Annotated in this window: 44 protein-coding genes, 1 pseudogene and 1 riboswitch; of the genes and pseudogenes, 21 read left to right on the top strand and 24 right to left on the bottom strand. The window is 71.6% G+C overall.

What is annotated here, in order from left to right; translation table 11 throughout:
• The first annotated feature begins 251 nt into the window (after positions 1-251).
• From ACZ7BZ_RS15650 to ACZ7BZ_RS15640, 3 genes are all read left to right on the top strand, one after another.
• Positions 252-1118 (top strand): helix-turn-helix domain-containing protein, encoded by an 867-nt coding sequence (locus ACZ7BZ_RS15650; protein ID WP_470358812.1) that lies wholly within the window; start codon positions 252-254, stop codon positions 1116-1118.
• Positions 1111-1302 carry a DUF397 domain-containing protein gene (locus ACZ7BZ_RS15645; protein ID WP_470358811.1) on the top strand — a complete coding sequence of 64 codons (192 nt, stop codon included), beginning with the start codon at positions 1111-1113 and terminating at the stop codon, positions 1300-1302. Before ACZ7BZ_RS15650 ends, ACZ7BZ_RS15645 begins: the two co-directional genes overlap by 8 nt.
• A 356-nt stretch (positions 1303-1658) precedes the next feature.
• The gene (locus ACZ7BZ_RS15640; RefSeq protein WP_470358810.1) at positions 1659-2426 is read left to right on the top strand and encodes a glycoside hydrolase family 12 protein; all 768 of its coding nucleotides are present in this window, start codon (positions 1659-1661) and stop codon (positions 2424-2426) included.
• 103 nt (positions 2427-2529) lie between these two features.
• Here the strand turns inward: ACZ7BZ_RS15640 and ACZ7BZ_RS15635 are convergent, their stop codons facing one another.
• Positions 2530-4290, bottom strand: a complete 1761-nt coding sequence (locus ACZ7BZ_RS15635) for an RICIN domain-containing protein (RefSeq protein ID WP_470358809.1) — start codon at positions 4288-4290, stop codon at positions 2530-2532.
• A 337-nt stretch (positions 4291-4627) separates the two neighbouring features.
• Here ACZ7BZ_RS15635 and ACZ7BZ_RS15630 point away from each other — a divergent pair, with 337 nt between their 5' ends.
• The gene (locus tag ACZ7BZ_RS15630) at positions 4628-5335 is read left to right on the top strand and encodes a carbon-nitrogen hydrolase family protein (protein ID WP_470358808.1); all 708 of its coding nucleotides are present in this window, start codon (positions 4628-4630) and stop codon (positions 5333-5335) included.
• A gap of 24 nt (positions 5336-5359) precedes the next feature.
• On the opposite strand, the gene ACZ7BZ_RS15625 is transcribed toward ACZ7BZ_RS15630, so the two are convergent.
• On the bottom strand, positions 5360-5503 hold the full coding sequence (locus ACZ7BZ_RS15625; protein WP_470358807.1) for a hypothetical protein: 144 nt from the start codon (positions 5501-5503) through the stop codon (positions 5360-5362).
• 76 nt (positions 5504-5579) lie between these two features.
• On the opposite strand from ACZ7BZ_RS15625, the gene ACZ7BZ_RS15620 reads away from it, so the two are divergent.
• Positions 5580-6107 carry a GNAT family N-acetyltransferase gene (locus ACZ7BZ_RS15620; protein ID WP_470358806.1) on the top strand — a complete coding sequence of 176 codons (528 nt, stop codon included), beginning with the start codon at positions 5580-5582 and terminating at the stop codon, positions 6105-6107.
• Between the two features lie 76 nt (positions 6108-6183).
• Here the strand turns inward: ACZ7BZ_RS15620 and ACZ7BZ_RS15615 are convergent, their stop codons facing one another.
• Both ACZ7BZ_RS15615 and ACZ7BZ_RS15610 read right to left on the bottom strand, forming a co-directional pair.
• Entirely contained in the window at positions 6184-7029 is an 846-nt protein-coding gene (locus ACZ7BZ_RS15615) for a helix-turn-helix domain-containing protein (RefSeq protein WP_470358805.1), read from the bottom strand.
• Positions 7026-7781: a DUF6879 family protein gene (locus tag ACZ7BZ_RS15610; protein WP_470358804.1), complete on the bottom strand. Its 756-nt coding sequence runs from the start codon at positions 7779-7781 to the stop codon at positions 7026-7028. Before ACZ7BZ_RS15610 ends, ACZ7BZ_RS15615 begins: the two co-directional genes overlap by 4 nt.
• 262 nt (positions 7782-8043) lie before the next feature.
• On the opposite strand from ACZ7BZ_RS15610, the gene ACZ7BZ_RS15605 reads away from it, so the two are divergent.
• The 3 genes from ACZ7BZ_RS15605 to ACZ7BZ_RS15595 all read left to right on the top strand — a co-directional run bounded on the left by ACZ7BZ_RS15605 (position 8044) and on the right by ACZ7BZ_RS15595 (position 9969).
• Positions 8044-8202: a hypothetical protein gene (locus ACZ7BZ_RS15605; RefSeq protein WP_380460163.1), complete on the top strand. Its 159-nt coding sequence runs from the start codon at positions 8044-8046 to the stop codon at positions 8200-8202.
• Between the two features lie 3 nt (positions 8203-8205).
• Positions 8206-9369, top strand: a complete 1164-nt coding sequence (locus tag ACZ7BZ_RS15600; RefSeq protein ID WP_470358803.1) for a methyltransferase domain-containing protein — start codon at positions 8206-8208, stop codon at positions 9367-9369.
• 141 nt (positions 9370-9510) lie between these two features.
• Entirely contained in the window at positions 9511-9969 is a 459-nt protein-coding gene (locus ACZ7BZ_RS15595; protein ID WP_470358802.1) for a hypothetical protein, read from the top strand.
• A 72-nt stretch (positions 9970-10041) separates the two neighbouring features.
• Here the strand turns inward: ACZ7BZ_RS15595 and ACZ7BZ_RS15590 are convergent, their stop codons facing one another.
• Positions 10042-11109 carry a fatty acid desaturase family protein gene (locus ACZ7BZ_RS15590; RefSeq protein ID WP_470358801.1) on the bottom strand — a complete coding sequence of 356 codons (1068 nt, stop codon included), beginning with the start codon at positions 11107-11109 and terminating at the stop codon, positions 10042-10044.
• A 236-nt stretch (positions 11110-11345) separates the two neighbouring features.
• On the opposite strand from ACZ7BZ_RS15590, the gene ACZ7BZ_RS15585 reads away from it, so the two are divergent.
• Positions 11346-12881, top strand: a complete 1536-nt coding sequence (locus tag ACZ7BZ_RS15585) for a serine/threonine-protein kinase (protein ID WP_470358800.1) — start codon at positions 11346-11348, stop codon at positions 12879-12881.
• A 24-nt stretch (positions 12882-12905) separates the two neighbouring features.
• On the opposite strand, the gene ACZ7BZ_RS15580 is transcribed toward ACZ7BZ_RS15585, so the two are convergent.
• Positions 12906-13520: a TetR/AcrR family transcriptional regulator gene (locus ACZ7BZ_RS15580; protein ID WP_470358799.1), complete on the bottom strand. Its 615-nt coding sequence runs from the start codon at positions 13518-13520 to the stop codon at positions 12906-12908.
• 55 nt (positions 13521-13575) lie between these two features.
• On the opposite strand from ACZ7BZ_RS15580, the gene ACZ7BZ_RS15575 reads away from it, so the two are divergent.
• Positions 13576-14466 (top strand): alpha/beta fold hydrolase, encoded by an 891-nt coding sequence (locus ACZ7BZ_RS15575; RefSeq protein ID WP_470358798.1) that lies wholly within the window; start codon positions 13576-13578, stop codon positions 14464-14466.
• Here the strand turns inward: ACZ7BZ_RS15575 and ACZ7BZ_RS15570 are convergent.
• A complete protein-coding gene (locus ACZ7BZ_RS15570; protein WP_470358797.1) occupies positions 14459-14926 on the bottom strand; it encodes a hypothetical protein in 468 nt (155 codons plus the stop codon). The genes ACZ7BZ_RS15575 and ACZ7BZ_RS15570 overlap by 8 nt on opposite strands.
• A gap of 100 nt (positions 14927-15026) precedes the next feature.
• Positions 15027-15701, bottom strand: coding sequence for a hypothetical protein (locus ACZ7BZ_RS15565; protein ID WP_470358796.1), 675 nt, complete (start codon positions 15699-15701; stop codon positions 15027-15029).
• Between the two features lie 110 nt (positions 15702-15811).
• On the opposite strand from ACZ7BZ_RS15565, the gene ACZ7BZ_RS15560 reads away from it, so the two are divergent.
• On the top strand, positions 15812-16438 hold the full coding sequence (locus ACZ7BZ_RS15560; RefSeq protein ID WP_470358795.1) for a TetR/AcrR family transcriptional regulator: 627 nt from the start codon (positions 15812-15814) through the stop codon (positions 16436-16438).
• 94 nt (positions 16439-16532) lie between these two features.
• On the opposite strand, the gene ACZ7BZ_RS15555 is transcribed toward ACZ7BZ_RS15560, so the two are convergent.
• Complete coding sequence (locus ACZ7BZ_RS15555; protein ID WP_470358794.1) at positions 16533-17072, bottom strand: hypothetical protein; 540 nt, start codon at positions 17070-17072, stop codon at positions 16533-16535.
• A 433-nt stretch (positions 17073-17505) separates the two neighbouring features.
• Between ACZ7BZ_RS15555 and ACZ7BZ_RS15550 the strand changes: the two genes are divergently transcribed.
• The gene (locus ACZ7BZ_RS15550) at positions 17506-20007 is read left to right on the top strand and encodes a helicase-associated domain-containing protein (protein ID WP_470358793.1); all 2502 of its coding nucleotides are present in this window, start codon (positions 17506-17508) and stop codon (positions 20005-20007) included.
• A 21-nt stretch (positions 20008-20028) separates the two neighbouring features.
• On the opposite strand, the gene ACZ7BZ_RS15545 is transcribed toward ACZ7BZ_RS15550, so the two are convergent.
• Both ACZ7BZ_RS15545 and ACZ7BZ_RS15540 read right to left on the bottom strand, forming a co-directional pair.
• Positions 20029-20280: a hypothetical protein gene (locus tag ACZ7BZ_RS15545; RefSeq protein WP_380463641.1), complete on the bottom strand. Its 252-nt coding sequence runs from the start codon at positions 20278-20280 to the stop codon at positions 20029-20031.
• A gap of 218 nt (positions 20281-20498) precedes the next feature.
• Positions 20499-20867, bottom strand: a complete 369-nt coding sequence (locus ACZ7BZ_RS15540) for a hypothetical protein (RefSeq protein WP_470358792.1) — start codon at positions 20865-20867, stop codon at positions 20499-20501.
• 414 nt (positions 20868-21281) lie between these two features.
• Between ACZ7BZ_RS15540 and ACZ7BZ_RS15535 the strand changes: the two genes are divergently transcribed.
• Positions 21282-21938 carry a hypothetical protein gene (locus tag ACZ7BZ_RS15535; protein WP_470358791.1) on the top strand — a complete coding sequence of 219 codons (657 nt, stop codon included), beginning with the start codon at positions 21282-21284 and terminating at the stop codon, positions 21936-21938.
• Between the two features lie 91 nt (positions 21939-22029).
• Here ACZ7BZ_RS15535 and ACZ7BZ_RS15530 read toward each other — a convergent pair whose 3' ends face one another.
• Positions 22030-23670 carry a recombinase family protein gene (locus tag ACZ7BZ_RS15530; RefSeq protein WP_470358790.1) on the bottom strand — a complete coding sequence of 547 codons (1641 nt, stop codon included), beginning with the start codon at positions 23668-23670 and terminating at the stop codon, positions 22030-22032.
• Positions 23671-23682: 12 nt separating this feature from the next.
• Here ACZ7BZ_RS15530 and ACZ7BZ_RS15525 point away from each other — a divergent pair, with 12 nt between their 5' ends.
• The gene (locus ACZ7BZ_RS15525) at positions 23683-25329 is read left to right on the top strand and encodes a DNA repair helicase XPB (protein WP_470358789.1); all 1647 of its coding nucleotides are present in this window, start codon (positions 23683-23685) and stop codon (positions 25327-25329) included.
• A 12-nt stretch (positions 25330-25341) separates the two neighbouring features.
• Here the strand turns inward: ACZ7BZ_RS15525 and ACZ7BZ_RS15520 are convergent, their stop codons facing one another.
• A complete protein-coding gene (locus tag ACZ7BZ_RS15520; protein ID WP_380463637.1) occupies positions 25342-25503 on the bottom strand; it encodes a hypothetical protein in 162 nt (53 codons plus the stop codon).
• A 299-nt stretch (positions 25504-25802) separates the two neighbouring features.
• Here ACZ7BZ_RS15520 and ACZ7BZ_RS15515 point away from each other — a divergent pair, with 299 nt between their 5' ends.
• Positions 25803-27848 carry a HelD family protein gene (locus ACZ7BZ_RS15515; RefSeq protein ID WP_470358788.1) on the top strand — a complete coding sequence of 682 codons (2046 nt, stop codon included), beginning with the start codon at positions 25803-25805 and terminating at the stop codon, positions 27846-27848.
• A gap of 67 nt (positions 27849-27915) precedes the next feature.
• Here the strand turns inward: ACZ7BZ_RS15515 and ACZ7BZ_RS15510 are convergent, their stop codons facing one another.
• The 3 genes from ACZ7BZ_RS15510 to ACZ7BZ_RS15500 form a co-directional block, all read right to left on the bottom strand.
• Complete coding sequence (locus tag ACZ7BZ_RS15510; protein WP_470358787.1) at positions 27916-28602, bottom strand: copper homeostasis protein CutC; 687 nt, start codon at positions 28600-28602, stop codon at positions 27916-27918.
• Positions 28603-28711: 109 nt separating this feature from the next.
• Positions 28712-29671, bottom strand: a complete 960-nt coding sequence (locus ACZ7BZ_RS15505; RefSeq protein ID WP_470358786.1) for a hypothetical protein — start codon at positions 29669-29671, stop codon at positions 28712-28714.
• Positions 29668-30051 carry a PadR family transcriptional regulator gene (locus ACZ7BZ_RS15500; protein WP_380463128.1) on the bottom strand — a complete coding sequence of 128 codons (384 nt, stop codon included), beginning with the start codon at positions 30049-30051 and terminating at the stop codon, positions 29668-29670. Before ACZ7BZ_RS15500 ends, ACZ7BZ_RS15505 begins: the two co-directional genes overlap by 4 nt.
• Positions 30052-30122: 71 nt before the next feature.
• Here ACZ7BZ_RS15500 and ACZ7BZ_RS15495 point away from each other — a divergent pair, with 71 nt between their 5' ends.
• Complete coding sequence (locus ACZ7BZ_RS15495) at positions 30123-30758, top strand: HD domain-containing protein (RefSeq protein WP_470358785.1); 636 nt, start codon at positions 30123-30125, stop codon at positions 30756-30758.
• Here ACZ7BZ_RS15495 and ACZ7BZ_RS15490 read toward each other — a convergent pair.
• The 5 genes from ACZ7BZ_RS15490 to thrC form a co-directional block, all read right to left on the bottom strand.
• Positions 30755-31111, bottom strand: coding sequence for a hypothetical protein (locus tag ACZ7BZ_RS15490; RefSeq protein ID WP_380463123.1), 357 nt, complete (start codon positions 31109-31111; stop codon positions 30755-30757). The two genes, ACZ7BZ_RS15495 and ACZ7BZ_RS15490, sit on opposite strands and share 4 nt — an antisense overlap.
• Before the next feature lie 153 nt (positions 31112-31264).
• The gene (groL, locus tag ACZ7BZ_RS15485; protein WP_470358784.1) at positions 31265-32887 is read right to left on the bottom strand and encodes a chaperonin GroEL; all 1623 of its coding nucleotides are present in this window, start codon (positions 32885-32887) and stop codon (positions 31265-31267) included.
• Positions 32888-33211: 324 nt separating this feature from the next.
• Positions 33212-33415, bottom strand: coding sequence for a cold-shock protein (locus tag ACZ7BZ_RS15480; protein ID WP_030289665.1), 204 nt, complete (start codon positions 33413-33415; stop codon positions 33212-33214).
• 551 nt (positions 33416-33966) lie between these two features.
• On the bottom strand, positions 33967-34245 hold the full coding sequence (locus ACZ7BZ_RS15475; protein WP_188308228.1) for a MoaD/ThiS family protein: 279 nt from the start codon (positions 34243-34245) through the stop codon (positions 33967-33969).
• A gap of 27 nt (positions 34246-34272) precedes the next feature.
• Positions 34273-35553 carry a threonine synthase gene (thrC, locus tag ACZ7BZ_RS15470; RefSeq protein WP_470358783.1) on the bottom strand — a complete coding sequence of 427 codons (1281 nt, stop codon included), beginning with the start codon at positions 35551-35553 and terminating at the stop codon, positions 34273-34275.
• A 17-nt stretch (positions 35554-35570) separates the two neighbouring features.
• A riboswitch (SAM riboswitch) is annotated at positions 35571-35706 on the bottom strand.
• A 143-nt stretch (positions 35707-35849) separates the two neighbouring features.
• Here thrC and ACZ7BZ_RS15465 point away from each other — a divergent pair.
• Both ACZ7BZ_RS15465 and ACZ7BZ_RS15460 read left to right on the top strand, forming a co-directional pair.
• Complete coding sequence (locus tag ACZ7BZ_RS15465; protein WP_470358782.1) at positions 35850-36881, top strand: glucosyl-3-phosphoglycerate synthase; 1032 nt, start codon at positions 35850-35852, stop codon at positions 36879-36881.
• Between the two features lie 38 nt (positions 36882-36919).
• Positions 36920-38404, top strand: a complete 1485-nt coding sequence (locus tag ACZ7BZ_RS15460; RefSeq protein WP_470358781.1) for an alpha,alpha-trehalose-phosphate synthase (UDP-forming) — start codon at positions 36920-36922, stop codon at positions 38402-38404.
• 30 nt (positions 38405-38434) lie between these two features.
• Here the strand turns inward: ACZ7BZ_RS15460 and otsB are convergent, their stop codons facing one another.
• Together otsB and ACZ7BZ_RS15450 are read right to left on the bottom strand one after the other, a co-directional pair.
• Positions 38435-39274, bottom strand: a complete 840-nt coding sequence (gene otsB, locus ACZ7BZ_RS15455; protein ID WP_470358780.1) for a trehalose-phosphatase — start codon at positions 39272-39274, stop codon at positions 38435-38437.
• 37 nt (positions 39275-39311) lie between these two features.
• Positions 39312-39539 carry a DUF3263 domain-containing protein gene (locus tag ACZ7BZ_RS15450; RefSeq protein WP_380463108.1) on the bottom strand — a complete coding sequence of 76 codons (228 nt, stop codon included), beginning with the start codon at positions 39537-39539 and terminating at the stop codon, positions 39312-39314.
• A gap of 96 nt (positions 39540-39635) precedes the next feature.
• On the opposite strand from ACZ7BZ_RS15450, the gene ACZ7BZ_RS15445 reads away from it, so the two are divergent.
• Positions 39636-39986, top strand: coding sequence for a cupin domain-containing protein (locus ACZ7BZ_RS15445; RefSeq protein ID WP_470358779.1), 351 nt, complete (start codon positions 39636-39638; stop codon positions 39984-39986).
• An 18-nt stretch (positions 39987-40004) separates the two neighbouring features.
• Here the strand turns inward: ACZ7BZ_RS15445 and ACZ7BZ_RS15440 are convergent, their stop codons facing one another.
• Entirely contained in the window at positions 40005-41258 is a 1254-nt protein-coding gene (locus tag ACZ7BZ_RS15440) for an extracellular solute-binding protein (protein ID WP_470358778.1), read from the bottom strand.
• A gap of 334 nt (positions 41259-41592) precedes the next feature.
• On the opposite strand from ACZ7BZ_RS15440, the gene ACZ7BZ_RS15435 reads away from it, so the two are divergent.
• Both ACZ7BZ_RS15435 and ACZ7BZ_RS15430 read left to right on the top strand, forming a co-directional pair.
• The gene (locus ACZ7BZ_RS15435; RefSeq protein WP_470358777.1) at positions 41593-42552 is read left to right on the top strand and encodes an ROK family protein; all 960 of its coding nucleotides are present in this window, start codon (positions 41593-41595) and stop codon (positions 42550-42552) included.
• Positions 42549-42780: pseudogene (locus ACZ7BZ_RS15430) on the top strand (N-acetylglucosamine-6-phosphate deacetylase); the annotation flags it as partial. The gene ACZ7BZ_RS15435 and the pseudogene ACZ7BZ_RS15430, both read left to right, overlap by 4 nt.

Genomic DNA, 42780 nt, shown 5'->3' with positions numbered 1-42780 from the left:
GGCCATACAGATGGGCATGGCTGCTCTGCGGTGCTTGCTGGCAGGCATTACTGACGATCCGTCGGATCGACGTGACACCGACCATAGCGCAAGCTGGCAGGCATTACTGACGATCCGTCGGATCGACGTGACACCGACCATAGCGCAAGCTGTCAGAAATTTATGACGACTGTCGAGAAGTTCCCCCGAAGGTGGCTCCAGCTACATGGAACCCTGCGGCACACTGATCTCATCGCTGCAGAGAGGACGCCATGGCACTTCGACCGAACCCAACCCTTCGACAGCGACGGCTCGGTACCGAGCTCAAAAGGATGCGGGAGCAAGCTGGCCTCGGAGGCAGTCAGCTCGCCCGCGAACTCGGCATCTATCCGGCCCAGGTGACGCAGATGGAGAGCGCGAAGAACGGGATAAGTGTCGAACGGCTGCACACGATCGCCGCAGTGTGCATGTGCGCCAACCAGCAACTGATCGACGCCCTCGCCGACATCATCACGGACAGGGAGAAGGGCGGCTGGTGGGAGGAGTACCAGGGCACCGTGACCGCCGACTTCCTTGAGGTCGCAGAGCTCGAAGCCGGAGCGCATCGACTTTTCACCTATACAACTTCCTTCGTTCCTGGCCTTCTTCAGACCAGCTCTTATGCTCGCGCCCTGTTCGCGCAGACCTTCCCTCCCTTGCCCCGCCACGAGATCGACCTGAGAACAGCGTTCCGCATGCGGCGGCAGAGCATCGTTCGCTCCGGGCACACGCCATACACCGCCTACGTCCACGAGGCCGCTCTGCGAATGCAGTTCTGCGGGCCGGAGACCCACTCGGACCAGCTCAACTCTCTCATCACAGACTCTGAGCACCCCGACATCTCGGTCCGTGTAGTGCCGTTCGGCGCCAGCTTCGCTCCAAGTCCCAGCGAGAACTTCACTTACGCTCAGGGCTCGATCGCCGAGCTGGACACTGCCCAGATGGACACAGGTCATGGCATCCGGATGTTCGACGCACCAGCCCATCTGGCAAGGTTTCGAGCACTCATCGATCAGATGGACCACTCGGCCCTCTCTGAAGAGAATTCACGAGCCCTCATCCGATCAATCATGGAAGAAATAGGAAGTAAGGATGTCTAACTCCACCTGGCAGAAGTCCAGCTACTCCGGCGCAAGCGACAACTGCGTGGAGGTCCGTACAGCCAACGGGGCAGTCGAACTCCGTGAGTCCGACGAAGGCCACCTCATCCTCCAGACCACCCCCGGCGCCCTCTCCTCCCTCCTCCACGGCGTCAAGGCCGGCGAGTTCGACCACCACGCCTAACCCCCGCGCCGCCGGAGCGGGAAGTCGACCCTGTCGACTTCCCGCTCCGGCGGTTCGCGCGACCGAGGCCGTTCAAAGCGCTTCGACGGTCCTTCGAAAGAGGTTCGACAGTCCGCAGGTGAGAGAAGTGTGTCCCCCTGCACAGAGCCTTGCCGTGCAGAGTCTTCTCACCATTACTACTGTCCACAGGCACAAGCGCTTCGACACTTCGCATCTGTGTCTGACCACCGCTTCGCCCAGGGCTGAGCCGCGTCGTTCCGATCCCGGACCGCTGGCGAGCGCCACCTCGCTGACGCCAGATCCCCCACCAAACCGGGTCCGGAACCACCCCCACACCGCCGTCCTTGGAGGGACACATGAGATGGCACACCCGTAACTCCATCACCAGCAAGCCGGCCGCGCTCCGTCGCCTGGCCCTGACCGTCGCCGTGATCGCCGGGTTCCTGAGCTTCGCCTCTCCGGCGCAGGCCCAGGTGTCCGCCACCTGCGACAAGGGGGGCCAGTACACCCAGGGCAGCTGGACGGTCTACAACAACATCTGGGGCCAGAACGCCGGTTGGCAGTGCCAGACCGTCAACAGCATCAATTCCTGGTACGTCGACGCCGCCCACTCCGGCGGCGGGGTCAAGTCCTACCCGAACACCTCGGTCCGCCCCCAGACCCCGCTGTCGCAGTTGAACTCGGCGGGCTTCTGGTACAACACGTCGTCGGCGTCCGTCGCCGGCGGTGACTGGTGGGACTGGACGAGCGACTTCTGGTCGACCGGCAGCCAGGACGAGATCATGGTCTTCACCAGTTGGTCCGGGACGGCAGCCGGCGGCTGGGGACGGCAGATCGCGTCCAACGTGACCATCGGCGGCATCCTGTACGCGTCCGTCTGGCAGGCCGATCCCGGCTGGAACGTCCTGCAGCTCATCCCCGCCCAGCAGAGCGACACCGGCACCATCGACGCCTCGGCGGTCTGGCGATGGGCCGCGTCGCGGAACCTCCTGCGCAACACCACCTTCGACACGATGCAGTTCGGCATCGAGATCACCTCCACCAGCGGCGTGCAGAAGCGGTACTCGCTGAACGCCTACAGCGCCTGGTGGAACAACACCTCCGGCGGCGGATCGAGCATCTAGCCGCAAGACCAGCACCACGACGGCGCGCTCCGTCCACGGGCAGAGCCCCAGGCCGAGGCCTGGGGCTCTGCCTTCTGCGCGCCCGGTTTCCCGCTGCGGGCGGCTACTTGAGCGGCGTACCGCCCGAGTTGCGGTACGCGGTCGTCTTGTTGATCAGGTTGCCGCCGTCGGTCTCGGGCGAGGTCTGTTCCTGCTGTCCCGAGCCGAACATCAGGCCGGCGATGTGCGCGTTCGCCACCTGGTCCATGTGCGCGAAGAACCAGTCCACCTTGTCGTCCTTGTAGTGGTTGAGGGTGTTGTTCTGCGCCATGTTGCCCACGGGGATCTGCCACAGGACGACCGGCTTGCCCACCGACTCGGCCATCGTCTTGTAGAACGCCATCTGGGCGGCGGCCTTCTGGTCGGTCCAGAACTTGTCGAGGCCGCCGTGGGCGGGCTGCGCGTACCAGCCCGCGTCGCGGTCCGACACGTCGGTGACCAGGAAGTCGGCGTTCCGCGCCCCGAGGCTCGCGTAGTCCTTGACGCACTGCGGGGTGTTCTGCTCCCAGTCGAAGCAGGACAGGTGCATTCCGACGGCGGTGTTCGGCGCGTACTTGTGCCCCATCGAGATCAGGCACTGGGCCAGGCCGGCGGCGCTGTTCTCCTGCGATCCGCAGTCCGTCGGGTTCGCGGCGGTGACCTGCGCGGCGACCTTGCGCGGGTCGCCGAGCGACCGGACGTAGCCCCAGAAGTCGGGTTCGAGGTCGATCATGTCGTGCGAGGTGCCGATCTTCTGGAGGAAGAAGCGGTAGTCGTTCAGGTACCGGGTGAGCAGGTCGGCCCTGTTGATGGCCTTGACCTCGCCCGGACCGTCGCCCTCGCCCGCCGCGTCGCCGAGGTCGCGCAGCGAGTACCAGGTCCAGAGGAACTTCTGCGGGCGCGGCTTGCCCTGGTAGGTCTCCTGGGCCGCCTTGGCGTCCCGGTAGGTCACGTAGGTGCCGGGCGCCGTGGTGCTGCCGGTCCAGCAGCCCCACCAGCCGGACCACCCGTCCTGGCAGCGGGCCGCCGTGTAGTAGTCCGAGGAGGGCGCGGGCTGGCTGTGCACATAGGCGTACTGCACGTCGAACGGCGCGGCGCTCGCCGAGGCGTCGGACATCGAACCGCCGACGAGCACGGTGCTGCTGCCCATGAAACTCTTCGCCGAGTTGCCGCCACCGGCAGCCGGAGCCGGAGCGGCGGGGGACGCCGGAGCCGCCGACGTCGGCCGGGTGCCGCTCGGAGCCTGGCTGGTCGGAGCGCCGCCGCCCGGCTTGGCGGGCGTGGCGCCGCTGCCGGAGTTCACCGCCGGAGCGCCGCCGCCCGGCGTGGTGGGCGTGGCGCCGGTGCCGGAGCCCGCGGTGCCGGCGGCGCCACCGGCACTACCGACCGGGACGAGCTTCCACTGCTGCTGGGGCCCGTTCCAGTCGTGGAACTGGGCGAGGTGGCTCCCGTCGGCCTTGTCGCCGCCGGGGACCTCGACGGCCTTGCCGCTGAAGCGGTTGATCAGACGCACGTAGCCGTCCGGCGACTTCTCCAGGTGGAACTGCTGGTTGGCGCCGTTCAGGTCACGCCACTGCACCAGCTCGGAGCCTTCGCTCTTCGACCAGTTGTAGTCGTCCAGCACCTTGCCGGAGTTCCGGTTCTGCAGCCGGTAGTTCCCGTCGCCCGAGTCGATGAACTTCCACTGCTGATTGGTCCCGTCGTGACGGGCCCACTGCACCATCGGAGCACCGTCGGCGGCGGAGTAGCCGTAGGCGTCCAGCGCCTCGCCGGTGCTGCGGTTGACCAGCACGTACCAGGCGTTCGTGTCCACGGTCCCCGCGGAGGCGGTGCTGACCACGGCCACGGAACCGCCCACGATCGCCAGGCCGACGGCCGCCCAGAGACTCCGACGCTGGTACAGCCGACGGCGACGGTGCGTCTGCCGCCGCCCCGGAGTGGCCGAACCGGACGACGCCCCCGGCGACGTGGATGGGCGAGGGAACATGTCGATGCTCTCTTTCAGCCGTTGCCTCTGACCAGACCTCCTGTCCGGACACCATCCAGTTGCCACCGCCCCCGGAAGGGTTGCCGCGGACCGCGAAGATTTTTTCGGGCACCGCGCGCCGGCCGGCGACCACGTCGCCGGGCGGGCCGCCGGAGCGGGAAGTCTGCCGGGCCCACTTTCTGCGATGCTGGCCGACATGAAGATCGCTGCGGCCCAGCTGTCCTGCGTCCCCGCCGACCTGCCCGCCAACGTCCGGCAACTCGTCGCCCTCGCCGAGCAGGCCCGCGCCCAGGGCGCCGAGCTGATCGTCTTCCCCGAACTCGCGCTCACCGGCTACGAGCTCGAAGCCCTCGCGGCCGACCCCACCCTCTGGGTCACCCCGGACGACCCGCGCCTGGCACCCCTCCGGGCCACCGGCACCGCCGTCGTCCTCAACTGCGCCGTCCCCGCCGCCGGGCCCCGGCCCGCCATCGGCACCTACGTCTACGGGCCCGACGGCGAGCTGATCACCACCTACCTCAAGCAGCACCTCTACGAGAACGAGCAGGGCGTCTTCACCGCGGGTGACCAGGACGGCCGCTTCGAGCTCGGCGGCCTCCGCTTCGCCCTCGCCACCTGCTTCGACAACCACTTCCCCGACCTCACCGGCCGCGGCGCCGCCGACGGCTGCGACGTCCACCTCGCCAGCTCCCTGTACGGCACCGGAGGCGGCATCCACGAGCGCGCCACCGTCTACCCGGGCATCGCCGGGGAGACCGGCATGCACGTCGTCCTGGCCAACCACGTCGGCCCCTCCGGCCCCTGGACCGGCTGCGGCGGCGCCGCCCTCTGGGCCCCCGACGGCACCCCCCTCGCCGAGGCCGACGACCGCACCACCACGGTCGCCGTCGCCGACGTCCTCTGACCACCGTCGGGCGTGCCGGTGCCGTCAGGCGGCGGGGCGCAGGGCGGTGTCGAGGAACCCGGGGAAGAGGTCGATCGGCGGGCGGCTCCAGTCGCCGTCGACGTTCGTGGCGACCGTCCGGCCGCGGCCGGTCAGGACACCGCCTTCCACCAGGATCCGCAGTTCCACTGCGGCGGCGACTCGGTGAGGTCACACCTGCCTAGGCTGGCCGTCCCATCCGACGCACCGCGACGAGGTTCGGCCCATGCCCAGCAGCACCAGGATCCGCCTGATCGAGCCCACCGACGCCGCCCCGATAGCGGCGCACCGGGTGCGGGACTTCGAGGCCTTCCGGCCGTGGGAGCCGGCCCAGCCCGCCGACTTCTTCACCCCCGAGGGCCAGGCGGAGCGGATCGACCGGCTGCTGGCCGGCCACCGAGCCGGCTCGGTCTGGCCCGGCGTGGTACTCGCCGACGACCAGGTGATCGGGCAGATCACCATCGGAGGCATCCTGCCGCAACCACACCTGCGCCGTGGCTCCCTCGGCTACTGGATCGCCGGCGTCGCCCAGAACCAGGGGCATGCCGGGCGCGCCGTCGGACTCGCACTCCGGGTGATGGCGGACGAACTCGGGCTGCACCGCGCCGAAGCGTCCACCCAACTGGAGAACCTGCCCTCCCAACGGGTGCTGCGCCGCAACGGGTTCAGCCCGTACGGCGTCGCGCACTCCTCGATCCTCCTCGACGGCAGCTGGCGGGACGGGCTGCTGTGGGAACGGATCCTCGGCGACTGACCACGGACGGGGCGCTGCTGCGGGGCCCTGCGGCTCAACTGGTTCGGCCCCTCCGGCCGAGTCGGCCCGCAGGCCCTCAGCTGCCCCGCCGAACCGCCTGACAAGCGCGAGCGATCATCCGGTGAGCTGCCGGGCCGTAGACGGCACTCTCCGCCAGCGCCTCCCACGCCCTGAGATGAAGTGCAACGTCCGCGGGATCGTCCAACCACATCTCCGCGTGCCAGGACTCGGTGATCACCAACGTGCCGTCGTGGATCGAGAATCCGACTCCTGCGGGCACTCTGAGGTCAGCGTCGAACGGCACCATCCCGAGTCGAACGTTCCCTCTCGCCAGCATAGGAACCAATGACTCCAACTGGTCCGCCAGCACGGCCGGAGGACAGAGCCGAGAGACGAGAGCTCCTTCCCATAACAGGAAATGGAAGGATCGCGACCTGTCTCCGAGCACAAGCTTGCGCTCCATACGGGCCATCACCGCGGCCTCGACGTCGCGAACCGACGGGTGGATCCTGGTGTACCGGGTGAGAACCTCTCGCGCGTAATCAGCGGTCTGCAGGAGGCCCGGAATGAGGGTCGGATCGAACGACCGGCGGTCCTTGGTCCTCTCCCCCTGCGCGGCGTGCGCCTCCTGAACCGGTTTGACACCACCGGCCAGTTGGCGCCGCCACGAGCGATACTGCGTCTCCAGCGCCCGCAGTCGACCCACCAGTTCGACAGCGGCATCGGGCCGGCCGACCGCCTCGGCCCATGCCACCGCATCCGCCGTGGTGGGCGACTGCCGACCGGTCTCCAGCTTGCTGACCTTCGACTGTGGCCAACCCAGTCGCATGGCCAAGGCACGGCCGGACAAACCGCTCTCGGTGCGAAGTTCACGCATCCGGGCACCGAGAGCCACCCGTGCCTGCTGGAAGTCGGTGCTCACATGGCGGAAGGTACCCGAGCCAGGAACTCCGCGTAGCGGGTTGCGTGGTGCCAGGCCGCGTCACGGGCCTGGCAGGCGCGAAGGACTTCCAGCGGGTCGGTGACCAGCTCCATGCCTACGGTGCGCTCCCCTTCGAAGTGGAAACGGGCGACCGTGCGGGAGTCGAAGAGCCAGAAGTCCGACAGCCCGCCCAGGCCGGCCGCTTCGGCATCCGCGCGCCACATGCACCGGATGTCCTCACCGGCTGCGACGTTGGTCCGGGCGCACGCCAGCAGGTACCGCTGCCCCTCGGTCGGCGGGTTGTCCACCAGTCGCACCCGCTCGAACCGCTTCCCCTTGCCGACCATCCGGCGAACGTTGTCGAACCACGGATGCCCGACCTCTCCGGCGGTGTCCCCCGTACGCAGAAACTCGGCATAGGAGGGCATCTGCTTATCGGAGAGGTAGCCGGTCCTGGTCTCCAACCTCCAAGCGGTGTGCTCGAATCCATCGTTGATGAACTCGGTGATCTTCTGCTGGGGCACGAAATCCGGCACGGGCGTCGACTCCTTCGGCGCGAACCTCACGAGCAGTTCGCGAGGCACGACTACGAAGCCTTCATCCTGCTTCACGTACCTGAGTTGCGCCACGTCCTCCGGGTCCGTCACGGCGTCTCCCTGGACCACGACTTCACCGGTGTCGACATCCTCGTACAGCGTGGGACAGTCTCCAACACCTGAAGTGCTACCAAGGACCCGCAGTCGCCTTGCCATGGCCAATCCTCTCTCCGAACAACCAGAGAACTCCCATGATCGGCGCCAACTCACCACCTGTCAGAGGTGATTCTCGAATATTCTCGGAGCCTGAAGGACCAGTACGACGCGGTACGAACACCAGTCGGCGCCGTTCGAGTCCCTGCGAACCCCGATACCGGGTGCCGGAATATTCGAGAATCACCGGCCCCTCTCCACTCCTCTCCCGCCTAGCTTGCTGATCGAGGGCGGCCTTCCGCGCCACCTCCGAAAGGGGACGCACATGCCCATGTCCAACGACGGCAAGCACGGCGGCGGGTCCGGCTCCGGCCAGGGTGGTGGCCAGCAGGACGACTCCAGCAGCGGCAACAAGCACGGTGGCGGCGGCAGCGACGAGGGCGGCAACACCTCGGACGGCAGCGGCCCGGCGTCGGGCCGCTGACGCGTGAGCGAGAAGCACGAAGCGGAGGCCGGTCGGGCCCGGCTGGCCTCCGCGCTCATCGCGAACGGGTCCCTCACCTCCGACTGGCTGGCGTCCTACCACGCCGTGCCGCGTCACTGGTTCGTGCCTGCGGTGATCTGGCCGGGGCAGGGTGACGGCGTCCGCCAGGGCGAGGCCGTGAACCGGCACGTAGACCCGGGCGCCTGGTGGCGCGCCGTGTACTCCGACGTGCCGCTCACCACTCAGTGGGACGACGGGGAGCACAGCGGATTCACGCGCGGCACGATCCCCACGTCGTCCAACTCCATGCCGACCATGGTGTTCTCGATGCTCTCCGCCCTCTCCCTCGACCACGGCCACCAGGCGCTGGAGGTCGGCACCGGCACCGGCTGGAACGCGGCCCTGCTCTCCCACCGGCTCGGCTCCGACCACGTCGTCACCGTCGACATCGACCAGGAGGTCTCGGCCGACGCCCGACTCCGGCTCACCCGCGCCGGGCTCACCCCCACCTGCGTCGTCGGCGACGGCTCCGACGGCCATCGCACCGGTGCGAAGTTCGACCGGGTGATCGCCACTTGCTCCGTACGCCGGCTGCCGTACGCCTGGGTGGAGCAGTCCCGGCCGGGTGCCGTGATCGTCGCGCCGTGGGCGCCCGAGTACGGCGGGGAGGCGATCGCCCGCCTCACCGTCGGCGGTGACGGCACGGCGAGCGGCCGGTTCGTCGGGTCGTCCGCCTTCATGCGGCTGCGGCGCCAGCGCACGGCCCGGCCGAGCAGCCTGGAGTACCTGTCCGGCCCGTGGCCGGCCGACGGAGCGAAGTCCTCGACGTCCCTCTCCCCCGAACAACTCGGCGACTGGCTGGTGATGTTCGCGATCGGCGTGCAGGTGCCCGACGCCTTCCCCCTGGTCGAGCGGTACGCCGACGGCAGCTACACCCTGTGGCTGCACGACACGGCCGTCACCTCCTGGGCCACCGTCGACTGGGAGCCCGGCCGCACCGCCTACACCGTGGTGCAGTCCGGCCCCAGACGCCTCTGGGCCGAGGTGGAGGCCGCCTGGCAGTGGTGGGACGCCCACGGCCGCCCGGGCTTCGACCGGTTCGGGCTCACCGTCACGCCGGATGGCCAGGCGGTGTGGCTGGACGACCCCGACAGCCCCGTGGGGTGAGTGGTGCGCGGCCCGTCCGACCTCACTCGAACAGGTGTCGGCGAATCGTTGCCTCTTGCTGTCTCCGGGTGAACGGGGCGGTGAGAGGTCTCCCGAGCGGTGATAAAGCCTCGCGACTCATCAGCCGTACGGGAGGTCTTCGTGAAACGTAGTCGTGTCATCGTCGTGTCGGTCGTGGCCGCGCTCGCCTTCGGGTCGGGAATCGCCTTCGCGGACCAGGCGGGCCCCACCCGGGTCGCCGACGAGCCGCTCCTGCTCCACACGGTCGGGAACTCCATCAGCCTCCAGCCGGGACAGGAGGCCACGGTGCGGAGCAGGCAGTGTCCGGCCGGTGAGATGGCCATCAGCGGCGGTGTCCAGGGGGGCGGCGGCCACCCCGGTGACTTCACCATGACCATCAGCACGCCTTGGTGGGACCACGGCCCCAGGGGGTGGCTCGCCGGTGGGCGGAACAACAGCTCTCAGCCGTTCTACATGTACGTGTACGGCTTCTGCACCGCGGCCACCATGCCGGACACCCTCACTGCGGGCAAGGACGGCCTGCCGCCCCAGCTTCCGCCCGGCCCCGACGCCCTACCCGGCCTGAGCGGCCAGGGGTAGACCGCGCCGCAGCGCAGGAAGTCGACCCGGCCGACTTCCTGCGCATCCCGCCGTACCGGCCCCGGCGGACCCTCACCCCCCGGAGCGGATCGGCTCGCCAGTCCGGTGCAGGTGGGTGAGGATCTCCCGGTACGAGCGGAGCAGGCCGACCTCGTAGTACGGGATGTCCTTCTCGGCGCAGAACTCCCGGGTGATCCGGGCGGCCCGGCCGAGCGCGGGGGTCGGCATGCTGGGGAACAGGTGGTGCTCCACCTGGTAGTTGAGGCCGCCCATCACCGCGTCGAGGACCGGGCCGCCGCGGACGTTGCGCGAGGTGAGCACCTGGCGGCGCAGGAAGTCGAGCCGCATCCCCGGGGTCACCATCAGCATGCCCTTGTGGTTCGGGGCGAAGACGCAGCCCAGGTAGACGCCCAGCAGCGCCTGGTGCACGGCGAGGAAGGCGATCGCCTTGCCGACCGGCAGCGCGGCGAAGACCAGTCCGAAGTAGGCCGCGAAGTGGACCACCAGCAGCACGCCCTCCAGCACCGGGCGCTTCACCGCGGGGCCGCGCAGCGCGCGGAGGCTGTTGAAACTGAGGTTGAGGCCCTCCAGCAGGAGCAGCGGGAAGAACAGGTACGCCTGCCGGCGGCCGATGAACCGGGCGAGGCCGCTCGCCTGCCGGGCCTGCCGCTGGGACCACACGACGAGGTCGGGCGAGACGTCCGGGTCTCGTTCCTCGTGGTTCGGGTTGGCGTGGTGGCGGGTGTGCTTGTTCATCCACCAGCCGTAGCTCATGCCCATCAGCAGGTTGGCGGCGATCCGCCCGCCGATCTCGCTGGGCGCCCGTCGGCTGAACACCTGGCGGTGCGCCAGGTCGTGCGACAGCAGCGCGACCTGGGCGAAGACCACGGACATCACGGCCGCCAGGGCGAGCTGCCACCAGGTGTCGCCGATCGCGAACAGCGCGCACCAGCCGTCGACGAACGCGAAGAGCACCAGCCCGATGCGGGCCGCGTAGTAGCCGGGGCGGCGGTCGAGCAGACCCTCGGCGGCGATCCGGCGGCTCAGCTGGGCGAAGTCGCTGCCGCCGCCCTCCGGTTGCGGGGCGGGCGGCGCGGGGGCGGGCGCGGCCTCGGTCATCGTCACGGGCTGTGTGGGCATGCCCCGAGTCTGGTGCGCCGGACCGGCCGGCAGAACCGGGCGAGCACCCCTCGCCGTACGGGTGTTAACCCCCGCAACGGGAGGGGTGCCGGCAGGCCCGGATGACGGAGGCGCTGCCCGCCGGCGGTTGATCCACCGGAAGCCGTGCCCGTACTGTCGGCTCACGGCGGCCTCAGGGGTGCCGGGACGTCGGCGACATCGGGGGCGCCGGGGGCGATCGAGAGCGGGGCGGGGCCGTGACCGAAGAAGCGATGCCGGGTCGGCTGGTCGGCGGGCGCTACCGGCTCGTACGACAGTTGGGCGCCGGCGGCTTCGGCCGGGTCTGGCGGGCCCACGACGAGGCCCTGGGCATCGACGTGGCCGTCAAGCAGCTCTGGCTGCCGCCCTCGACCTCCGACGGCGAGCGGGCCGAACGGCTGGCCCGGGCCGAACGCGAGGCGCGCAACGCCGCCCGGCTGCGCGACCGGCCGCACGTGGTGGCCGTCCACGACGTGCTGGTCGAGGACGGCATGCCGTGGATGGTGATGCAGCTGGTGTCGGGCGGCTCGCTCGGCGACCGGCTGGCCGCGGACGGGCCGCTGCCGGTCGAGCGGGCGGCCGTGGTCGCCCGCGCCCTGCTGACGGCGCTCGCCGCCGCCCACGCGGCCGGGGTGGTGCACCGGGACGTCAAGCCCGCCAACGTCATGCTGGCCGACGACGGCGACGTCCTGCTCGCCGACTTCGGGATCGCCGTCCACGAGGCCGACTCGACGCTCACCGCGACCGGGGCGTTCATCGGCTCGATCGAGTACATCGCCCCCGAGCGGGCGCGCGGCATGGACGGACAGGCCGCGTCCGACCTGTTCTCGCTCGGCGTCACCCTGTACCAGGCCGTCGAGGGCGTCTCGCCGTTCCGCCGGGACTCGGCGACGGCCTCGCTCACCGCCGTCCTGTTCGACCCGCCCGCGCCGCCCCGCAAGGCCGGCCGGCTGGCCCCGCTGATCCTCGCCCTGCTGGCCAAGGAGCCGGACCGACGGCCCGGCACCGCGCAGGCGTTGGCGATGCTCGACGAGTCCGCCCCGGACCGTCCCACCGCCCTCGACCATCCGCTCCCGGCCCCGACCGCGGCCCCGGCCCCGGCCACGCCCGTCGACGACTGGAAAGGGGATCTTGAGGCGACGTCACCATCGGGGGCCTCGGCGTCGCCGCCCTACCTGGCGATCACGCTCGCCGTCGTCGTGGTCGCCGTGATCGCCGGAGCGATCGCTCTGTTGGTGGCCTCGCGGCCCGAGGACGGCAAGACCGGGCAGTCCGCGACCGGGGCCGGGGTCGCCCTCTCCGCGCCACCGTCAGGCAGCCCGCCGCAGAGCTCGCCGACCGGCCTGCCGGCCCTCCCGAGCCCCTGCAACGTCCCCTCCGACGTCGTCGCCGGGCTCCGGCTCACCAATCACGGTGCCGAGGACATCAGGCCCGAACGCCGCCGGTGCGACTGGTGGACCGACGCCAACGCCCAGCTCCCGTACAACTTCGCCAGCGCGCAGACGTACCGGGGCCCGTACAGCGTCCAGTCGGGCGCGCAACCGGTGCGGATCGCGGACGCCGTGACCGGACAGGAGTACGTCGACGCCAAGCCCAGCAACAACGGCGTCGTCTACTGCCGCGTCGAGTGGCCCACGGACAACGGCGGCTACGCCTCGGCCGTGATGCAGTCCCCCAAGGGCTCCGACTCCAGCCGGCTCTGCGGGTTCACCGAGCAGTGGGCGAACGGGCTGTACCGGAGCCTGGCCCGCTAGGGCCTACGGCCTAGGGCCTAGGGCCTAGGGAGCGTCTTGGCCGCCCGGCGGCCGGAACAGCTCGTCCAGGTGGTGGCGGAGGACGGCCAGCGCCTGCTCTCCGGTGCGCTGGCCGCCGAGAACGCTGGAGCCGAGCCCGTTGACCATCGCCAGCAGCCCGGCGGCGGCCATCTCGACGTCCCGCTCCGGCGCGATCCCGCCCGCCTGCTGGGCCGCACGGAGCTGCTTGACCAGGAAGCCCTCCAGGACGACGGGCGGCTGGGCGGCCTGCTGCTCCAGCACCTCGGGGTCGCTGAGCACCAGGGTGTAGTACGCCGCGTACGTGCGGGTGATCCGGCGGCTCTCCGGGTCCGTCGGCAGGATGCAGGACAGGATCGCCGTGACCACCTCCCGGGGGGCGCGGGCCTCGCCGATCCACCGCTGCATCCGGGCCTGGAGCTGGGCGCCGAGCCGGGCGAGGGCGTCCAGCAGCAGGCCCTGCTTGGTCGTGAAGTAGTACTGGACGAGGCGCAGTGAGACGCCCGCCTCGGTGGCGACCGCCCGCATGCTGGCCGACTGCAGGCCCTCGGTGTCCGCGATCCGCAGCAGGGCCTCGGCGATCTGTCGCCGGCGCTCCTCGTGGTCGACCTTCTCGGCCACAGTTCGGCCTCCCTCTCTTGGTACACCCGTATCATGCATGTGATACACATGTACCATGCGAATCAGCGAGTTCACGAACGGCAAGGCCGAAGCCCGCTTCCGCACCGTGTACGAGGGCGCCCTGACCCAGCTCTGGCCCGGCCCGCGCACCGCGCTCGACGTCCCCACCCGCTTCGGCACCACCCGCGTCCAGCGCACCGGACCCACCCAGTCCGCCGACCCCGCCGACAGGCCTCCGGTCGTGCTGCTCCCCGGCTCCGGCGGCAACGCCCTGATGTGGCACGCGTACGTCGAACGCCTCGCCGCACACCACCCCGTCATCGCCGTGGACACCGTCGGCGAACCCGGCGCCAGCGTGCAGACCGCCCCGATCCGGGACGGCCACGACGCCGCCGACTGGCTGGAGGAACTCCTCACCGCCCTCGACGTCCCCGCCGCCCACCTGGTCGGTTGCTCCTACGGCGGCTGGATCGCCCTCCACCACCAGCTCCGCCACCCCGACCGGACCGCCACCCTCACCCTCGTCGACCCGGCGGGCCTCGCCGACGTCGGCCGGCGCTTCTACACCTGGCTCATCCTCGGCGGCCTCGCCGCCCTGGCCCCGCGCGCGCTCCGCCCCCGGCTGGCCCGGGCGGTCGGCAACAGCGCGCTCCTGGAGGCCGAACTGATGACCCTGATGCGCGCCTCCACCGGCTTCCGCCGCCGACTGCCGCCGGCCCTCACCCTCGACGACGCCGAACTCGCCCGGCTCAGCGCCCCCGCGCTCTTCCTGCTCGGCGAGCGCAGCGCCCTGCACGACGCCCGGGCCGTCGCCGAACGGCTGCAGCGGCTCGCTCCGGCGGCCCGGGTCGCGATCGTCCCCGGCGCCGGGCACTCGGTGACCACCGACGACCCGGAGGCCGTCCTCGACGGGATCCTCACCATGGCTTCCTCCCGGCTCAGTTGACCAGCTCGCCCTCGACGGGCCCGTCCGCGAGGACCATCGGCCAGTCGTCCTCCGCGCCGAGCAGGTCGTCCAGCGGGACGCCGGGCGCGCCGGTGAACACGGCGGTGGCCTCGGAGAGCCTGCCGGGCGGCACCGGCAGGGCCGCCTCGGCGGACAGCACGACGGCGGCGTCCGGATCGACGGCCGAGCGGTCCGGGAAGTCGGCCGGATCGGCCCCCACCTGCTCCAGCGCGTACGGGTAGACCGCGATCGACACCGTCAGCCGGTCGCCGTCCAGGCCGCGCTCGGCCCAGCCGTCGGTCGGCAGCAGGAAGAAGGCGCCGTCGCCCTCGTAGCAGTACGAGCCGAGCCGGTCCAGCGCCCGTTCGCCGGGGGCGCCGTCGGGGTCGACGACCAGGACGGCGACCTGCGCGCCCGGGTCGCTCGGGTCCAGGCCGGCACGGACGTACAGACGGGCCACGGGAACCTCCGGGTCGCGGAACGGGAGCAGAAACGGGAAAGGGCCCGCCGGCCGCCTCCCGCAAGGGAGTTGGACGACGGGCCCGGAGCCAACGCTACCGTCAGGCCGCCTGGCGGCGCGCCTCCTGGCGCTGGGTCAGCTGGCGGCGCACCGCCCACACCACCCCGCCCAGGACGAAGCCGTAGACGGAGACCAGCCCGTGGCCGTTGTCCTGGGCGAACCACATCGCGAGGCCGAGCACCGGGACGCCGGCCGCCAGGGCGATCTCCTTGGGGAGGCGGGTGCGGGTGAGGAAGGCGAGGGCGAGGGTCGCGCCGAGGAAGTAGGTGGCGCCGGAGCTGCCGGCGAAGTTGCGGGGGTCGGTGCTGGGGCCGTCGCCGAAGCCGAGCAGGTCGTCGATGCGGCCGGGCAGCAGGATGCCGGCCAGGAAGAAGCCGAGGGTCAGCGGGCCACCCCAGTACCACTGGGCGAGCGCGGCGACGGCGGCGAGGGTGACGAGGTTCCACAGGCCGCCGAACAGGCCGCCGTTCTGCATGAACACCGAGGTGAACTCGCGCCACCAGCCGGACTTGGACGGGTCCGCGTCCAGCGCGTCCATGGCGCCGGACCACACCAGCTGGAGCAGCACGCCGCCGACGGCGACGGCGGTCAGGGCGATCGCCGCCCACGGGAGCGGTCGCGAGCGCAGGGTGTCCCGGCCGACGACGCCCAGCCCGGAGTTGACCATCATGACCATCAACGCGGCCGTGGTCACGTTGAAAAGGATCGCCCCCATGGTCCTGCCCCTCCCCGCCTACGGCGCTTTCCAACGCCGTTCGAAAACCTGATGAGACAAAGCTAGCACAGTTTTCGAACAGTGTTGGAAAACGATGTACGGTGGATCGCATGAAGCTCACCAAGGAGCGCATCGTCGACGCGGGCATGGCCGTCTTCGCCGAGGTCGGCTACCAGAACCTGTCCATGCGCCAGGTCGCCGACCGCCTCAACGCCCACGCCGGCAGCCTCTACTACCACGTACGCGGCAAGGACGAGCTGCTCGCCCTGATGGCCGACCGGATCAGCCGCCGGGCGTACGACGCGGGCACCGAAGCCCTCGCCGCCCTCCCCCCCGACGCCGACTGGCAGGACCGCGTCGAAGCCCAGGCCGCCACCCTGCGCCAAGAGATCAAGCAGCACGCCGGCGGCGCCCAACTCCTCGCCGAGAGCCCCGGCATGCTGAGCACCGACGGCCTCCGCCTGATGGAGCGCCTGCTGCGCACCCTCCTCGACGCCGGCCTGCCCGCCCACCACTGCGGCATCGCCGCCGACACCCTGCTCAGCCACATCACCGGCTTCGTGCTCCAGGAACAGAACCAGCCGACCGCCCCGCCGACCATCACCCCCGAGCTCTACGCCGAACTGTGCGAGCAGTTCCCGCTGGTCATGGGCGACTTGATCCCGCGGATCGGGCAGGACGAGAAGTTCACCCGGAGCGTCCGGCTGCTCTGCACCGGCTTCACCGCGCTCCGCTGACCTGCGGCGGGCACCGGCCGGCTCGGTCCCGCGTCGCCGGGAAACGGATCCGGCCCCGCACCCGAACCCCCGGGGCGCGGGGCCGGCCCCGCGCTCAGCCCCGCTGCGGCGGGCGGCGACGCATGCTCAGCAGGAACAGCACCACCGCCGTCAGCACCGCCGCCGTGCGCAGCACCCCCGGGGCCATCGACCAGCTGAACTGGCCCAGCGGTGAGCCGGTCTGCACCCCGGCGCCCCCGCCGGCGCCGGCCTGCTTGGCGCGCTGCATCGCGAACAGCGTGCTCGCGCTCATCGTCACCAGCGGGACCCCCAGGATCACGAACTTCCGTGTCAGGTCGGAGAGTTGACGGGACAGGTAGCCGAACCCCCAGCCCGCCAGCATGGCCGGGAAGAACCCGGAGATCGCGCCGCCGACCAGTAGCCCGCAGGACAGCAGGATCAGCGGGGACGGCTTGCGCGCACCCTTGCCCGGGGCGGCGGCGGGCGCGGGCGCGGCCTTCGCCTTCCGCTGCTTCCTCGACTTCACCGCAGCCTGCTCGACCGGCGGCTGCTGCGCCGTCTCGTCGGCCGCGCGCTGCTCGGGGATCGGCTTGGGCGCGGGCTGCGGAGTGTCCGAGAAGTCGAGCATCGTCATCGTCCACGGGCTCGAACTCTGCACCGTCGGCGGGGGGATCACCTCCGACCCGCCCCCGGACGAGGCCACGCCCGGCAGGTCCAGCGACACGTTCGGGATGCCGCCCGTACCGCCGTGGCCCGTCCCACCGTGGGCGGAACCGGCCGAGGGGCCGTAGACACCGTCCTCGGCCGGCCCGGCGGTCGGCGGAGCAACCGGGGGAGGCGGTGTCGACGGCGCGGACGGCCCCGGGGAACCCCCGCCCCCCGACCGCTCGCTCCACGGCCCGCTCTTGCGCCACCACTCGCCGTCCGTCATCACCGACACCCCGCCTCGCCCGTACCCGACCGCCCTCGTCCAGGACGCTACCCAGCGCGCGCCGCCCTGCGCGAGTCCCCGGGCCCCCGGCGCACGAGGCATCCCAGCGTCCGCGCTCCCGACTAACCTAGGTCGAATGACCACACAGCAGGGCCCTCAACGCCAGAGCAGGAAGCCCGCCGGCCCCCGCACCCTCGCCGAGGAGCTGCGCGCCCGCCCCGACGACGCGCTCGCCGCCCTGCTCCGCTCCCGCCCCGACCTGCTGAACCCCGTCCCCGGCGACCTCACCCAGCTGTCCGCCCGGCTGTCCTCGCGCGCCTCCGCCCTGCGCGCCCTGGAGCGGCTCGACCGGTTCACCCTCCAGGTCGCCGAGGCGCTGGCGACCTGCCCGGACGGCACCCCCCTGGCGACCCTCCGCACCCTGCTGACCGGCCCGGCCAAGGTCAAGCCGCACCCCGGCGCCACCCCGCTCACCCCGGCCGACCGCTCCGCCGTCGCCGCCGCCCTGCCCCGCGCCATCGCCGTGCTGCGCGACCGGGCGCTGCTCTGGGGCCCCGACAACGGCCTGCGGCTGGTGCTCGCCGTCCGCGAGGCGCTCGCCCCGACCGCCGCCAACCCCGGCCGCACCGGCCTCGGCCCGACCCTCGCCGACGCCACCACCGGCATGTCCCCGGCCCGACTGCAGCAGCTGCTCGCCTCGGCCGGCCAGCCCGCCACCCCGGACCCGGTCACCGCGGTCGCCGCCCTCACCGCCCTGCTCACCGACCGCACCCGCTGCGCCGCCCTGCTCGACACCGCCCCCGAGCCCGCGCTGCGACTGCTCGACCGGCTGGTCTGGGGCCCGCCCACCGGCACCGTCCCGGACGCCACCCGCCCGGTCACCGCCGAGGACGCGCAGAGCCCGGTCGAATGGCTGCTCGCCCGCGGCCTGCTGCTGCCCACCAGCCCCGGCAGCGTCGTACTGCCCCGCGAGCTGGCCCTGCACCTGCGCGGCGGCCGCACCCACCGCACCGTCGAGCCGCTCCAGCCCGAACCCGCGCCCGCTACGCCCCCGCGCGATCCACAGGCTGTGGACAGCGCCGCGGCCGGCCAGGCGCACACCGCCGTCAAGACCGTCGAGGAACTCCTGGAGACCTGGGGCCTCACCCCGCCCCCCACCCTGCGGGCCGGCGGCCTCGGCGTACGGGACCTCAAGCGCGCCGCCCAGACCCTGGAGACCACCGAGCAGCAGGCCGCCTTCTGGGTCGAACTCGCCTACGCATCAGGCCTGCTGGCCCCCGACGGCGAAGCCGACGAATGCTGGGCGCCCACCCCCGGCTACGACAGCTGGCTGCACCTGGACACCGCCGAGCGCTGGTCCGTCCTGGCCGGCGCCTGGCTCGCCGCCACCCGCGTCCCCGCCCTCACCGGCACCCCTGACGGCAAGGGCAAGCCGCGCGCCGCCCTCGGCCCCGAACTCGACCGCACCCTCGCCCCGTCCGTCCGCCGCGCCGCCCTCGCCCTGCTCGCCGAACTCCCGCCCGGCACCCCGGCCACCGCCGCGGAGCTGCTGCCCACCCTGCGCTGGCAGCGCCCGCTGCGCGGCGGCCCCACCGGCCCGGACGGCCACGAGTTCCGCGACGACCTCACCACCTGGACCCTCGCCGAGGCCGAACTGCTCGGCATCACCGGCCGCGGCGCCCTCGCCGCCCCCGCCCGCGCCCTGCTCACCGCCGAGTCCGACCCGGCCGAGGTGCTCGCCCCGCTGCTGCCCCAGCCGCTGGACCACGTCATCCTCCAGCCGGACCTCACCGCGATCGCCCCCGGCCCGCTGCTCACCCCGCTCGCCCAGGCGCTCGCCCTGTGCGCCGACATCGAGTCCAAGGGCGGCGCCACCGTCTACCGCTTCACCCCGACGTCCGTGCGCCGCGCCCTGGACGCCGGCCGCACCGCCGCCGACCTCCAGACCTTCCTGGCCCAGCACAGCCGCACACCCGTCCCCCAGCCGCTCGCCTACCTGATCGACGACGTCGCCCGCCGGCACGGCATCCTGCGGGTCGGCGCCGCCTCCTCCTACCTGCGCTGCGACGACCCCGCCCTGCTCAACGAGGTGCTCGCGGACCGCCGCTCCGCCGACCTGCGACTGCGCCTGCTCGCCCCCACCGTCCTCGCCTCCCAGGCCGCCCCGGACGTCCTGCTCGCCGCCCTGCGCACCATGGGCTACGCCCCGGCCGCCGAATCCGCCGAGGGCGACGTCCTGATCAGCCGCCCGGACAGCCACCGCACCCCGCCCCGCACCGCCCCCGTGCCCGTCCCCGACGGCCCGCCCACCCCCGACGACACCCTCCTCGCGGCCGCCATCAAGGCCATCCGGGCCGGCGACCGCGCCGCCACCGCCACCCGCCGCGAAACCGCCCCCGACCCGCGCCAACTCCCCCGCACCGCCGCCGCCGAGACCCTCGCCGCCCTCCAGACCGCCGTCCTGCTCGGCGAACGGATGTGGATCGGCTACCTCAACGCCGAGGGCATCGCCAGCCAGCGCATCATCGACCCGGTCAAGGTCGAAGGCGGCTACGTCACCGCCTTCGACCACCACGCCGACGAACTGCGCACCTTCGCCCTCCACCGCATCACCGGCGTCGCGGAGTTGGACGAATAGCGACGGCGGACAGCGGGTGCCTCAGTGCCCCTGCGACTCCTTCATCTTCTGCTTGACCGCCTGGTCCGCCAGGCTGCCGATCTCCCCCTGCCCGACCGGCAGCGAGCCGCCGCCGACCTGGTCGGCGATCAGGAATCCGGGGGCGGCCAGCAGGCCGCCGGGGCCCTCGCCGATGCCCGCGAGAGCATGGGCGGAGCCCGCCGAGGCGGCGGTGGCGGCGAAGGCCGTGCCCATCAGGGCCAGGGCGGTGAGAACGCGCTTCGAGTTCTTCATGGCCGGTTCAACGAGCGAGTACGGATCGTGGTCACTCGAAGGAACTGACGCGCCCGGCCATCCGCTACGAGTGGAAGCAGCCCGACACATTCCGGGTGGAATGAGCGACACTGGAGGGTCTGCGTCAGTCCGGCCCGGCGATCCCGGCCGGTCACATCCAGCATGTCAGCCAGTGGAGGGCTCCCCCGCGTGAACGACGGACCGCTCATCGTCCAGACTTACCCCTCCCTCCTGCTCGAAGGCGTCGAATCCGGAACTTCCAACTTCCCCGGCAACCCCCGAACTCGGTCTCCTTGTCCGAACCAGTAACCGATGATCGTTCCGGCGATCCCCGTCACAGGCGCCATGTACATGCTGAAGTCATTTGCGGGCACGGCGGCAACCATCGCAGCCCACGGAGAGATCACGATCGCCACAACGACAGCTACCAACACCCACCCACGGATGCCCTCAGCACGGCGGGCAACAGCCACGTGCTGATGGGCGAGTTCAGCTCGATGCGTTCGGTCTTTAAGCTCAACCTCCCAGCGACGCTCCGTGTCCCGCAGTCGAACCTCAGCCTCGATCTCCTCGCTCGTCTCCGGCATCCGCCCGAGCTGAAACTGAGGCACGGTCAGGTGGTCATCCCGTGGTCCACCGTCGAACGGGTCAGCGTGACCGGCCCCGGGTCCGGGGACCAGCTCGTCGTCTGGTTCCAGCCGGGCTCCACCCCCCTCGAAGCAGCTGGCAGCGGCGCAGGGCTTCGAGCCCTGCCCCCGACGGCTACAGCTACATCGTGTGCCGTCCGATGCGCAGCCGGAACGCGTCCCGCTCGGACGCCCTGTTCACCGAGCTGCGTGCGGCCCTGGCCGAGTGCGCCGGCGCCAAGTACTCCGCCCTCCCCCTGACCCCGGGCCGCTGCGGGACGCCGAGCGGTCTGAGCCGAGGGGCTGGTGACGGCCATAATTGGTCGCGACCAGTCGCCATTGACAGGTGAACCAGTCGGACCGCGGGGGGACTTAGTGGACATCACTACACTTGCTGTGGCGGTCATCGGCGTCGGTGGAACGTTGAGCGGAACCCTGGGTGGAGCCGTCCTCAGCCAACGCGCCCGCCGCGCGGAGATCGCCGAGCAGAACCAACGCACCGAGCGTGAACGCGAACAAGAACGTGACGAGCGCGCCCTGGAGGCGAAGCGCGACCAGTATGCGCGGCTCAACGCCGCAGCCCGCGCTTATCGGGCAGCGGCCAGGGACGCTGTTTACGCTGCCGAACGCGGCGAGGACACTGACGCTCAGACTCTCGACGCGGCGAAGGAGGCGTGGGCCGATCAGTATGCCCAAGCCCAAATGATGTTGCCGAAAAAAGTGTTGAGCATCGTGTCAGACCTCAACCGGTCTCTCGGCCTCGGCTATTCAGTCGTCAAGCAACTGCCGAGCAGCCCCGACCGCAACGCAGCGTGCGAACGAGGCAAGGCATGGTTCAACGGACCGCTGTCCGACGGCGTGTACCTGCTTCGCGTCACTCTTCGACACGATCTCGGCGTTGAGGTGGAGGATCCCTTTGAGCAGACCTCGCGCCAGATACTAGATGCACTTCTCCAGTCAGAGAGGCTGCTGGCCGATCAGCTCGCCTCGGAGCGAGGCCAAGGCGCAGCAGCCACCCGTAGCAGTGGCTGAGCGGCGAAAACTCAGTAGCAACTCAACCGCACATAGGACGGCCTGCCTTCGGCGCTCTCCGAAGGCAGACCGCTTAACGTTCCTCAGTCCGTCACCGCCCGGGTTCCGACAGATCCTCGCCTTGGGCTACAGCTTCCTCGTCGGCCACGACCTTCCCGGCGACAGAGCGCCGCATCATCCCCTCCTCTCCGAAGTAGAGGGCAAGCCGCCTCAGGTCCAAGACCTTGCCCGCCTTCTCCGCCGGGGCCACCTCGACGTACGCGCCGGTGCTGAGCAACAGGTCCCGCTTCCCGGCCACGTCGGCGTCCCGCCAGACCTCCTCATGCGTCTTGCCGATCGGGACCACCTCCGTCCCCGCCGGCTTCGCGTTCCGCTGCCGTTCCTTGAGTTCCGCGATCCGCTCCTCAAGGCGGGCGTACTGCGTCGCGTACCGCTGGGCGCCGTCGCCGCCCTTGAAGAGACCGCGCTCGTACCGGTCCTTCTCCAGGTCGGTCAGCGCTTCCTCAGCCTGCCTGATCTGCGGCCGGAAGTTCTCCCCTGCGTGCTCCACCACCCGCACCACGGGAAGACGGCCGAACTTCCGAAGGAACTCCGCCTCGACGTGGTCCTCCATCCCCTTGCCCGCGATGCTCACGCCGTAGCAGTCGACCGCCACGCCGCCCTGTCGCTTCTTGAGCCGACCGATGCAGCGGTACCGTGTCCGCCCGCTCGCCACGTAGGTGTACATCCGGAACCCGCACAGGGCGCAGTGGGCCATCCCACGCAGCAGCGATGTCGCTTCCCGCCTGCGCTCGCCCGGGTTGTTCGAGCGGCGGCCCAATTCGTCCTGGAGCGCCTGCCAAGTGTCCATGTCCAGGATCGGCGGCCGGTTGACCAGCGGCAGCCCATCGGTTCGCAGGATCGGCTTGCCGTCCTCGATGACCTGCCCGAGCAACTGCGGGTTGCTCAGCAGACTCCGCAGTGAAGTCGTGTACCACTTCTTGAAGTTGCTGCGCTTGCCGGTGGTCTGTCGCGACGCGTGCCCCGGCGAAGGGATGTCGGCCTTGGTGAGGTCGATGGCGATCTGGATCAACGAGTCCTTGGCCAGCACCCGCTTCACGATCGTGTGAATGGTCTTGGCCTCCTCCTGGTTGACGACCAGCACCTTGCCCGCACCGTCCGGGTTCGGGACCACCTCGTAGCCGTAGGGGACGCGTCCCCCGGTGTAGCGGCCTTCCCGCCGCAGGTGCTCGTGGGCGCCGGCGACCCGCATGCCGATGGTGTCCGACTCCAGCTCGGCGAAGACGGCGATCACCTTCGCCATGGCCCGTCCCATGGACGACGTGAGGTCCAGCGGTTCCGTCGCCGACGCCAGGGCAACGCTCTGCGCCTCGGTGATCTTCATGATCTCGGCGAAGTCCACCGTGGACCGGGCGAGTCGGTCGATCTTGAAGAACACGATCACATCGAACCCGTCGAGCCGTTCCAGGATCTTCTGGAGGCCCGGCCGTTCCAGTCCCCGCGAGAAGCCGGAGACGTCGATGTCCTCCTCGACTGCGACCACGGTCCAGCCGCGTGCCGCGCACAGCTGCTCGCAGGCCGCGCGCTGCCGCTCGGGAGAAGTCGTCTCCTCCGTCTCCCGCGATAGGCGAACATAGATAGCGGCGCGCATCCCGGGTGCGCTGGCCGGGACGCCCTTGCGGCGCCTGGCTCGGGGCATTGCCCTCGGGGTGGAACTGGTTGGGTCGGTCACGGGGCGATCCTAATGACGGAGGTATGTGTGTCCTGCTTGATCGTCCAGAGCGACAAGACTCTCCTCCTGGAGATCGACCACCCCAGGGCCGCCGAATGCCGGCGCGCCATCGCCCCGTTCGCCGAGCTGGAGCGGGCGCCCGAGCACGTGCACACGTACCGGGTGACCCCGCTCGGGCTGTGGAACGCCCGGGCGGCCGGACACGACGCCGAGCAGGTGGTCGACGCCCTGGTGACGTACTCGCGGTACCCGGTGCCGCACGCCCTGCTGGTGGACGTGGCCGACACCATGGGCCGCTACGGGCGGCTCCAGCTGCTCAAGCACCCCACCCACGGGCTGGTGCTGACCACCACCGACCGCCCGGTGCTGGAGGAGGTGCTGCGCTCCAAGAAGATCGCGCCGCTGGTCGGCGCCCGGGTCGACCCGGACACCGTGGTGGTGCACCCCTCCGAGCGCGGCCAGATCAAGCAGGTGCTGCTCAAACTCGGCTGGCCCGCCGAGGACTTCGCCGGGTACGTGGACGGCGAGGCGCACCCGATCGACCTGGACGAGGACGGCTGGCAGCTGCGCCCGTACCAGGCGCAGGCCGTCGAGGGCTTCTGGCACGGCGGCTCCGGCGTGGTCGTGCTGCCCTGCGGCGCCGGCAAGACGCTGGTCGGCGCGGCCGCGATGGCGCACGCCAAGTCGACCACGCTGATCCTGGTCACCAACACCGTCTCGGCCCGCCAGTGGAAGCACGAGCTGGTCAAGCGCACCTCGCTGACCGAGGACGAGATCGGCGAGTACAGCGGCACCAGGAAGGAGATCCGCCCGGTCACCATCGCCACCTACCAGGTGATGACGACCAAGCGGAAGGGCGTGTACGCGCACCTGGAGCTGTTCGACGCCCGCAACTGGGGCCTGGTGGTGTACGACGAGGTGCACCTGCTGCCCGCGCCGGTGTTCAAGTTCACCGCCGACCTCCAGGCCCGCCGCCGGCTCGGCCTGACCGCCACCCTGGTGCGCGAGGACGGCCGCGAGGGCGACGTGTTCAGCCTGATCGGCCCCAAGCGCTTCGACGCACCCTGGAAGGAGATCGAGGCGCAGGGCTACATCGCGCCCGCCGACTGCTGCGAGGTGCGGGTCACCCTGACCGACTCCGAGCGGCTCACCTACGCGACCGCCGAGCCGGAGGAGCGCTACCGCTACTGCGCGACCACCGCGACCAAGCGGCGGGTGGTGGAGGCGCTGGTCAAGAAGCACGAGAAGGACCAGACGCTGATCATCGGCCAGTACATCGACCAGCTGGACGAGCTCGGCGAGGCCCTGGACGCGCCCGTGATCAAGGGCGAGACCAGCAACACCCAGCGGGAGAAGCTCTTCGACGCCTTCCGCAACAAGGAGATCGGCGTCCTGGTGGTCTCCAAGGTCGCGAACTTCTCGATCGACCTGCCCGAGGCCACCGTGGCCATCCAGGTCTCCGGGACCTTCGGCTCCCGCCAGGAGGAGGCCCAGCGCCTCGGCCGCGTCCTGCGCCCCAAGGCGGACGGGCACTCGGCGCACTTCTACTCGGTGGTCGCCCGGGACACCGTGGACCAGGACTTCGCCGCCCACCGGCAGCGCTTCCTGGCCGAGCAGGGTTACGCGTACCGCATCATCGACGCGGACGACGTGCTGTAACCACGGTCACGCTCAGTACCGGACACCGTCGCGCCCGAGGAAGATCACGCGCGCGGCGGTGTCCAGCGCGATCCCGACGTTGCGGACGGCGGTGCCCAGCAGGTTGCGGTGGCGGCCCTGGACGGCGGTCGCGCCGGCCGGGCCCGTGCGGGGGGTGGGGGTTTCGGTGCTCATGTCTTCAACGGTAGGCACCCGACCGGCCGCGGGCATCACTCCGAAGGCCGCATCCAGCGAGGCAGCCGTCCTCCTCCGGGTGTACGGCCCCCCCGACACCCCCTGAGACCTGCGGGGCTGGAACCCCGAGACGGACGGGTCTAGGATCGTCCGTCTGCCCCCTCCCGAACCGTGGTACCTGCTGACGTCCGCAGGCAGCCGGGGGAGGCGCCGACCGCACGGCAACCGGTCGGCTGTACCCCACCGTGAGCTCCATCGATCCGCTGCGCCCGCCACCGGGACAGCCGGGAAGGTTCGCTGTGCCCGCCACCCCCACCACCGACCCCCTCCAGCGCGAACGCGACCACCTGTCCGCGTCCCGGTCCGCGCTGCGGGCGATGCGCGAGGACGTCCAGTCCCTCGACATCCGCGACGTGACCGGCTCCTGGGTCACCGCCGCCGTCCTCCAGAACCAGATCGAGGCCCGGATCGCCGCCCTGGCCGACCTCTCCGACACCCCGCTGTTCTTCGGCCGCCTCGACTACCTGCACGCGGTCAGCGAGGAGCTGAGCGAGGGCGGCGGAGGGGAGAGCTTCTACATCGGCCGCCGCCACGTCCACGACGCCGACGGCGACCCGATGGTGATCGACTGGCGCGCGCCGGTCTCCCAGCCGTTCTACCGGGCCAGCCGCACCGATCCGCTGGACGTCGAGCGCCGCCGCCGCTTCGGCTACACCGGCGGCGAACTCACCGCCTACGAGGACGAGCACCTCACCGACCCGTCCGAGCAGGAGACCGGCTCGGCCCTGCTCGCCGCCGAGATCGAGAAGCCCCGCGTCGGCCCGATGCGCGACATCGTCGCCACCATCCAGCCCGAGCAGGACGAGATCGTCCGCTCCGACGTCACGGGCACCATCTGCGTCCAGGGGGCGCCCGGCACCGGGAAGACGGCCGTCGGCCTGCACCGCGTCGCGTACCTGCTGTACGCCCACCGCGAGCGGCTGGCCCGCACCGGCACCCTGGTGATCGGGCCGAACAACGCCTTCCTGTCCTACATCGAGCAGGTCCTCCCGGCCCTCGGCGAGCTGGAGGTCGGCCAGGCCACCGTGCAGCAGCTGGTCGCCCACGTCGAGGTGAAGGGCGAGGACGACCCGGAGGCGGCACGGCTCAAGGGCGACGCCCGGATGGCCGAGGTGCTGCGCCGGGCCGTACGGTCGGGCATCACGCTGCCCACCGAGCCCTGCGTGGTGGTCCGCGGCTCCCGCCGCTGGCGCGTCCCGGCCTACGAACTGATCGAGATCATCGAGGAGTTGAAGAGCCGCGAGGTCCGCTACGGCGCCGCCCGGGACGCCCTGCCGCAGCGCATCGCGCACGCCGTGCTGGTGAAGATGGAGCAGGGCGGTGAGGCCCCGGACGACCGGGTGCAGGACGCGGTGGCCCGCAACGCCGCGGTCAAGGCCGTGGTCAAGGAGTGCTGGCCGGCCGTCGACCCGGCCAAGCTGGTGCTGCGGCTGCTCTCCGACCCGGAGTTCCTGGCCGAGTGCGCCGAGGGCGTGCTGACCGCCGAGGAGCAGCGGGCCGTGCTGTGGCCCAAGCCCGGCCGCTCGGTGAAGACCGCCCGCTGGACGCCCGCCGACGCCGTCCTGGTGGACGAGGCGACGGACCTGGTGCAGCGCACCCCCTCGCTCGGGCACGTGGTGCTGGACGAGGCCCAGGACCTCTCCCCGATGCAGTACCGCGCCGTCGGCCGCCGCTGCACCACCGGCTCGGCCACCGTCCTCGGCGACCTCGCCCAGGGCACCACCCCCTGGGCGACGGCCAGTTGGCCGGACGCCCTGTACCACCTGGGCAAGCCGGAGGCCCACATCGAGGAGCTGACCAAGGGCTTCCGGGTGCCCGAGGAGGTCATCGCCTACGCCTCCCGGCTGCTGCCCGCGATCGCCCCGGGCCTGGCCCCGGCGACCTCGGTCCGCGACGCCCCCGGCTCACTGGTGATCCGCCCGGTCGAGGAGTGGGAGGAGGCCGTCCTGACGGCCTGCCGGGAGGCGCTGGAACACGAGGGCTCGACCGGCCTGATCGCCGCCGACGCCCGGATCCCGCTGCTCGCCGAACTGCTCACCGCGGCCGGACTGCCGCACCTCTCCCCCGGCGCCGAGACCAGCGCCGACGCCCGGCTGACCCTCGTCCCGGCCTCGCTGGCCAAGGGTCTGGAGTACGACTACGTGGTGCTGGACGAGCCGGCCGCGGTGGTCGCCGGCGAGCCGGACGAGCGGACCGGCCTGCGCCGGCTCTACGTGGCGCTCACCCGCGCCGTCTCCGGGCTGACGGTGCTGCACCGCGAGCCGCTGCCCGAGCAGCTCGGATGACCGCGAGAAGGGGCCGGTGGCGTCACCGGCCCCTTCTCGATCGCTCAGGCGTCGACCAACCGACCGCTCAGGCGTCGATCAGCGCCCGCCACTCGGCGACCCTGGCCGCGTCGACCGGCGTCCGCCAGCCGTCGGTCCGCACCGCACCGCCGACGTGGAAGGCGTCGAAGCCCTCCGCCCGCAGCTCCTTGAGGTGCTCGGCCCGCAGGCCGCCGCCGATCAGGATCCGCTGGGCGTAGCCGGGTTCGCCGCTGCGGGCCAGCTCGGCGGCCAGCACCGCGCGGCCGGCGTCCACCCCGGCGGCCGCGCCGGAGGTGAGGAAGGTGTCCAGTCCGGGCAGCGTGCCGACGGCGGCGCGCAGGGCCGCCCGGTCGGTGCTGTGGTCGATCGCCCGGTGGAAGGTCCAGCGGCAGCCGGCGATCGCCTCGGCGACGGCCGTGGTGGCGGCCAGGTCGACGGCGCCCCCGGCGTCGAGGAAGCCGAGGACGAACTCCTCGGCGCCCTCGGCCCGCAGCGCGGCGGCCCGGGCGCACAGTTCGTCCAGGTCGCCGGGGGCGAAGCCGTCCCGGATCCGGAGCATGACGCGCAGCGGGATGGCGACGGCGGCCCGGATCCGGGCGAAGTCCTCGACGGAGGGGGTGAGTCCGTCGGCGGCCATGTCGGTGACCAGTTCGAGCCGGTCGGCGCCGCCCGACTCGGCAGCCTGGGCGTCCTGGGGCGTCAGCGCGATGACTTCGAAAATTGGTCTAGACATATCAGACAGCCTGCCACATCCCCGCGCCCCCGGCGAGAGCACACCCCCGCCCCGGTCACACCGGGACGGGGGTGCCCGTCACACCGCGACGGGGTACCCGTCACACCCGTCACACCCGTCCCGGCACCATCCCGAGGACCGTCCGCCGGCCGAACCGGCGCTCCGCCACCGCCACCAGCGCCAGCAGGACCACCACCGGCACCGCCATCGGCAGCAGGTGCGAGATCCCGCCGGTCTCCCGCCAGATGTTGAACAGGCTGCCGGGCCCGGTCAGCACCAGCATCGCCAGCCCCACCGCCGCCGGCCCCATCCGCCCGCGCAGACCGGCGAAGGTCAGCAGCGTCGGAGCGATCAGCATCACCACGAACCACTGGAGGTCCAGCGGGAAGGTCGTGTCGTCCCAGTTCTGGGCCGCCTCCAGCAGCCCGCCGGCGACCGCCGAGGCCAGCACCAGCCCGGCGGTCCGCAGGTTCGGCCGGGGCAGCAGGTCGGTCGGCGCGGCGACCAGCAGCAGCGCGGCCACCACGAACGGCAGCGTGGCCATCCCGATGTAGCCGACCCACCATGCGTCGACGAAGTGCGACGACCAGGCGGCCAGGCCCAGGTCGTACAGCCCGACGGCGCCCAGCAGCAGCGCGGTGACCCGAACGGCCGTCCAGCGCCCCAGCAGAGCCGCCACCCCGAGCAGCAGCGCGGCCGCCGGCGGGGCGAAGGCCCGGACGTGGTTGCCGAACGAGTCGTCCCAGGCGAGCCACCTGGTGGTCCGGTCCAGGGCGGCCAGCCAGGGCACCATGGTGGCTCCGACCACCGCACCGGCGATCATCGGTGCCACCAGGGCGAGCAGCCGCCCGGCCGCCGACGCGCCGGTCAGCCCGAGCCGCACCCGCAGCCCGTACAGCGCCAGGCCGAGCACCTCCCGGGCGACCGCCGTGCGGCTGCCCTCGGCCGTCGTGTCGGCGAACACCTCGGCCAGCTCCTCGCCGCGCTCACGGCGGTACCGCGCCGGGTAGAGCTGCAGCGCGGCCCGCAGCACCGTCGAGGGTGCGGCACCGATCACCGGCATGGTCATGAGAGTCCTCCCCCCGCGGCGGGCCGCCCCTGCGACCCGGTCCTTCCCGGCAGCATCGACCGGATCCTCGTCAGCCGGCGCTCGGCCTCGGTGGCGACTGCCCGCAGCCGCCCGGCCTCGGCGGCCAGCGCGTCCCGTCCGGCATCGGTCAGCGCGTAGCTGCGCCGGGCCCGACCGTCCACGACCTCCTCGGCGGCGACCTCGATCAGGCCCTGGGTCAGCAGCCGGTCGAGGGCCCCGTAGAGGGTGCCGGTGCGCATCTTGACCCGGCCGTCCGAGATCGCGGCGACCTCCTGGATCAGCGCGTAGCCGTGTCTCGGCGCGTCGGCCAGAGCGGTGAGCAGCAGCAGCGTGGGCTCCTGCATGGAGCGTTCTGTCATACGACTACATATATCGTCAACCTACCTATAGGTCCAGTGCCGGGCCGGGCCCGTCCGCCACAATGTGCCCCATGCCGACCGAGGACCTGCTCACCGCCTGGACCGCCCTGCTGCACCGCTGCGGCGCCACCGACGACCCCGAACCGTACGGCCGGGAGCTGCTGCGCCGCTGGTCCGAGCCCTGGCGCCGCTACCACTCCACCGAGCACCTGCGCGCGATCCTGCGCCACGTCGACGACCTCGCCGGGCACGCCGCCGACCCGGACGCCGTCCGGCTCGCCGCCTGGTTCCACGACGCCGTCCACCGGCCCGACCGCACCGAGAACGAGGAGCGCAGCGCCGCCCTCGCCGTCCGCGCGCTGACCGCCGCCGGCCTGCCGGCCGAACGCGTCGCCGAGGTCCAACGGCTCGTCCTGCTCACCGCCGCCCACGCCCCGGCCCCCGGCGACCGCAACGGCGAGGTGCTCTGCGACGCCGACCTCGCCGTCCTCGGCGGCAGCCCCGAGGCCTACGCGGCCTACACGGCCGCCGTGCGCGAGGAGTACGACTTCGTCCCCGAGCCGGACTTCCGGGCCGGCCGGGCCGCCGTGCTGCGCCGCATCCTGGCCCTCCCCGCCCTCTACCGCACCCCCGCCGCCCACCACCGCCTCACCGAGGCGGCCCGCACCAACCTGGCGGCCGAACTCCAGCAACTGGGCGAGAGCTAGTCCAACTCCCCCACCGGCGCCACCACCGCGCCCTGCTTGCCGCACACCCAGTGCGGCTCCGGCCCCAGCTCGGGCTCCACGCCCAGCGCGTGCGGGTCCCCGTCGGCCGCGCAGGCGGTGCACAGCGGCCACCGCCCGTACGCCTCCAGCAACGCGTCCTGGACGTCCTGGGCGACCAGCCCGAGCACGTACTCGGTGCCGTCCGGCCACTGCTCCAGCCACCAGCGGCGGTGGGTGACGGCCTGCTCCACCAGCGAGACGACGGCGGCGTCCGCCACGTCCCGCGCGGTGAGGTCGGCCAGGATCAGGGCCCGGGCGTTGTGCAGGGCGGTCTCGATGTCGTCGGAAGCCATCCGTCCATTCTCCGTGGAAACGCCGGAACGCCGAAACGCCGGAACGTGGGAACACCGGAAGGGCGGAACGCCGAAACGCCGCGTGGGCGGCCCCCCGAAGGGAGCCGCCCACACGGACGAGGATCAGCCGATCCGATCGGAATCCGATCAGGATCAGAAGTCCATGTCACCGCCCGGCATGCCGCCGCCGGCGGCCGCGGCGGCCTTCTCCGGCTTGTCGGCGATGACGGCCTCGGTGGTGAGGAACAGCGCCGCGATGGAGGCGGCGTTCTGCAGCGCGGAGCGGGTGACCTTGGCCGGGTCGATGATGCCCTCGGCGATCAGGTCGACGTACTCGTTGGTGGCGGCGTTCAGGCCGTGACCGGCGGGGAGGTTGCGCACCTTCTCCACCACGACGCCACCCTCCAGGCCGGCGTTGGTCGCGATCTGCTTGATCGGGGCCTCCAGCGCGACCTTGACGATGTTGGCACCGGTGGCCTCGTCGCCGTCCAGCTCCAGCTTGTCGAACGCGACACCGGCCTGCAGCAGGGCGACGCCACCACCGGCGACGATGCCCTCCTCGACGGCGGCCTTGGCGTTGCGGACGGCGTCCTCGATGCGGTGCTTGCGCTCCTTGAGCTCCACCTCGGTGGCCGCGCCGGCCTTGATGACGGCCACGCCGCCGGCCAGCTTGGCGAGGCGCTCCTGAAGCTTCTCGCGGTCGTAGTCCGAGTCGCTGTTCTCGATCTCGGCGCGGATCTGGTTCACGCGGCCCGCGACCTGCTCGCTGTCACCGGCACCGTCGACGATCGTGGTCTCGTCCTTGGTGATGACGACCTTGCGGGCGCCACCCAGGAGGTCCAGACCGGCGTTCTCCAGCTTGAGGCCGACCTCCTCGGAGATCACGGTGCCGCCGGTGAGGACGGCGATGTCGCCGAGCATGGCCTTGCGGCGGTCGCCGAAGCCCGGGGCCTTGACGGCGACGGACTTGAAGACGCCCTTGATCTTGTTGACGATCAGGGTCGACAGGGCCTCGCCCTCGACGTCCTCGGCGATGATGACGAGCGGCTTGCCGCTCTGCATGACCTTCTCCAGCAGCGGGAGCAGGTCCTTGATGCCGCCGATCTTGGAGTTGGCGATGAGGATGTACGGGTCCTCGAAGGTCGCCTCCATCCGCTCCAGGTCGGTGGCGAAGTAGGCGGAGATGTAGCCCTTGTCGAAGCGCATGCCCTCGGTGAGCTCGAGCTCCAGACCGAAGGTGTTGCTCTCCTCGACGGTGATGACGCCTTCCTTGCCGACCTTGTCCATCGCCTCGGCGATGAGCTCGCCGATCTGGGTGTCGGCGGCGGAGATGGAGGCGGTGGAGGCGATCTGCTCCTTGGTCTCCACGTCGGTGGCCTGGGCCAGCAGCTGGTCCGAGACGGCCGCGACGGCCTTCTCGATGCCGCGCTTCAGGGCCATCGGGTTGGCGCCGGCGGCGACGTTGCGCAGACCCTCGCGAACCAGGGCCTGGGCGAGCACGGTGGCGGTGGTGGTGCCGTCACCCGCGACGTCGTCGGTCTTCTTGGCGACCTCCTTGACGAGCTCCGCGCCGATCTTCTCGTAGGGGTCCTCGAGCTCGATCTCCTTGGCGATGGAGACACCGTCGTTGGTGATCGTGGGGGCGCCCCACTTCTTCTCCAGCACGACGTTGCGACCCTTGGGGCCGAGCGTGACCTTCACCGCGTCGGCGAGCTGGTTCATGCCACGCTCAAGGCCGCGGCGAGCTTCCTCATCAAAGGCGATGATCTTGGCCATCAGAAGTGGTCCTCCGGGACACGGTCGACTGCTCGGACCAAGGGGTGCCCGCGACGGACGGCCCTGGTGTGCGGAGGTCCATTCCCCTACCGCCCCCGGGGGCCTCACCGACCCGGTCCGCTGTCACTCTCACACTGTGAGTGCTAACGCCAATGATTAGCACTCCGGGTGGTCGAGTGCAAGCCCAATCCACAACCCGCGAGCCGCCGTCCGGGCCGGCGCGGGTACGCGAACGGGCCCGTACGACGTGTGTCGTACGGGCCCGTCGAGAAGCAGGAGGTCCACCAGTAGTGGGCCGTGCCGAGCTCCTGGAGTCGGAAGGGGTCAGACCGCCGCGCGGACCATGTCCGCCTGCGGGCCCTTCTGTCCCTGGGAGATCTCGAACTCGACCCGCTGGCCCTCCTCGAGGGTGCGGTAGCCGTCCATCTGGATCGCGCTGTAGTGGACGAAGACGTCCGCACCACCGTCGACCGCGATGAAGCCGTAGCCCTTCTCCGCGTTGAACCACTTGACGGTGCCCTGAGCCATTCCGAACTCCCCTAGTGCTGTGCTGGCCCTTCACGGGCCCGCAGGTCGCGGGCCCGGGTCTGGTTTTGAAGGCCGGCCCGGGGAACCCCCCCTGAGCGCAGCCGTGCACGCCGCAACCCTCCGCACGGGGGCGCCGGACGGCTTCCGTGAGCGGGTGATTACGTCGACCGCCGCTGAATGTATCCGGATCGACGCCCTCTGCAACAGGGTCAACCGCCGGGAATTCCGCAGCCCCGCCAAGAGACAAGAGCGAACAAACCGGGAGGAAATCGGCATTGCACGCCGGACATAGCGGACGAATTACTCAAATGCCTGCAGGAATTCTGACATCTGCCTGACATGTTTCCCGACCCGGCGCCCAGGCCGGTCTCAGCGGCCGGACGACCTCCGGCGACGCACCCCGTCCGCCGGGAGCGGAGCCCTGTTCCCAGCAGAGCCACACTCTACTCCGACTCGACCCGGAATATTCCCGCCGAAATACGCGCGACCGCCCGCACATACGGGGAATCGAATTCCGTACGTGCGGGCGGCGCGGAAAAGGGCGGGGCGGCTCAGCAGCCGCCGGCCACCGCCGGAATGATCGAGACGCCGGCACCGTCCTTGATCTCGGTCGCCAGGCCCTCGGCGAAGCGCACGTCGTCGTCGTTCACGTACACGTTGACGAAACGGCGCAGCTTGCCGGTGTCGTCCAGGATCCGGGCCGAGATGCCGGCGTGGTTGCGCTCCAGGTCGGCGATGACCTCGGCCAGGGTGGCCCCCTCGGCGGTGACCTCGGCCGCGCCGCCGGTGTAGGTGCGCAGGATGGTGGGGATGCGGACGTTGGCGCTCATGACTCTCCTTGCGGGGTGGGGGGCGGTTCAGGCGGACGCGAGGCCGGCGGCGCGGAAGGCGTCCAGGCTCGGGCGGATCACGGCGGTCATCCCGGCCTCGGAGACGGCGTCCAGCGTCTTCAGGCCGTCGCCGGTGTTGATCGCGACGGTCTCCTTGGCCGGATCCAGCTGACCGGTCTCGACCAGCTTCTTCAGCACGCCGACGGTCACCCCGCCCGCGGTCTCGGCGAAGATCCCCTCGGTGCGGGCCAGCAACCGGATCGCCGCCACCACCTCCGCGTCCGTGACGTCCTCGACCGCACCGCCGGTGCGGCGGGCGATGTCCAGCACGTACGGGCCGTCCGCCGGGTTGCCGATCGCCAGCGACTTGGCGATGGTGTCCGGCTTCACCGGCTTGATCACGTCCCGCCCGGCCTTGAAGGCCGCCGACACCGGCGAGCAGCCCTCCGCCTGGGCGCCGAAGATCCGGTACGGCCGGTCCTCGACCAGGCCCAGCTTGATCAGCTCCTGCAGCCCCTTGTCGATCTTCGTCAGCTGGGAGCCCGAGGCGATCGGGATGACGATCTGCTCCGGCAGCCGCCAGCCGAGCTGCTCGCAGATCTCGTACGCCAGCGTCTTGGAGCCCTCGCCGTAGTACGGCCGCAGATTGACGTTCACGAAGCCCCAGCCCTCGCCGGCCTGGTCCCCGATCAGCTCCGAGCAGAAGCGGTTCACGTCGTCGTAGTTGCCCTCGATGCCGACCAGCTCGCCGCCGTACACCCCGGCCATCACGACCTTGCCCTGCTCCAGGTCGTGCGGGATGAACACGCAGGACCGGAACCCGGCCCGGGCCGCCGCCGCGCCCACCGCACCGGCCAGGTTGCCGGTGGAGGAGCAGGACAGCGTGGTGTAGCCGAACGCCCGGGCCGCCTCGATCGCACACGCGACCACCCGGTCCTTGAACGAGTGGGTCGGGTTGCCGGAGTCGTCCTTGATGTGCAGCTGCGCGGTGAACCCGAGCTCCCGGCCCAGGTTGTCGGCCTTCACCAGCGGGGTCCAGCCGGGGTTCAGGTTGGGCTTCGAAGCGACGTCGGCCGGCACCGGCAGCAGCGGCGCGTAGCGCCAGATGGACGCGGGGCCGGACTCGATCCGCTTGCGCAGCTCCTCGGCGCGCTCGCTCCCGAACTCGTACGCGATCTCCAGCGGCCCGAAGCACTCCAGGCAGGCGAAGTCGGGGCCGAGCGGGAAGCGGGTTCCGCATTCCCGACACGACAGCGCGGCGGCGGGGCCGAGGTCGACGGATGCGGGTGCGGCAGTGTCGATAGCCATGATGGCGGAGGCCTCTCTCCTCATCTTCCCCGTGGCGCGGGCGCGCCACAGGCCGGAATTGGCACCTGTCCCGCCGGGGCCTGTCGACGACAGCCGAGCGAGAAGGTTGCCGGGACGTCAACGGGCCGTTCCCTCAGTCCCTCTGGATGAGCTTGTGAAGTTATGGTTCAGCGGCGACCCCGGCGTGCGAAGGTCCGACCGCTGTACGAAGACTGTATCCGAAGGCGTCAACCTCGAACGGGACCGTCCGCCACGCGAGATGGCCCGTTCCACCTATCCCGCCGAGGAGAGTCACCGTGCCCGCCGAACCGACCCCCGCGCTCCTCCCGCAGGCGGCGTCCTGGCTCCGCCGCCGCTCGTGGAGCGCGGCCGAGCGGCCGGTGCACACCCTGCTGGAGGCCAAACAGCGCACCGGCCGCACCGTCAGCGTCGTCCTCCCGGCGCTCGACGAGGAGGCCACCGTCGGCGACATCGTCCGCACCGTCCGCCGCGAGCTGATGGAGCGGGTGCCCCTGGTCGACGAACTCGTCGTGGTGGACTCCGGCTCCACCGACGCCACCGCCGCCGTCGCCGCCGAGGCCGGCGCCCGGGTGGAACACCGCGACCGGATCCTCCCCCGGCTGCCCGTCGTCCCCGGCAAGGGCGAGGTGCTCTGGCGCTCCCTGCTGGTCACCCGCGGCGACATCGTCTGCTTCGTCGACGCCGACCTGCGCGAGTTCGACCCGGCCTTCGTCTCCGGCATCGTCGGCCCGCTGCTGACCGACGAGTCCATCCAGCTGGTCAAGGCCATGTACGACCGCCCGCTGGAGACGGACAGCGGAGCGGTCGTCCCGGCCGGCGGCGGGCGGGTCACCGAACTCGTCGCCCGCCCCCTCCTCAACCTCCACTGGCCCGAGCTCGCCGGATTCGTCCAGCCGCTCGGCGGCGAGTACGCGGCCCGCCGCTCACTCCTCGAACGGCTGCCCTTCCCCACCGGCTACGGCGTCGAACTCGGCCTGCTGGTCGACGCCCTGGACCTGGTCGGCCTGGACGCCCTGGCCCAGGTCGACGTCGGCGTCCGGCACCACCGCCACCAGGACAGCCAGGCCCTCGGCCGGATGGCCGCCACCATCTACCGCACCGCCCTCGAACGCCTCGACCGCACCCACCGCCTCAAGGCCTCCGCCGACCTCGTCCACCCCCACCTCACCCAGTTCAGCCGCGCCCCGGAGACCCTCCCCCGGCCTTCGGCCGGGGGGACCCCCATCTTCACCCCCCACACCCACCCCGTGACGGCCCTGGAGCGCCCCCCGATGCACACCCTCCCCGAATACGCGATCCGGCACTGAAACGTTTGCGGCCCCCACCCCCCGGCAAGATGCCAACCATGGGCGATCTCACGACCGAACGTTCGAGTGCGACCGGAACCGCCCCAGTCCTGGTGGCCTCCAACCGGGGACCGGTGTCCTTCAGCACCGCCGACGACGGCACGCTGACCCTGCGCCGCGGCGGCGGCGGCCTGGTCTCCGGCCTCTCCACGATCGACGACCCCACCGCCGTCTGGGTCTGCGCCGCACTCGGTGACGCCGACCGCAGAGCCGCCCGGGAGGCCCCCGACGGCCGCCTCGACCTCGCCGGGCACGAGGTCGGCGGCCAGGCCGTACGGATGCTCGACATCGACCGGGAGACCTTCGCCCACGCCTACAACGGCGTCGCCAACTCCACCCTCTGGTTCGTCCACCACCTGCTCTACGCGACCCCCACCGCACCCTCCTTCGACGCCGCCTTCCGCACCGAATGGGCCGCCTACCAGGCCTACAACACCGCCTTCGCGAACGCGCTGGCCGCCGAAGCCGCCCCGGACGCCGCGGTCCTGGTGCAGGACTACCACCTCTCCCTCACCCCGGCCCTGCTCCGGCAGGCCCGCCCCGACCTGCGGATCGGCCACTTCTCCCACACCCCCTGGGCCCCGCCCGAGTACTACCGGATGCTCCCCGACGACGTCGCCCGGGCCGTCCTGACCGGCATCCTCGGCGCCGACCGGGCCGGCTTCCTCACCGAACGCTGGGCCCGCGCCTTCGCCGCCTGCTGCGAGGACCTCCTCGGCGCCGAGTTCGACCCCGCCGCCCTCACCGTCACCCACCAGGGCCGCACCACCCACCTCGGCGTCCACGCCCTCGGCGCCGACGCCGACTTCCTCCGCGAGCGCGCCCACCGCCCCGACGTGGACGACCGCCTCACCGGGCTGCGCGCCGCCGTCGGCGACCGCCGCACCATCGTCCGGGTCGACCGCACCGAGCTGAGCAAGAACATCGTCCGCGGCCTCCAGGCCTACCGGCACCTGCTCCGCACCCGCCCCGAGTGGCACGACCGGGTGGTCCACATCGCCTTCGCCTACCCGTCCCGCACCGACCTCGCCGAGTACCGCGACTACACCGCCGAGGTCGAACGCCTCGCCGCCGCCATCAACGCCGAGTTCGCCACCCCGACCTGGCAGCCGCTGATCCTGCACGTCAACGACGACTTCCCGCGTTCCCTGGCCGCCTACCGGCTCGCCGACGTGGCACTCGTCAACCCGATCCGGGACGGCATGAACCTGGTCGCCAAGGAAGTCCCGGTGGTCTCCGACCAGGGCTGCGCCCTGGTCCTGTCCCGGGAGGCCGGCGCCCACGCCGAACTCGGGGACGACGCCCTCACCGTCAACCCCTACGACGTGATCGCCACCGCCGAGGCCCTGCACACCGGTCTCACCATGAGCCCCGAGGAGCGCGCAGACCGCACCAAGCGCCTGGCCGCCGCGGCCACCGCGCTCCCCCCGCAGCAGTGGTTCCTGGACCAGCTCAACGCCCTCGGCCGGCTCGACGCCCGCTGAGGTCTCCTCACCGGGCGTCGGGGGCCTCCCTCAACGCCCGGTGAGAGCCTCCCCCAGGGCCGTCAACAGCTCCACCACGCCCTCGGGCCCGTCGACCACCAGATCCGCCCGGTCGGCGAGCTCGCGCACCGGCGCGTCCCCCACCGCCCCGGCGCACACCAACAGCCCGGCCAGCCCCTGCCCCCGCAGCTTCTGCACCGCCGCGAAGGCCGCCACGTCCCCCAGGTCGTCCCCCGCGTACAGCACGGAACGGGCGCCGCGCTCCCGCAGGAACCCGGTCAGCGCCGCCCCCTTGTCCACCCCCGGCGGCCGCAGCTCCAGCACCAGCCGCCCGGGCTCCACCACCAGCCCGTACGCGGCCGCCAACTCCCCCACCGGCACCCGCAACAGCTCCAGTGCCCGCTCCGGCTCCGCCGTCCGCCGGGTGTGCACCGCAACCGAGCGCCCCTTGTCCTCCACCCACGTCCCCTCGGGCGCCCCCGCCCGCTCCAACACCTCGGGCAACGCCGCCCGCGCCCCGGCCACCCCGGGATGCACCTCCGGCGCCGTCACCACGCCCCGCTCCCAGCGCTCGGCCCCGTAGTGCCCCAGCACCACCAGGCCCGGCACCCCGGCGAACCCCCCGTACTCCGCCGCCAGCGCCGCCGGCCGCCCCGTCACCACCACCACGGCGACCCCCGCCGAGGCCAACCGCCGCAACGCCCCCACCACCCCCGGATGCGCCCGCGCCCGCGAGGGATCCGCCACGATCGGCGCCAACGTCCCGTCGAAGTCCAGCGCCACCACCGTGCCCCCCGGCGCCGCCAGAATCGCCCGCAGCCCGTCCCGCCCGGCTCCGGTGGCCGGCACACCCATCTCGTCAAGACCCATACCGAGCCCCCTACCCATCCCCGGCGGCGGCACCCCCTCAACGCGCCCCGCGCCGCCCCTCCCGAACCCGCCGCAACCGATTCACCAGCACCGGAGCGAAGGCCAACGCCTCCTCCCGGTCCAGCAACCCGTTCAACAGCTGGTAGTACCGGGTGGACGAGAGCCCCAGCTCCTCCCGGATCGCCCGCTCCTTGGCTCCCGCCGTCCGCCACTGCCGCCCCTCCAGCGCCAGCACCGCGCGGTCCCGCTCACTCAGCTCACCCACGACAACACCTCCTCGCTACGAAGTGTCATCCTCGCCCGCACCCCCGACACACTCTGCCCCCCGCCCCGGCGCCCCCGCCCGGCTAGCGTCACCCCCATGACCACGCCGAGCTTCACCGTCCACGTCCCCACCGCCGACCTCGATCCCGAGCCGCTCGACCCGTCCCAGATCGTCTCCGGCACCCCCGAGGTCACCGGGAAGGTCCTCGCCGAGTCCCCCGACGGCCGCCAGCTGCGCGGCCTCTGGCAGATCACCCCGGGCGTGGTCACCGACGTCGAGGCCGACGAGATGTTCGTGGTGCTGAGCGGCCGGGCCACCATCGAGATCGAGGGCGGCCCGACCCTGACCGTCGGCCCCGGTGACTGCGCCGTCCTGCGCGAGGGCGACCGCACCACCTGGACGGTCCACGAGACCCTCCGCAAGGCCTACGCGATCACCCTCCCCTGAGCAGGCCCCTCCCCGGTCCTACTGCTTGCGGACCCGGGCCGCCTCCTTCACCGCCGCGTCCTGCAGCCCGCCGAGCACCTGCTTCGGGTCCCCGGTCACCGCCTGCCCGATCCCCGCCTTGATCCGGTTGCTGACCTCGCCCCAGGCCGGGTCCCCGAACGGGTAGAAGCTGGCGTTGGTCAGCCCGACCGCGAACTGCTTGAGGTCCGCGTGCTTGGGGTCCGCGGACATCTGGCTGAAGGCGTCCTGGGTCACCGGCAGCAGGTTGTACTGCTCGTCGAACTTCAGCTGGTAGTCCTTCGTGTAGACGAAGGACAGGAACTTCTTGATCTCGTTCTTGTGCCCGTTGGCCTTGAACGCCATCATCCAGTCCGCGACGCCGAGGCTCCCGGTCTTCCCCACGCCGTCCTTCTTCGGGATCGGCGCCGTCCCGAAGTCGATCTTCCCCGCGGACGCCATCCGCAGCAGCGTCGGGTGCCCGTTGAGCATCGCGACCTTCCCGGAGGCGAAGTCCTGGAACACCGGCGTGCGGTTCATCTTGCCCGGGTCCGGGTACGTCAGCCCGGTGCCGACCAGGTTGGTCTTCAGCCAGTTGAAGGTCGCCTGGTTCTGGTCGCTGTCGATGGTGTAGTTGCCGACGTCGTCGGAGAGCGAGCCGCCCCCGCTCAGCGTCCACAGCATCGACTCGGCCGGCGCCTCCTCCGGCCCCAGCGGGAGCCCGTACGGGGTCACCCCCGGCACCTTGGCCTTGATCTTCTCGGCCGCCGCCCGCAGCTCGTTCCAGGTGGTCGGCGGCTGCGAGATCCCCGCCTGCCGGAAGACCGCCTTGTTGTAGAAGAGCACCCGCGAGGAGGAGACGAAGGGGATGCCGTACTGGGTGCCCAGCACCTGTCCGGCGTGCGAGAAGTTGTCCATGAACTTGGCCTGGGTGTCCATGGAGAGCACGTCCGCGGCCGGGTACAGCCGGTCCGCCGCGACCTGTTCGGCGAAGCCGCCGGTCTGCAGCAGGTCGGGCGACTTCCCGGCCGCGATCATGTCGTCGACCTTCTGGCCGATGTCGGTCCAGCTGTCGACCTCGACCTGGACCTTGATGCCGGGGTTGGCGGCCTCGAAGGCCTTGGAGACCTCGTCCCAGTAGTGCTTGGAGCTGGTCTCGCTGTTCTCCCCGTAGTCGGCGGCGACCAGTTTGAGCGTGACCGGTCCGTCGCCCTGCCCGCTGCACGCGCTGACCGTGGTGAGCACCAGTGCTCCGGCCAGCGCCGTTCCGAGCACACGGAGGGAAACGTGGGCGCGCCTGTCCAACGCGGGTACCGCCTTCAAAAGGAACTACAGCCGGACGAGGGAATCCGGCAGGGGGGAGCGCCACACTGCCAAACCGCTCCACCACTGGTCCACACCACTCGCCCCCGCCCGTCGAGTAGTTACCGAAGTGCCCCGGTTCGTTGCACGATGCGCAACAACGGGCGAACGAAGGCCCTCGACCGGACCGCTCGGCGCAAAGCCCCGCACACCCCCCGCAGCCGAGACAAAGCTCACCCAGTATGGACCAGACCAATCCGACAACTGGACTAGACCTCTTCGACCCGACCAAGGGAAACTGTCCCCCGTGAAGCACGTCATCGCACTCGATGTAGGCGGCACCGGCATGAAGGCCGCGCTGCTCGCCCAGGACGGCTCCGTGCTGTTCGAAGCACGCCGACCGACCGGGCGGGAACACGGCACCGACGCCGTGGTCGCCGCCATCCTCGACTTCGCCGCCGACCTCGCCGACGAGGGCCGCGCCCGCTTCGGCCTCGCCCCGCTGGCGGCCGGCGTGGCGGTGCCCGGCACGATCGACGAGAAGAACGGGATCGCGGTCTTCTCCGCCAACCTCGGCTGGCGCGACCTCCCGCTGCGCAAGCTGCTCGGCGAACGCCTGGCCGACACCGCCGGAGGCGCCCGCGGCGCCGCCATGCCGGTGGCGCTCGGCCACGACGTGCGCTCCGGTGGCCTCGCCGAGGGCCGGCTGGGCGCGGGCCGCGGCATCGACCGCTTCCTGTTCATCGCCCTGGGCACCGGCATCGCCGGCGCCATCGGCATCGACGGCCGGATAGAGGCCGGCGCGCACGGCTACGGCGGCGAGATCGGCCACGTGGTGGTCCGCCCCGGCGGGCCGAAGTGCGGCTGCGGCGCCCGCGGCTGCCTGGAGACGCTGGCCTCCGCCTCCGCCGTCTCCCGTGCCTGGGCCGAGGCCAGCGGCGACCCCGACGCCGACGCGGCATCCTGCGCCGCCGCGGTGGACGCCGGGGACGACCGCGCCCGCGCGGTCTGGCAGACCGCGGTCGACGCCCTGGCCGACGGCATCGTGCTCGCCCAGAGCCTGCTCGACCCGGCCACGGTCATCGTCGGCGGCGGGCTGGCCGAGGCCGGTGACACCCTCTTCACCCCGCTGCGCACGGCGGTCACCGAGCGCCTGACCTTCCAGATGCCCCCGGAAGTCGTACCCGCCATGCTCAAAGACACCGCCGCCTCCCTGGGCGCCGGCCTGCTCGCCTGGGATCTGCTCTCGATGGAGGTGACCGCGTGACCACCGCGGACCGTGACCGTACTGCCCTGTCCGGCGCCCGGCTCGTCCTGCCCGGCGGCGTCGTCGAGGGCGGGCGCCTCGCCGTCGAGGGCTCCCGGATCGCCGCCATCACCAGGCGTAGCAGCGGTGGGGAGAGCGAGCCCGGCGACCTCGACCTGACCGGCCACACCGTCGTCCCCGGCTTCGTCGACCTGCACGTCCACGGCGGCGGCGGCGCCTCCTACGCCT

Source organism: Kitasatospora sp. NPDC036934 (genome assembly GCF_055608425.1).
Note: the sequence above shows the minus strand (reverse complement) of the source record. Positions and strands in the feature narration are given on the sequence as shown.

Coding starts and splice junctions, on each gene's coding strand:
- ACZ7BZ_RS15650 (WP_470358812.1), top strand. CDS start 252: ATGGCACTTCGACCGAACCCAACCCTTCGACAGCGACGGCTCGGTACC.
- ACZ7BZ_RS15645 (WP_470358811.1), top strand. CDS start 1,111: ATGTCTAACTCCACCTGGCAGAAGTCCAGCTACTCCGGCGCAAGCGAC.
- ACZ7BZ_RS15640 (WP_470358810.1), top strand. CDS start 1,659: ATGAGATGGCACACCCGTAACTCCATCACCAGCAAGCCGGCCGCGCTC.
- ACZ7BZ_RS15630 (WP_470358808.1), top strand. CDS start 4,628: ATGAAGATCGCTGCGGCCCAGCTGTCCTGCGTCCCCGCCGACCTGCCC.
- ACZ7BZ_RS15620 (WP_470358806.1), top strand. CDS start 5,580: ATGCCCAGCAGCACCAGGATCCGCCTGATCGAGCCCACCGACGCCGCC.
- ACZ7BZ_RS15610 (WP_470358804.1), bottom strand. CDS start 7,781: ATGGCAAGGCGACTGCGGGTCCTTGGTAGCACTTCAGGTGTTGGAGAC.
- ACZ7BZ_RS15605 (WP_380460163.1), top strand. CDS start 8,044: ATGCCCATGTCCAACGACGGCAAGCACGGCGGCGGGTCCGGCTCCGGC.
- ACZ7BZ_RS15590 (WP_470358801.1), bottom strand. CDS start 11,109: ATGCCCACACAGCCCGTGACGATGACCGAGGCCGCGCCCGCCCCCGCG.
- ACZ7BZ_RS15575 (WP_470358798.1), top strand. CDS start 13,576: ATGCGAATCAGCGAGTTCACGAACGGCAAGGCCGAAGCCCGCTTCCGC.
- ACZ7BZ_RS15565 (WP_470358796.1), bottom strand. CDS start 15,701: ATGGGGGCGATCCTTTTCAACGTGACCACGGCCGCGTTGATGGTCATG.
- ACZ7BZ_RS15560 (WP_470358795.1), top strand. CDS start 15,812: ATGAAGCTCACCAAGGAGCGCATCGTCGACGCGGGCATGGCCGTCTTC.
- ACZ7BZ_RS15555 (WP_470358794.1), bottom strand. CDS start 17,072: ATGACGATGCTCGACTTCTCGGACACTCCGCAGCCCGCGCCCAAGCCG.
- ACZ7BZ_RS15550 (WP_470358793.1), top strand. CDS start 17,506: ATGACCACACAGCAGGGCCCTCAACGCCAGAGCAGGAAGCCCGCCGGC.
- ACZ7BZ_RS15545 (WP_380463641.1), bottom strand. CDS start 20,280: ATGAAGAACTCGAAGCGCGTTCTCACCGCCCTGGCCCTGATGGGCACG.
- ACZ7BZ_RS15540 (WP_470358792.1), bottom strand. CDS start 20,867: ATGCCGGAGACGAGCGAGGAGATCGAGGCTGAGGTTCGACTGCGGGAC.
- ACZ7BZ_RS15525 (WP_470358789.1), top strand. CDS start 23,683: ATGACGGAGGTATGTGTGTCCTGCTTGATCGTCCAGAGCGACAAGACT.
- ACZ7BZ_RS15520 (WP_380463637.1), bottom strand. CDS start 25,503: ATGAGCACCGAAACCCCCACCCCCCGCACGGGCCCGGCCGGCGCGACC.
- ACZ7BZ_RS15510 (WP_470358787.1), bottom strand. CDS start 28,602: ATGTCTAGACCAATTTTCGAAGTCATCGCGCTGACGCCCCAGGACGCC.
- ACZ7BZ_RS15505 (WP_470358786.1), bottom strand. CDS start 29,671: ATGACCATGCCGGTGATCGGTGCCGCACCCTCGACGGTGCTGCGGGCC.
- ACZ7BZ_RS15500 (WP_380463128.1), bottom strand. CDS start 30,051: ATGACAGAACGCTCCATGCAGGAGCCCACGCTGCTGCTGCTCACCGCT.
- ACZ7BZ_RS15495 (WP_470358785.1), top strand. CDS start 30,123: ATGCCGACCGAGGACCTGCTCACCGCCTGGACCGCCCTGCTGCACCGC.
- ACZ7BZ_RS15490 (WP_380463123.1), bottom strand. CDS start 31,111: ATGGCTTCCGACGACATCGAGACCGCCCTGCACAACGCCCGGGCCCTG.
- groL (WP_470358784.1), bottom strand. CDS start 32,887: ATGGCCAAGATCATCGCCTTTGATGAGGAAGCTCGCCGCGGCCTTGAG.
- ACZ7BZ_RS15480 (WP_030289665.1), bottom strand. CDS start 33,415: ATGGCTCAGGGCACCGTCAAGTGGTTCAACGCGGAGAAGGGCTACGGC.
- ACZ7BZ_RS15475 (WP_188308228.1), bottom strand. CDS start 34,245: ATGAGCGCCAACGTCCGCATCCCCACCATCCTGCGCACCTACACCGGC.
- thrC (WP_470358783.1), bottom strand. CDS start 35,553: ATGGCTATCGACACTGCCGCACCCGCATCCGTCGACCTCGGCCCCGCC.
- ACZ7BZ_RS15460 (WP_470358781.1), top strand. CDS start 36,920: ATGGGCGATCTCACGACCGAACGTTCGAGTGCGACCGGAACCGCCCCA.
- otsB (WP_470358780.1), bottom strand. CDS start 39,274: ATGGGTCTTGACGAGATGGGTGTGCCGGCCACCGGAGCCGGGCGGGAC.
- ACZ7BZ_RS15445 (WP_470358779.1), top strand. CDS start 39,636: ATGACCACGCCGAGCTTCACCGTCCACGTCCCCACCGCCGACCTCGAT.